A 57671-nucleotide genomic window follows, 5' to 3' on the forward strand; every position below is an offset into this window, starting at 1 on the left:
ATTGCTATCACGGGGAAGTCTCGGCACTCGAGGAACAGATGGTCAGTCAGCTCACCCCCCGTCAGCGTGGAACGCTTCGTGAATACCTCATCTCTTGCCGTGCTGGATTGACCAGAACTGAAGCGCATTGATCGATGCACTGAGCATCCGCGGACAGAGGACTTTGATGACAACAACCCGAACGGAGCGACATGCTCCGTCGTCACCCTGTTCTGGTTGACGGGTCGCGATTCTCTGTATAGCGCAGATCCGCAGCCCGCACGGGACAGGCCGGCGCAGCTCACGCCCATGCCACCGATGCGCCGTTGATCATTCGGTGGATTGCATCAGTAGCCAATCGCGGTGCGCGGCGACGAAGCTGGAGATCGCGCCGAGGACCGCACTGAGGTCAGGCCGGCCGCAAGAAACGGGATGGGTGTCACCGATTCCATCCGCCCGGTAGCTCCGTCGGCGCCGAGAGGCGAATCAGACCCGGGCCGGAGACCCCGAGTGGACAGAGGTCGAGGACATCCTCGAGCAGCAGATCTGGCGGCAGATCTGGTTGACGGTTTGTCCGGACGTGGGCCCCATGGCGGCGCGCCCGAAGAGAAAATCTTCGTACGGTTTGGGATGTCACCGTCACGGGTTCAAGGAAGAACTCTGCGAAATTGTTGATCAAATCGAGAGGAAGATCGATGAGCAACCTTAACCCTGGAGTGCGATGTCGTGTCCGATTCCGGCGACGACTGATCTGCCCTGCGACTCCCTCACCCGTCCACTCGCTCAGAATGACCTGCGGGAACTGTTTGATTGAGGGCTTCTTACCTGCACAAATCTACGACAAACGACACAACGTGCAGGTTCCCGGCGATTCATGATTGGAACTTGTCTCATCGACCAGGTAGCTCCACCATGACCGTGCCACCTTAGCTCTCAGACAAACCGGTCCAGGGAGTGTTGGCTGCGACCGTGTCGAGAGAATGGATCGCGGGCGTGAGTAAATGCGCGATCAATCCGCCTGCACGGATCCAGTCGGCCTCGACTGCCGTGTCGATTCGTGCTCGGCCCGAAAACTGCTGCACGCCAGTCGTGGCACGGGCGATCACGCGCACCGCGGGCTGAGTATGCGTGCAGCCCGCGAGGCCGGTGATGTCGAATTCCGCGGTGCCGTCGAGCTCGTCTGGAGACAAATCCGGACATTCGATGGGCAGAACGCCCATGGCGACCAGATTGGTACGGTGGATTCGTTCGAAGCTCTGCGCGATCACCGCCTGGATTCCCAGGAGTCTGGTCGCTTTCGCCGCCCAGTCACGGGCGGACCCGGCCCCGTAGGAGTGCCCAGCGACCACGATTGTAGAAACGCCGCGATCAGCGTAGATCGCCGCTGCCTGATGGACCGGAACGATGTCACCATCAGGAAGCACGCGGGTCCACGCGCCTTGCCTGTCGGGGACGAGTTTGTTCTCGAGCCTCGGGTTCGCGAAGCCCCCTCGCAGCATTACGTCGTGGTTGAGTCGGCGGGCGCTGTAGCTGCCAAATTTCTCGGGCGGAACACCATGGCGGGCGAGCCATCGACCAGTCGGCGAATCCGAAGTGATGCGGGCGACCGGTGAAATGTGATCGGTGGTGATGCCGTCGCCGAGCAACAGCAGCGGGCGAGCAGCCACGACGTCCCCGGTTCTGACGGGTCGGGTTAGTGCGGCGTCAGCGAACGGTGGGCGTCGGATCGAACCGGCATCGCCGTCCCACTCGTAGTCGTCTCCGCCCGCGGGTGGCAGGGACTCCCATTCGGTGGTGGTGAGCGGCACGGGTCGGGCGGGGCCGAGCGAGAGCGACCTGCTGTCGTTGGCATTGACAAGTAGGTCGATGTCCTCGTCCGATGGCCAGATCTCGTCCAGGAAAACGGGGCGCCCGGCGCGGTCGGTGGCCAGTGGTTCGTCAGTGGGGTTGATCGTTGTTCGTCCGGCGATCGCCATCGCCACGACCATCGGCGGCGAGGCGAGGTACGAATGCGCGACGTCGGGGTGAATACGGCCCGGAAAGTTTCGATTGCCCGAGAGCACGGCGGCGACCGACAGGGACTGCTGACGTATCTGCTCGGTGATCGCCGGGGCGAGGGGTCCGGAGTTGCCCATGCAGGTTCCACAACCGAAACCGGCGATGTGGAAGCCGAGTTCGTCGAGCGCTGTCTGCAGTCCCGCGGACTGGAGGAGTTCGGCGGTCGCGCGCGATCCCGGGGTCAGCGAGGTCTTCGTCCAGGGCGCCCGGGTGAGACCGCGCTCGACCGCGTTTCGGGCCAGCAGCCCCGCCGCGACCATGGCCTTCGGATTGGAGGTGTTGGTGCAGCTGGTGATGGCGGCGATGACGACGTCCCCGTGGTGCAGCGTGCCGGTACCGTTCGCGCCAGTTGAGCCTTCGGGGGGCACTGTGTGCGCCAGTTCGCTTGCAGTGAATGTCTGATGCGGCCGGGAGGGGCCGGCCATGGTGCGGTCCACCTGTGCCAGGTCCAGCTCGAGTACCTCGTCGTAGTCGGGCGTTGGCAGATCTGGTGTGTAGAGCATGTTCTGGGCGGTCAGATAGGTCCGGGCCAACGCGACGGTTGCCTCGGGTCGCCCTGTGGTGGCGAGGTAGGTGAGGGTGCGTTCGTCGGCGGGGAAGTACGCCATCGTGGCCCCGTATTCCGGTGCCATGTTCGCGATGGTGGCCCGGTCGGGCACCGACAGGCGGGTGAGCCCGGGACCGTGGAATTCGACGACTCGTTGCACCACACCGTGGGCTCTGAGCATGGAAGCGAGGGTGAGCGCGACGTCGGTGGCGAGGACGCCGGGCTTCAGTGCACCGCTGAGGCGAACACCCACGACGGCGGGGACCGGTATCAGGACTGGCTGGCCCAGTGCGGCGGCGATTGCTTCGATGCCGCCGACTCCCCAACCGGTGACGGACAGCGCGTTGATCATGGTGGTGTGGCTGTCGGTACCGACGACGGAGTCGAACCGTGCGAGCGCGATGCCGTCGTGGGTGCCGACCGAGATGACGTCGGCGAGGACTTCCAGGTTGAGTTGGTGGCAGATTCCGATGCCCGGGGGCACCACCCTCAGCGTGGGAAAGCGGGTCTGTGCCCACCGCAGGAACCGGTATCGGTCACCGTGACGGTGGTATTCGAGTGCGAGGTTGGTGGCACCGGCGTCGGCGGTTCCGGCGGCGTCGAGTTCGAGGGCGTGGTCAACGACGAGATCCATACGCCGCCGAGGCGAGACGGTGGCGGGGTCGAGGCCGAGTGCCGTTGCACGCTCGTGCAGGGTGATCATGTCGGCGAGTACCGGAATTCCCGAGGCGTCTTGAAGCAGAACGCGTTCGGGGGTGAACGGAATCGACGTGGAGTGATCGCCGGCCACGAGCGCTCGGACATGATCGGCGGTGACGGTGCGGCCGTCCTCATGCCGCAGCACGTTTTCGACGAGCACCCTGGTGGCGTAGGGAAGGCGGTGCAGGGCACCCGAACCGCCTCGTTCTGCGGCGGTGAGATCGATGAACTGTGTGGCGGGGGCGCCGGGTAGGTCGCGGAGTGCGTCGAAGGAGTCGAGGGTCATCCGTGTGCCACCGGCGCCCGCTCGGGAACGCTCCTCGGCGGTGCACCGGTGTAGGTCGGCAGCAACGGTGGGGGGATCGGCCCTTTGATCCGGCGCCCACCTTCGCGTTCTTCCCATGAGTGCGCGAGGATCCCGACGGACCGGGACAGGATGAACAGGCCTCTGCCGAGTTCGGGGGCGAAGCCGAGTTCGGCGTAGATCACGGCGGTCGCCCCGTCGATGTTCATCGGGACAGGCCGAGCTCGCCCTGCTGCCAGTTGTCGCTCCAGTTCTTCGGCGATCTGGAGGTAGTGGCCGTCGATCGAGCCGGCCTCGACCTGGATGTGGACTGCAGACAACAGCGGGTCCCGGCGTGGGTCTCGCGGATGGAAGCGGTGGCCGAATCCCGGGATGTACCGGCCGGTTGCGCGGTAGTCGGCGATCGTCTGCGCAATCACCTCGTCCAGATCGCCATCGGTGGACCGAGTCCGGATCTGTTCGAGTAGTTGCATGCATTGTTGGCCGGCGCCGCCGTGGATGTCGCCGAGGAGACCGACACCGGTGGAGATGGCCCCGTGTAACCCGACTCCACAGGTGGCGGCCATTCGGGCCGCGGCGATCGACGGGGCTTGTGGACCGTGGTCCACGGCGGCGACGAGGGCGTGCTCGAGCAGTTTGGCTTGGCCGGCACTGGGGAGGTCACCGCGGACCATCAGCCAGATCATCTCGGGGAAACTCACCTGGCCGATCATCTGCTCGATGGGGTATCCCCGCAGCCGGATGATCCCGGGCTCGATGTCGGAGACTGCGGTCGCCCACCAGTCGGTGACCTCACGGCTCGACGTCCGCTCGAGGGCGCTTTGTCGGGCGATGCTCATATCGCGTTCTCTTCCCGCAGGCGGGTGATGTCCGCCGGCCTGTAGCCCAACTCGGTGAGAATTTCGTCGGTGTGCTGCCCGAGGGTGGGGGGCGGAGACTCGGGCGAGACGCGGCGGCCGTCGACATGCGTCGGCAGACCCAGTACCCGCACCGCGCCGCCGGACGCTGCGGGTGAGTCGATCGTGGTGACCAGCTCGCGATGTGCGACCTGATCGGATTGCAGTGCCGTCGGCACCGAGACGACCGGGGCGGCGGGTACTCCCGTGTCGAGCAGGATCGCGTCCCACTCGACTGCCGTTTTCGCTTTCAGCGAGGTCTCCAGTTCTTCCCGCAGCACGTCGCGGTTGCGTTTGCGGTCCTCGCGGGTGCGGAACCGAGGATCGTCGATCAGCTCTTCACGGGCGAGAACCTTGCACAACGTCTCGTACTGTTCTTGCTTGTTCGCGGCGATGTTGAGCGCCCCGTCGGCGGTGCGGAAGGTACCCGACGGGGCCGAGGTGATGTTCTCGTTGGCCATCGGGACGGGCTCGCGGCCGGCGATGAGATGGTCGGAGACCACCCATCCCATCGAGGTCAGTGCGGCGTCGAGCATGGAGGTATCGAGGAAGGCGCCTTCGCCGGTCCGGCGTTGCCGCAGCAGCGCAGCGGTGATCGCGAACGCCGCTGCCAGGCCACCGAAGCTGTCGCACACCGGAAAACCGACACGCAGGGGCGCGACCTCCGCCGTGCCGGTCACGCTCATGATGCCGGACAGGCCCTGGACGACCTGGTCGTAGGCGGGTCGTCCGCGCATCGGGCCGGTCGATCCGAATCCGGACACTGCACAGTAGACGAGTTTGGGGTTGAGCTGGCGTAGCCGCTGCCACCCGAACCCGAGCCGTTCGAGCACCCCTGGCCGGAAGTTCTCGACCAGCACGTCCGCGTCGGCGACCAGCTTCTCGAAAACCTCTTTTCCCCCAGTTGTCTTGAGATTGACCGTGACGGAGCGTTTTTCCGAATTCTGGGCGAGGAACGAGACGCCGAGGTGTTCGGCGCTCAGATGAGAGTCCGCGCCGAGTTGCCTTGCCAGATCACCGGTTCCCGGAGTTTCGATCTTGATCACGTCGGCCCCCATCAGGGCCAACTGGTAGCCGGCGTACGGTCCCGCGAGCACATTGGTCAGGTCGAGAACACGGACGCCTTCGAGCAGGTTCGCGGTCACAGGAACACCTCCACGCTGCCGAGTCCGACAGCACTGATTTCGGCCGCCGCGGCGGTCACCGCGTCCACGTACCGGCCCACCCGGTCGGCGGTGAACCGCGAGGTGGGTCCGCTCGCCGACAGCGCGGCTATCACCCGGCCGTCCGAGGAGACGATCGGGGCCGCGACCGCGGACGCCCCAAGTTCACGTTCGCCGTGAGTGACCGAGTACCCCGCCTCCCGGATACCGGCGATTTCCCGGCTCAGCGGCTCGAGCTGCAGGCCCGGCCGTGTCTCGACGAGGCTGCGCACCACCTGGTCGGGGGCGCCGGTGAGCAGGATCTTGGCGGCCGCGCCGGTAGCGAGCGCGTACGGCACGCCGACTTCCACGACGCTGCGCACGGTGGTCGTTCCTTCGACCTGCGCAATGGACACCCGGTTCAGATCCTGACGGATGTAGATGTTGACCGTTTCGCCGCAGGAATCGACCAGCCGCGTCATGATCTGACGTGTTTCCGCGCTGACCTCCCACATGGACTGCGCCAGGGTCACCCAACGCAGGAACCCAGCGCCCACGCCGAAGGTCGAGTCACCGCGGTCCGCGATGAGTCCCAACGAGTCCAATGTCGAAAGCAGCCGCACCACGGTGGTTTTCGGCAATCCCGTGGAGGCCACCAGCTCACGCAGGGTGCGAGTGGGGTGTTCTACATCAAACAGTTCCAGCACCTCGACGGCGCGCGCGATGCTGCGCACACCTCCGTCGGCTCGTGTGGATGCGGTCTCAGTGTCAGCCATGCCACTCACGTTAAACCATTCTATGGTTTGTGTAAACCGAATAGCGGGTTGACTCCGGTTTATCTTCGTGCTTCGATCGGTGACACAGAGCACAGACGCTGCCTAGCGGGCTACATGAACCGCGCAGTGGTCGGTTGCGACAGTCGTAGAAAGAAGGAAGTCCGTGAGTGGAGAACAGGTAGACCTCGTTGTCGTAGGCTGCGGAGCCGGCGGCCTGGCAACCGCGCTGCAATTCCTGCAGTCCGCACCGAGCGGCCGGGTCCTCGTTCTCGAACGCACCCCGAAGAGCCAGCGGGGCGGAAACACCGCCTGGACCGGTTCTTTCTTCCGACTCGAGGAGGACGGCGCCCCCGCGGCCGACTTCACCTCCCGGATGCTCGAACTCAGCAAGGGCAAGACCGACGAGGCCATCATCGCTCGACTCGCCGAACTCGCCCAGCGGACCATGCACTGGCTCAACGACAACGGTGTTCCCACGAAATCGGACATCACCTATTTCTTGACGTCGAAAGGTCCCCGCTTGATGCCCGCTGGGGGCGGCGCGGCCATCGTCGAAAACCTCGCGGCAAGGCTGGAAGAACTCGGAGGCACGATCGCCTATGAGACGACCGCGCAGGGCCTAATCCAGGACGAGCACGGAGCGGTCATCGGAGTCGAGGCGGTCGACGGTGCGGGCGAACTGCGGCGCGTGCTGGCGAGCACCGTGGTCCTGGCCTCCGGCGGTTTCGAGGGAAGCGCGGCCCTGCTCGACCGGTATCTCGGCGACGGCGGACACGAACTGTCCCCCATCGCACCGGGCGGCCGCTCCAATCAGGGCGAAGGCCTGGAGATGGGGATTCGGGCCGGTGCACTAACGGACGGGCAGTTCGATCGCTTCCATGGCGAACCCGTCGATGCGCGCACCCGATCGGCAGAAGCCCTCGTCATGGTCTATCCCTACGGAATTCTGGTCGACCACCACGGTCGGCGGTTCGTCGACGAAGGCTCGGACACTCCGGACAACACTTTCGAGTCGGTCGCCTACCGCATCTGGGCCGACGCCGACCAGTTCGCCTATGTCATCGCAGACCAGAAACTTATGCGCCACAACATCGCCCGGGCCGTTCTCACCGACCGCGAGCCCGAATCGGCACCGACGCTCGAAGCCCTCGCCCGCCGACTCGACCTCGACCCCGACGTCCTCGCCGACACCGTCGGCACGTACAACGCCGCCGCGACACCCGGGCCTCTGGACGTGACCTTCCTCGACGGGGTGGCAACACGGGACCTCGACCCACCGAAATCGAACTGGGCGCGCCCGATCGACGAACCCCCGTATGTGGCATGGCCGGTGACCTGCGCGATCACCTTCACCTTCGGCGGACTCAAAACCGACGACAAGGCTCGGGTGATCGGCCGGTCCGGCGAGCCCATCCCCGGATTGTTCGCCGTCGGCGAGGTCGCCGGGATCTACCACCACAAGTATCCCGGGGCCACCTCCGTGCTCCGGGCACTGGTATTCGGCCGGATCGCCGGCACGAGCGCCGCGCACCGGATCGCCGCACCCGCACCCGCACCCGCTACCCACCAGTGAACGCACCTACCCCAGCAAGAGGAATCATGGCCACAACCTCACCAGCTAAGACCGGTTCGAGCAGCACCCCCAGGCGAGCGGCGATCGCGAGCCTGGTCGGCACCACGATCGAGTGGTACGAGTTCTTCATCTACGGGCTCGCTGCGGCGCTGGTCTTCGGCGACCTGTTCTTCCCCGGGGTCGACGAACACAGCGGCCGCCTCGCCTCCTTTGCCACTCTCGGTGTGGCATTCGTCGCCCGACCCCTCGGCGCCGCCATCTTCGGGCATCTCGGCGATCGCCTCGGTCGCAAATCCACCCTCATCGCCACCCTCGGAATCATGGGTACCGCCACCGGTCTGATCGGTCTGCTCCCCTCCTACGACTCGATCGGGATCTGGGCGCCCATCCTGCTCATCGTGCTGCGGTTGTTCCAAGGGCTCGCAGTCGGTGGGGAATGGGGTGGTGCCGTCCTGATGTCCGTCGAGCACGCACCGGCCTCGAAGGTGCGCCTGTACGGCTGCGCCCCGCAGATGGGTAGCCCCCTCGGTTTGGTCCTCGCCACCGCGGTGATGTCGGCCGTCTCCACCCTCCCCGACGACCAACTCCTCGACTGGGGCTGGCGAATCCCCTTCCTGGCCGGGTTCGTCCTGGTCCTCATCGGTCTCGCCATCCGCCTCGGAGTAGAAGAGTCCGAGCAGTTCCGGGAGATCAAGGCAACAGGCGAGACCGCCCGGCTGCCGATCGGCGACATATTCGCTCGCGCCAAGAAGAGCCTGGCGATCGGTATCGGACTGCAGGCCTCGGTCAACGTCGTCTTCTACATCATCTCTGTGTACTTCCTCAGCTACGCCACCAAATCACTTGATCTCGACCGCAACACCGCACTGCTGATGGTGATGGCCGCGGCGGTGATAGACCTGGCAGCACTGCCGTTCATGGCATCGCTGAGCGACAGGATCGGGGCACATCGCGTGTTCTTCGCCGGTGCTCTCTTCACGATCGCCGCGGCCTTCCCGTTCTTCTGGTTCCTGCGCGCAGAACAGGTCCTGCTGACCAGCGTCGTCGTCATCGTCATGATGGTCGGCGCGCACGCCACCACCTACTCGGTGGTCTCGAGCCTCATCGCGGACCAGTTCGATACCAAGGTCCGCTACAGCGGCACGGCCCTGAGCAACGCGCTCGGCGGACTGATCTTCAGCGCGCCGACCCCGTTCATCGCCGAAGCCGTCGTCGGGAACGGAGGAAGCCGATGGTGGCCCCTGGCTCTGATGACCGTCGCCGCCGCCCTCGTCTCCCTCGTCGCCATCGCAGCGGCCCCCCGACACCGCCTGGTCGCCGAGACCGACGAACCGGGAACACCGGTACCGGCGCGGACCACCACCCCTGCCTGACCAACGATGATCCATCCGGAAGGACCCCACATGACTGCCACCGATGCGAACGCTGTGACCACCGCAGGCGGTGAGACCGAGCGATACGACATGCTCATCGACGGGGCCTGGCGGGCCGCCGCCGACCACGCCACCTTCGACTCGATCAATCCGTTTGACGGCCAGCCGTGGGCGCAGGTGCCCACCGCCACCACCGCCGATATCGACGCCGCCGTGGCCGCAGCCCGCCGAGCGTTCGACGGCGGCCCCTGGTCACAGTCCACACCACTGCAGCGGGCAACACTGCTGCGCAAGTTCGGCGACCTGATCCGCGACAACGCCGACGAACTCGCCCGCATCCAGGTCCTCGAGAACGGCAAGCTGATTCGCGAAGTCGCCGGGCAAACGCTCGCCCTCGCCAACCACTGCTACTTCTTCGCCGGGGTCGCCGAAAGCCCCACGGGGGAAACCCTCGCCAGCAGTGTGCCCAACATGCAGGTCTACACCGTCCGCGAACCGATCGGCGTCATCGCCGCCATCACCCCCTGGAACAGTCCCCTCGCACTGCTGCTGTGGAAGCTGTGCCCAGCACTGGCCGCCGGCAACACCGTCGTGATCAAGCCCTCCGAAGTCACCCCCGTCTCTACTCTCGTTCTCGCCCGCATCGCTCAGGAAGCCGGCTTCCCCGACGGAGTGATCAACGTGGTCACCGGAGCCGGACCGGCGGGCGCCGCATTGGCAGCGCACCACGGCGTCGACAAGATCGCCTTCACCGGATCCACCGCAGTCGGCAAAAAGATCGCCGTCACCGCCGCCGAACGCCTCGCCCGCGTCTCCCTGGAACTCGGCGGCAAATCTCCCAACATCGTCTTCCCCGACGCCGACCTCCCCAACGCCGTCAACGGCGTGATCTCAGGAATCTTCGCGGCCACCGGCCAAACATGTATGGCCGGCTCGCGCGTCCTCGTCCACGAAGACATCTACGACCAATTCACCCAAGCCCTCACCGAGCGCACCTCGCAGATCAAGCTCGGCAACCCCCTCGACCCGGACACCGAAATGGGCACCGTCGCATCGAAAACCCAATTCGACAAGGTGCTGCACTACATCGAAGTCGCCAAGGAAGACGGCGCCCACCTGGCGACCGGCGGCGCTCGCCCCACCGACCCGGCCTTGAGTCGGGGCCTGTTCATACAACCAACCGTGTTCACCCACGTCACCAACGACATGCGCATTGCCCGCGAAGAAGTCTTCGGCCCTGTGGCCGTCGTCATCAAATTCACCGACGAAGACGACGCCGTCCGCATCGCCAACGACACCGAATTCGGACTCGCCGCAGGCGTATGGACCCGCGACGTCGCACGCGCACACCGCATGGTCAAACGACTCCGCGCCGGAACCATCTGGGTCAACAACTACCGCAAGACCAACTACGTAGCCCCCTTCGGCGGCTTCCAGGAAAGCGGACTCGGCCGCGAGAACGGATCCCACGCCATCGAGGAGTACACCGAGCTGAAAACCGTGTGGATCGACACCGGAAACACCATCACCGACCCGTTCAACCCACGGGCATAAGAATCCAATAATTCGAATGTGGCATACACGGTTCGACAACGGCAGTGCCGCGAATGTTCGCATGCACTAGGGGGAGTCGGCGGAGGCCCCACAACGCTCTGACCGTCTGAAGCGGCATCGACGCTCATGATCTGCATCGAAATTACCACCGCATCCGCTGATCAAAGGGCTGACGCGAGCGACCCGATCTCAGGACGGCACTGGCCTGTACCACCCCATTGCGATCCGGTGTTCGATCGACCCGGCCACCTGACCGCAACCACTTCCTCCTCCTCGAAAAGGGAACATCATGACCAACGCTGTCATCGTGGACGTCGTCCGCCTCGCCTCAGGTAAGGGCAAGCCGGGTGGTGCGCTGTCCGGCACGCACCCGGTCGAACTGCTGGCGCACGTGCTCCGCAGCATCGTCGAACGCAACGGCATCGACCCCGCACAGGTCGACGACGTCATCGGCGGCTGCGTCGGACAGGCCGGCGAGCTGGCCCTCAACATCTCCCGGACGGCGGTGCTGTCGGCCGGATTCCCGGATTCGGTTCCGGCCACCACCGTCGACCGCCAGTGCGGCTCGAGCCAGCAGGCGGCGCACTTCGCCGCGCAGGGTGTGATCGCCGGCGCCTACGACATCGTCATCGCCTGCGGCGTGGAGTCGATGTCCCGCGTTCCGATGGGCACGACGACCATCGGTCAGGACGCGTCCGGCCCGGGCATCGCCGCCCGCTACCCCGAGGGGCTCGTGAACCAGGGCATCTCCGCCGAACTGATCGCCGCCAAATGGAAGTTCGACCGCGACACCCTCGACGCGTTCTCCGCGCAGTCGCATCAGCGGGCCGCCGACGCCCTGTCGAAGGGCTTGTTCGACAAGGAGATCGTCCCGATCACCGTCACCAACGCCGCCGGTGAGACGGTGACGCACACCGCCGACGAGACCGTGCGCGCCTCCACCACCGCCGAGGGACTGTCCGGGCTGAAGTCGTCGTTCTACTCCGAGAAGTACGCGGCCCGGTTCCCCGAGGCGCAGTGGCACATCACCCCGGGCAACTCGTCGCCGCTGACCGACGGCGCGTCCGCGGCGCTGATCATGAGCGAGGAAATGGCGTCGAAGCTGGGGCTGACCCCGCGGGCCCGGTTCCACTCGTTCGCCGTTGCCGGTGACGACCCGGTCTTCATGCTCACCGCGCCGATCCCGGCGACCAAGAAGATCCTCGCGAAGTCGGGGCTGAGCATCGACGACATCGACGCCTACGAGGTCAACGAGGCGTTCGCGCCGGTGCCGCTGGCGTGGGCGCACGAATTCGGGGCCGACCCTGCCAAGCTCAACCCGTGGGGCGGCGCCATCGCGCTCGGGCACGCACTCGGCTCGTCGGGCACCCGCCTGCTGAGCACCCTGGTCAACAACCTCGAGGCCACCGGCGGACGCTACGGCCTGCAGACCATGTGCGAGGGCGCGGGCATGGCCAACGCCACCATCATCGAACGCCTCTGATGAAAGCCACTTCGGGCTTCCCCCATTGTGCCCGGAGAAGCCGACGCCCCGACACCCTGTCGTCTTCGCGCATCACAATCCGCAAGATCGACGACCGACGTGCCGCGGGCTGCGGGCTGCGGGCTGCGGGCTGCGAAATTCTGATCCGTGTACGACCCACCCCTCCTCCTCCCGTCAATCCCTGAACTACTGATCTTCCGGAGAACCGATGCAGCGCACTTTTTTCGACACTGACCACGAGGCCTACCGAGAGGTGTTGCGGGAGTTCCTCACCCGCGAGGTGGAACCGCACTACGAGCGTTGGGAGACCGACAGACTTATCGACCGTTCTGCGTGGCTCGCTGCCGGTAGATCGGGCATCATCGGACTGGCGGTGCCTGAAGCCTATGGCGGATCGGGGGTCACCGACTACCGATTCAGGAATGTTGTCTCCGAAGAGATCGCCCGCACGGCGACCACGTCGTTCGGTGGTGGCATTGCCACCCACGACGACGTGGTGATCCCGTACGTACTCATGTTAGGCACCGAGGAACAGAAGCAACGGTGGCTTCCCGGCATGGCCGCCGGCGAGCTGATCGGCGCCATCGCGATGACCGAACCCGGAACCGGAAGCGACCTACAGGGCATCAAAACTACCGCGGTGCGCGACGGTGACGACTGGATTGTCAACGGTCAGAAGACGTTCATCAGCAACGGCATTCACTCCGACCTCGTCATCGTCGTCGCCCGTACCGACCCGAGCGCCGGTTCCAAGGGCTTCTCGCTGCTCGTCGTGGAGCGGGGCATGCCCGGCTTCAGCCGTGGCCGCAAGCTGCACAAGGTCGGCCTGGCCGGTCAGGACACGGCGGAGCTCGTGTTCGAGGACGTGCGGGTGCCCACGAACAATCTGCTCGGCACCGAGGGGAGCGGCTTTATCCATCTCATGGAAAACCTTCCCCTCGAACGTATGTCGATCGCGGTCATTGCGATTGCCGCCGCAAAGGCCGCGTACCAGTGGACCCGGGACTACGTGTTCGAGCGCAAGGCGTTCGGCAAACCGATCGGCGATCTGCAGAACACCCGGTTCGCGCTGGCGGAGATGCTCACCGAGATCGAGGTGACCGAATCGCACATCGACCGGTGCGTACTCGCCTTGAACGCAGGCGAGCTCACCGCCGTCGACGCGTCGAAGGGCAAGTGGTGGGCCAGTGAACTGCAAAAGCGTGTCGTCGACCGCTGCGTCCAATTGCACGGCGGCTACGGCTACATGATGGAGTACCCCATCGGCCGCGCCTACGTCGACAGCCGCATTCAGACGATCTACGGCGGAACCACCGAGATCATGAAGGAAATCATCGGCCGAGAAATTGCAGCGGCCTCCGCATAACCGGCAGTGGATGCCATGGTTGGCCGGTGGGGACGCGGCCCGGCGACGGACTCAACGGCCATGGCTAATTCAGGCCAGGCGCCGTGCAGCAAGGAGAAGGCTCTGGCATTGCCGCTCTTTCACCACAGATCCAGTGCGACATCCGTTGTCGACGCGAGGCAGATAGCAGAGGAGAGATGTGTCCACCCTGGAGTCACTGGTGGCAACGACCGCCCGTCCCCATGTAGAGCGGTATCGTTCAGAGCTGTACCCGATAAGCAATAGCTGCACGGCTCGATACGCCGATATGGACCCCAACGCCCACCTCAACAATCTAGCGTTGGAATCGCTTCATGAAGACGCTCGCGCTGTATTGACCCGGCAAGCCTTTCCCGACACGCATGATCCAGCAGGCCGAAAACAACGCTTGGTCACTTCCCAGAATGTCGTACATTTTCTCGCCGAAGCGTATTGGCCAGCCACGATCGACACGTGCGTCGGCGTCGGACGGATAGGCCGAACCTCGTTCGTGGTGTCCTCGGCGCTGTTTCACGCGGGGAACTGCATCAGCCTGTGTGACGCCGTCATGGTGGCGGTAGGTAAGGACGGACCGGTTTCAATGCCCGCCGTAGCGCGAAGGACGCTCGAGAACTTGCGGCTTCGAGTCCGAGTGGTCGGTTCCTGACCGAATCCTCTGCACCCTTGCCTTACGACAGGCCCTGGTCGAGTACGGTTTGAAAAGCCCATGCGAGCGCCTCTCTGGAGCGATAGGTGCCGCTCTCGTATCCGACGAGCAGGTACATCGACACCGTCGCGTTACGCTCGGCCAGCTCCCGGTCATTCGTTGCTTCGAAGTGGGCGTCGGCGATGAAGCGTCGTCGCTCCTCGTCCACTTCGATCTGGATGGCTTGGACGTCCGGGTCATGGGCCGCCCATACACGGATCGCGGCTTCGGACTCGTGTGGCAGGTGCAGGCCGATGTCGATCAAGAACTTCAGGCGCTCGGCAGGATCGGCGATCTCCCGGGCGCTGCTGATGAGGCGGCCGCTCTTTTCCGTGCGCCAGTATTGAATCAGCGCGGACGTGTACTCGCCCCAGTTCGCGAACGCGTGGTAAAACGAGCCGCTTGTCGCCCCGACCGCCTCGCACACCGTCCCCAGCTTCAAGCCGGCATGCCCTTTTCTGCCGAGCACGTCCAAGCCGGCCTCGAGGTAGCGCAACTGGGCACCTCTCGTAGGCACTTTTTTCTTCTTGGCGTGGTGAGAAGTCACGCCTTCTTTTACCAGGCGCGCGGTCCTGATCATGCATCACCCTTCCGGCAAGTGTGACCTCTTGCACAAAAGCGTAACTCAACTTACGCTTGCGCACGAAATATGAAGGAGCGTGATGTGAGCAAGCCCAATCGCAACAACGGCCTGGACCCGGAAACCGAGTTCGCAGAGATTTACCGCAATCTGGCCACCTACGAGTTCCCCTGGGACCTGAATCAGTCCCTGAGCTTTGCCCTGTTCCGCACCTATGCGGTCCCGAGCGTCGGCAGATTGCTTGATCAGACCGGAGCCTTTACCCAGAACACCCAGAAGCGCTACGACGACACCTCGATCCTGCTCGAGGTTCCCCTACTCGAGGGTTTCGACAGCCCTAACGGAAAAGCAGCGATACAGCGCATCAATCAGATGCACCACATGTACGACATCTCGAACGAGGACTTCCTCTACGTCCTCGCGACGTTCGTCGTCGTTCCCCAGCGATGGATTGAGAACTACGGCTGGCGGCAACTTACGGGTGACGAACTACTCGCCTCGGTTCGCTACTACCAGGCACTCGGCCGCCACATGGGGATCAAGGACATTCCCGCCACGTACGCGGAGTTCGCGGCCCTCATGGACACCTACGAGGCCGCACACTTCGCGTTCGACCCCGGCGCGCGCCGGGTCGCCGACGCGACCATGAACCTGCTCGCGTCCTTCTACCCCGCCGTCGCCAAACCCATCATCGACATCTTCAGCCGGTCGCTGATGGACGAACCGCTCCTCGCGGCGTTCCGCTACCGAAATCCCGGGAACCTCGCACGGCGCCTCTCGGCGGCCGGACTGCGGTTACGTGCCCGCTTCGTCGCCGCTCTGCCCCCGCGCCGCACGCCGCAGTACGTCCACACGATGCCACGTATCCGCAGTTACCCCAACGGTTTCGACGTCAAAACCTTAGGAACATTCGCCCCCGGGTGTCCTGTTCCGCACCTTCACTCGCCCCAACCCGACACGACCACCAGTCCAAGCTGAACCACCCATCCTCTTCACTTCAGAGCCAGGAGACTCCATGGGACTCGACCGCCCACACCTGTTCATCAACGGTGAATTCGTCACCGGCACCGACACCCCTGTGGACGTCGTAAACCCGAGCACCGGCAAGGTCCTCGGAGCCGCCGCCACCGCCGGCGTCGCAGACATCGACGCAGCGGTCACCGCGGCCAACCACGCACTGACCGGTTGGTCCGCCACCCCGGCGCACGACCGCGCCGACATTCTCGACCGCTTCGCCGCCGCCCTCGCCGCACGGGGTGAGGACACCGCAACGCTGTGCAGCCAGGAGAACGGCATGCCGATCACCTTGTCGGCATCGGCCAACGGACTCGCCCCGGCGGCACTGCTCGGCCTCTACGCAGGCCTCGCCCGAGAACTCACCTGGGTGCAATCGCGCCCGAGCCTCACCGGAACAACCGAAATCCGTCGAGTGCCGGTCGGCGTCGTTGCGGCCATCTCCCCGTGGAACTACCCCCAAACGTTGGCGATGATGAAGATCGCGCCTGCGCTCGCGGCAGGGTGCACGGTCGTCTTCAAGGCCGCCCTCGAGACCGCCCTGGACGCTTTCGTCTTCGCGGATGCCGCATTGGAGGCAGGGCTGCCGTCGGGTGTGCTCAACATCGTCCCCGCCGGCCTCGAAGCCAGCCAACACCTGGTCGCGCACCCGGGCATCGACAAGGTCGCTTTCACCGGATCAACTCCGGCCGGTCACGCTATCGGCGAGGTCTGCGGACGCCTGCTGCGACCGGTCACACTCGAACTCGGCGGCAAGTCTGCCGGCATCGTGCTCGACGACGTCGATCTCGACGTCCTCGCCCAAGGGCTCTATGCTGCCTCGTTCCCCAACAACGGCATGACCTGCTACGCGAGCACCCGACTGCTCGTGCCCGCGAACCGTTACACCGAGGTCGTGGACACCGTCACCTCCGTGGTGAAGTCCTTCACAGTCGGAGACCCACTCGATCACGACACCCTGATCGGCCCGATGGTCACCGCAAACCATCAAAAACGAGTCCTGAACTACATCGAGACTGGCAAGTCGAGCACCGCCCGACTGATCACGGGCGGTGACGCAGTCACCGACCTCGACGGCTACTTCGTCGCTCCGACCGTCTTCGCTGACGTCGACAACAGCGACACCATTGCCCGAGAGGAAATATTCGGCCCCGTCCTGTCAATCATCAAATACGACTACGACGCCCATGCCATCCAGATCGCCAACGACAGCAAGTTCGGTCCGGGTGGGACAGTATGGTCCACAGACCCCGACCGCGCCGACGCCATCGCCCACCAGGTCAAGACCGGTACCGTCGGAATCAACTCGTACACCCTCGATCTCGGATCCCCCTTCGGCGGCGTGAAGGCCAGCGGACACGGGCGCGAACTCGGCCCCGAAGGTATCGACCCCTACCTGACCTACCAATCCGTCTACAAGACCTCTGCAGTCACCGGTTGAGCAACACACGGACCGACACGGCCACCGAGGTAACGCCCCATTACTCGCGCTGCCGTGGCATCAATGCCTCACCGGGACCGCGGCCACCCCGTCGTCAGTCGGCACAGCGGCGACTACATCCTTCCGGATTTCCAGTCGAGGCAGCGGGCCGGTGATCAGCCGCACGGGCTTTTCGACTGAGGATTTCGACGCGCCCGCACTTCCTCCTCAACACGCCGAAAGGTGAAGCACGTGCACCAGATCGAATTCTCCGACCAGCCCGGCCGCGCCCGGCGATCGCACTGGATGAACCATGTCGAACGCCACGCCGCCACCCTCAGTGACCGCGCCGCGATCCGGTTCGACGGATCGACCACTACATGGACCGAGCTTCGGAACCGGGTGCGTGCCTTGGCAAGGGCCTTGTCCTCACGAGGCATCGGCTTCGGCGACCGAGTAGCGATCATCACCGGGAACCGTCCGGAGTTCATCGAAACAGTGCTCGCTGCAAACCTTCTCGGTGCCCTTGCCGTTCCGGTCAACTTTCGGCTGACCGGACCAGAAACCGCCTACCTACTCGCCGACTCCGGCGCAAAGATCGCCATCGGCGACGAGCTGGGCACCCCGATCCTCGTGGCCGCCCTGAAAGACCTTCCCGAAAGCCCTCGGCTCGTCACCATCACCCACCCCACCAACGGATTCGAGCTCTACAGCGACCTCATCGACGAGACGAACACCGCGGCGGCGGCTCCGCTACCAGACGTCCCCGAAGACTCCCCCGCCCTGATCATGTACACCTCCGGCACCACCGGACGCCCCAAGGGCGCCGTGCTGACCCACCTGAACCTGCAGGCCCAGGGCGTCACCGTCACACGGGCCTTCCAGTACGTGGACGAGGACGAGGTCAACCTGATCGCCTCCCCACTGTTCCACATAGGCGCAATCGGCTCCGTCGTCCCGACCCTCTTCGTCGGCGGCACACTCGTCCTCCATCCCACCCGAGCGTTCATCGCCGACGCGATTCTCGACCTGCTCGAAAACGAGGGCGTCACCAGCGTATTCTTGGTTCCCACACAGTGGCAGGCCCTGTGCGCAGAACCCGGCATCGCCACCAGGAACCTCGAGCGGCTACGTGTCCTCGGTTGGGGCGCGGCGCCGGCAAGCGACACACTCCTACGCCGGATGGCAGACACCTTCCCCGACGCGATGACCGTCGCGCTGTTCGGCCAAACCGAAATGTCCCCGGTGACGTGCGTGCTCCACGGTAAGGACGCGATCCGCAAACTCGGCTCCGTCGGCCGGCCCATCGCTGCGGTCACAGCCCGCGTGGTCAACCCGGACATGGAAGACGTCGAACCGGGTGAGGTCGGTGAAATCGTCTACCGTGGCCCTGGTGTGATGCTCGGATACTGGAACAAGCCCGATGCGACGGCCGATGCCTTCCACGGCGGCTGGTTCCACTCCGGTGATCTCGTCCGCGTAGACGAGGACGGCTTCGTCTACGTCGTCGACCGCGCAAAAGACATGATCATCTCCGGTGGCGAGAACATTTACTGTTCCGAGGTGGAAAACGTACTCGCAGCCCACCCCGATATCGTCGAGGTCACACTCATCGGCCACCCCCACCCCGTGTGGGGCGAAACACCGGTCGCCTTCGTAGTCCCTCGGGGTCCGGCCGCCGCGCTCGACATCACTTCCGTTCGCGAATGGGCATCAGCATCCCTCGCGAAGTACAAACTCCCCACCCAACTCGAGGTGATCGACGCTCTCCCCCGCAACGCGTCCGGCAAAATCCTCAAGAACACCCTGCGCAAGCAGGGTCAGCACTCATGAACTGAACGGCATACATCGCCAGCTTCCGACCGGTCCTCGCGAGAGGACCGGCCGGGGACACGCGGTACTCGATATGGACAAACTGTGCTCAAACAAACTTCACCCCTCAGTGCCGATTTCCCGGCCGCACACCTTGAGCTCACCATTAGCTTCGGGCGAAGCGGGCGATGTCCACAGCGAACGCATCGAGCATTTCCGGGGTCAGGGTCGGACGCATCGCACTGATCACCCCCAATAGTCCTCCGTACCGGCGTGACAACGTCCCCCTGTTCGACACTGCACTCGAACGTCGTCTGCGCGACCATCCGTGCCGCGTGCGCCACATCCGCGGGAGTAAAGCCCGCCGACGCGGCCACCAACGCCGGAACAGCTCCCACAACGCATGCCGGGCCTGCTCATCCGGTGCCCCGATCGGCAACACGTAATCGAACCGACCACGCCGCAAAAATGCGTCATCGAGGTCACGCACCGAGTTCGTCGCGCACACCAGAAGCCGCCCAGCCCGCTCCCGGAAACCGACGATAGATTTCAGCAACTCGTCCACCACTCCTACCGAATCCGACCCTGGCCGGCGCCGGGCCGCGACACCTCCTCCACCTCGTCGATGAAGACGACCACATGATCGAGTTTGGCCATCGACCCGAACATCTCCCCGATCCCCGCCGCCAAACCGCCCCCATTCGAGGCCAACCGTGACGGAAACAATTCGACGAACGGCCACCCCAACCGGCTCGCGATCGACCGCGCAAACGTGGTCTTCCCCTTCCCTGCGTGCCCGAACAGCACCACCGCCCGCGGCGGCACCACCCCATGCTCGGCGGTGAGTACCGACCGCGACAACGGCAGCACGATCCGCCGCTCGATCAAAGTCTTCTCCTTGGCCATCCGGGCGACCTGCCGCCACAGACCTGCCGGTGGGACCGCCCCACCGAGCCGGGCCAGCACTTCCGCGATCCGCGGTGATACCGTCCCCACCTTCTCGTAATAGGTGATGCCTGCCCGCGCGGTGAAACCGGAATTGGCCAATGCCGCCGCACCTGTCTCCCCCTCGGGCAACAGTGCGCTCATCCGCCGCACCCCCCTTGCCAGCAACCGGTACTCCAGCTCGGCGATCAGAGCGCTCCCCAGTGAATCGTCCCGGGTTACACGCGCGAGCGATTCGAGTTCGGACCTGGTGTGCACGGTGCCCGTGGGGTTGTGCGGGTTGCAGAGTAGGACGACGCACCGACCGACCGCCGTCTGCACTCGTGCGATCGTGTCCCCGATGAGGTCGATGTCGAGACGGCCCGCCCGGGTGAGCGGCGCCACACCGATGTTCCGGTCTGCGTGCGAGACGTACGAGAAGAAGGGCGCGTAGACCGGGTGGTCACGATTACGGCATCACCAGGGTCGGTGCTGACGCGGAGCACCTCGATGATGCCGGTCATCGCCGCCGACTCGTCGAACGTTGCCAGACCCGTCCCATCGCCCACGTCGCTGCCGAGATGGGCATCTCCCGCGCCTGCGCCAGCAAATGGGTAACCCGCTTCCGCGAGTTCGGGGAACTGGGACTGCTGGATCGCCCGAGCGTGCCCCACCACCAACCAACCGACCGCCACCCCCACCTCGGTGGTGGCACGGATCGAGAAGCTGCGCCGCGACAAGAAATGGTCCGCCCGCCGCACCGCCCACGAACTGAGCAGTGATGGCACCACGATAGCCGTGCGCACCATCAGCCGACACCTGGCCCTCCTCGGATTGAACCGGCGCAAGTTCCTCGACCCCACCGGTGAGAGCAACCGTGAACCAAGGCGAATCGTCGCCCGCTGGCCGGGGCTTATGGTGCACGTGGACGCGGGTGAAGGTCGGGCGGATACCGGAAGGGCGGTGGCTGGCGTGCCAACGGCAAGCGCTCTGACCAGGCGAAGGCCGTCGAACGCGCCAAGGCTGCCGGAGCCCGCGCCGGCTACGTGTACCTGTACTCCGCCGTCGACGGGTTCTCCCGCCTTGCCTACACCGAGGCTTTGACCGATGAGAAAGCCTCCACGGCAATCGGATTCATGCATCGAGCCCGGGTGTTCTTCGCTGCACACTTCCGTCGGCCACATCAATCGGATCGTCACCGACAACGGCTCATGCTACCGCGCGAAAGACTTCGCCAATGTCCTGCACGGCGCGCGCCACCGGCGAATCAACCCATACACCCCACGGCACAATGGCAAGGTCGAGCGCTACAACTTCGATCCTGTCCGAGGAATTCCTCTACGCCCGAACCTGGACCAGCGAGCAGCAGCGCTCACGAGCTCTCGAAGTGTGGAACGTGCACTACGACTACCATCGACCTCACACTGCCGCCTGAAACCGGCCACCCGCGAGCAAGTTCCACGCCGGTGTCACCAACGTTATGGCCTCATCCAGCTAGAGGACTCTTGTTATGCGCTCGCGGCAAGGGCCAGCCACCGTGCATTGGCTCGTGCGATGGCACAATTCGTAAGGATTTGTTGGATCGATGTCGCGCGGCGGGGTGCGATCAGACTGACGCACGCAATCGCAGCATGAAGGACATGCAACGGCATTTCGACTACTCCTAGGTCTGTGGCGAGATCCCAAGTCGGTACATCGACTACTCCGTGAATGCCGACGGCCCGCGTCCCGAGGCTGGCTACAGGTCAGAATGCTGCTCGCCAGCCTCTATGAAACCTTCAACAACAAGGGTTCTGAAGCACGCGAAACCCACATCAGTGTGATTCGGGTGTCAACGATCTGGAACTGAGGGTGTTCGCTTCGATCCCCTTCCGGGGACCTCTGGCGTTGATAAGCTGACCGGACCGAAAGGTCGTCCGTGGATAGTGGGTCAGAGGTTGGAATATAACTGGTCGGTCAAGTAGCAGCTTTCGAGCGATGACGTCGCCGACCAGGGCGGTGACGTCATCGCCTTCGACACTCAGTTCACGCACCCAGGCCAACAATTCGATCGACGGTGCTCCGCCGGAGTACCGCACCAACGTCGATCGAGGAATCTACCGGAGCCACTTCCCTCTACTGGTTCCGCGGTCAGGCGGGGTTGCGGCCGATGAAGAACTCTCGGAACGGATCCATACTCGGCTCCAGTCCGGCGTCGATCAAGCCCTTGCGCAGCGCGGCCATCTGGTGGTCATGGATGCGCTGGGTGGGTTGCCGCAGCGGGCCGCCGTTGTAGCCCTGCAACCACCCCTGAAACTTCCACGCCTGGCGGTTGAGGAACGACCCGCCGTGCATTCCGTTGAATAGTCCGGCTTTGACCTTGCGCGCAGGATGCAACTGCCAGTAGATCTCGGTGGCGTCATCGTATTTGCCGTCGCGCAGCAGCTGCATCACACGCGGAATCATGGGTCCGAAGTATTCGTGATCGCTGGTGGCCGAGAGCTGGATGGGAATGACTTGCGAGAGCGGGATCAGTTCGCCTTCGATGGGGATCGAGATGACGATCTCCTCACCGAAGAGGCGATGGCATTCGATCGCGCTCTGGATGCTCGGGAAGCCGCCTTCGGCTTTTACCACCGCGAGATTGGGGATCTCGTCGATCATGCGGCGAATGATGCGGGTGGGGATATCGGACGGATGAATGCGGCCGCTGAAGCCCCAGATCACCATCGGGAACAGGATGATACCCAGGTTCGTCGCGTCGGCGACGGCCTTGGTGTAGTCGAAGATCTCCTGCTCGGACTCCGGGTAGAAGTTCGGCGGGTAGGACAGCAGCACTAGATCGGCGCCGGCCTCCTCTGCGCCCCGGACGGCTTCGATGTTCTGCTCCAGATCGTTCCAGCTCGCGTGGTGGACGATGTAGAAGTCATCGCCGGCCTCGTCCTTGGAAATCCGCAAGAAGTCCAGGTATTCCGGCAGGGTGATGCTGATTTCCGAGATACCGAGACTGCCAATGAAACCGTGTTCCTTGGCGAGGCGGATATCGTGGCGAATGCCTTTTTCGTTGATGCGGCGGAGGTCGTTCGTGAACGATGGAATTGTGCAGTTGACGGCGCCGACGAGCTTCTCGCGGGCCCATTCCCGGGCTTCGGAGCGTGTGTAAACAGCCATGACGGGCGTTCCTTCCGATTTTCGATCAATTGATTTCGATGTGTTGGGCCGGTTGAACGGCTCCGGTCAGTTCGCGCCGCTGCCCGCCCACGCGAGGTACTTCATCTCCATGTACTCGTCGATGCCGTAGATCGACCCTTCCCGCCCCAGGCCGGACTGCTTGATGCCGCCGAAGGGCGCGGTTTCGTTGGAGATCAGGCCGGAGTTGATTCCGACCATGCCAGCTTCGAGGGCCGCCGCCACACGCCAGATTCTCTCGGCGTATCGACTGAAAACATAGGCGGCCAAGCCGAATTCGGTGTCGTTTGCCTGCCGGATCGCATCCGCCTCGTCGGTGAACGGGATCAGAGGGGTGATCGGGCCGAAGGTCTCTTCGCGGGTGACCTTCATACCGGCGGCGACATCGGCCAACACCGTCGGCTGGTAGAACTGCCCGCCCCGGTCATGTCGCGCACCACCGCACACCACACGTGCGCCGTGGGCGACGGCGTCGGCCACATGTTCTTCGACTTTGGTGACAGCAGACTGGTCGATCAGCGGGCCCAGCATGACGCCCGGCTCGAAACCGTCGCCGACCGGAAGGCCGGAGACCCGGTTGGCCAGCTCCGCGGTGAACCGCTCGTAGATGCCGGTTTGCACATATACCCGATTGGCGCTGATGCACGCCTGACCGGTGTTGCGGTACTTCGCGGCGAGCACACCCGATACGGCGACCTCGAGATCCGCGTCGTCGAAGACGAGTACCGGCGCGTTCCCTCCGAGTTCCATCGATGCCTTCTTTACCGTCGCCGCCGACTGCTGCAGCAGCAGCCGCCCGACCTCCGTCGACCCGGTGAAACTCACCTTCCCCACCAACGGGTTTCCGGTGAGTTCCGCGCCGACCTCCCCCGCCTTGCCGAGCACCACGCTGAACACACCCGCCGGCACCCCGGCACGAGTGGCCAGCTCCGCGAGAGCCAGGGCGGTGAGCGGTGTTTGCCCAGCAGGCTTGACGACCATCGTGCAACCCGCGGCCAGCGCAGGAGCAACCTTGCGAGTGATCATCGCTGCGGGAAAGTTCCACGGCGTGATCGCGGCGCACACCCCGATCGGCTCCTTGAGCACCAGGACGCGGTTCGCGGGATCGGGTGCCGGGAAGACATCGCCGCGCACACGTTTAGCCTCTTCGGCGAACCATTCGATGAACGATGCTGCATATGCGATTTCACCGCGCGCCTCGGTTACCGGCTTGCCCTCCTCGAGGACGATCAACCGCGCCAGATCCTCGGCGTGCTCGTTGACGAGGTCGAACCAGCGCCGGAGGATCTGGGCGCGTTGCTTGGCGGACCGGGCCCGCCAGCCGGGCAGGGCGCGGTGTGCTGCGTCGATGGCCGCGGCGACCTGCGGACGGCTCAGCGAGGGCAGGTCGGCCAGCTGTTCACCGGTCGACGGGTTGGCGATGGTGAAACGCCCGGATTCACCGTTTTCAATCCACTGTCCGTCGATATAGGCCGCAGTGCGGAACAGGGTGTGGTCCGCGAGCGTTCGGCTCTCGGTGGCAGCAGTGCTCATGGTGCGTCCTTTACTTGTGAACCGGTGGGATGCGGATGGGCAGTTCGGATCCGAGCCCGGACGTGCGGGCGGCGTCCGCGCACATAGCGGCGACGGCCAAGTCCTGAACGGCGGAGCCGACGGACTTGTACACGACGATCTGTTCGGTGGTCGTGCGCCCAGGGTGCCTTCCGGACACGAGGTCGGACAGCGCCGCGATCCGGTCGGTGACGTCGATGCCCGCCTGCGTCGCGGCGATGAGATCGCCACTGTCGTGCAGTACTTCTTCCAGGACGTCGGCGATGACGACGTCGGCGCGTGCGATCACCTCCGGATCGACCTCGCGCTGCTCCCGCACGGTCGATCCGATCGAGACGACGGTCATTCCCGGTTCGAGCCACGCGCCCAGCAAGATCGGCGATTCGTTATAAGATCGCGCCGCGCAGATCACCACGGATGCGCCCGAAACCGCTGCCTGAGGTGACTCGGCGGCGATGATCGACGTGTCCAGATCGGCGAGTTCGTCGGCGAAGCGCGCCCGGCTCTCCGCTCGCGGGCTGTACACACGCACGGCTTCGAGCTTGCGCACCGCCGCGAGGGCGCGAACATGTTTCTTCGCCTCGAAACCCGAACCGATGACCGCAACCGTGACCGGTCCGGGTGCGGCCAGCAGGTCGACCGCCAGCGCCGATGTGGCCGCGGTGCGGTAGCCGGTGATCGAATTGCCGTCGAGCAGCGCCACCAGTTCCGCGGACTCCTGATCGAACAGGGAGATGAGGTACGAGAACTTGCGCACGCCGATCGCGCCGGCGATGGTCTTTACGCCCATCAACCCGCCGCTGCCCGGCGCGCCGCTCATCGACCGCAGGAACGAGGTGCCGCCGCGCGCAATGGTCCGGGCCGGGAATCGAGCATCGTCGGGAGCCGCCCGATAGGCGTCACGCAACGCGGCGATGGCCGGCGTCCAGTCGAAGGCCGATTGCACCGCGGCGTCGTCCAGCAGGAGTGTCAATCTTCTCCCCTTCCTTTCCAGAAGGTTGCGATACTATACGGATCGTATCGTATTGGGTTGTGGGTTTCTAGCCCCAGACTCACCACCGTCGGCTGACGACCGGAGAGCCCAGGGTCATCCACCCATCGAGGCGTAACTAGGAAGCACTGGGCTTCGGTGCCGACTTCCGGCGGGCGGAGGTGTCCGTGGTAGCGGACAGCCCTGCCGGGGATCGGACGGTGCGGGACTGGTCCTCCGCCCCGGTCAGATGCGTTCGATAATGGTGGCGTTGGCCATGCCCGCGCCCTCGCACATGGTCTGCAGGCCGTAGCGTCCGCCGGTGGCCTCGAGGTTGTTGACCAGCGTGCTCAGCAGGCGGGTGCCCGAAGAGCCGAGCGCGTGCCCGAGCGCGATGGCGCCGCCCCACGGGTTGAGCTTGGCCGGGTCGGCCCCGAATTCGTGCGCCCACGCCAGCGGCACCGGCGCGAACGCCTCGTTGACCTCGTAGGCGTCGATGTCGTCGATGCTCAGCCCCGACTTCGCGAGGATCTTCTTGGTCGCCGGGATCGGCGCGGTGAGCATGAAGACCGGGTCGTCACCGGCAACGGCGAACGAATGGAACCGGGCCCGCGGCGTCAGTCCCAGCTTCGACGCCATCTCCTCGCTCATGATCAGCGCCGCGGACGCGCCGTCGGTCAGCGGCGACGAGTTGCCCGGGGTGATGTGCCACTGCGCCTCGGGGAACCGGGCCGCGTACTTCTCGGAGTAGAACGACGACTTCAGCCCGGACAGTCCCTCGGCGGTGGTGGAGGCGCGCACGGTCTCGTCGGCGGTGTGGGTCACCGTCTCACCGGCGGCGTTGGTGACCGAGATCGGGACGATCTCCTTGTCGAACAGACCCTTCGACAAGGCGTCGGCGGCCCGCTGATGCGACTGCGCGGAGAACGCGTCGAGGGTGTCCCGGTCGAACTTCCACTTGGCGGCGATCAGTTCGGCGGAGATGCCCTGGTTGACCAGGCCCTCGGGGTAGCGGGCGGCGATGCCCGGACCGGACGCGTCCTGACCGATGGTCGTCGTGCCCATCGGAACGCGGGACATCGACTCCACACCGCACGCGATCACGATGTCGTAGGCGCCGGCGATCACACCCTGCGCGGCGAAGTGCGCCGCCTGCTGGCTCGACCCGCACTGGCGGTCGACGGTGGTGGCCGGAACCGAATCCGGGAAGCCGGCCGACAGCACCGCCGTCCGGGAGATGTTGAGGGCCTGCTCGCCGGCCTGACCGACGCAGCCGCCGATGACGTCGTCGACCTGTGCGGGGTCGATGCCGTTGCGTTCGACGATGCTCCGGAGCACGTGCGCCAGCAGTTCGACCGGGTGCGTGCCGGACAGCGCGCCACCCGGCTTGCCCTTACCGGAGGCGAGGCGAACAGTGTCCACGATGACAGCGTTCGTCATGGAATTCCTTTCGCGCCGTTCACTTGTATTTGGTGACGGCGTGGGGTCTCGGACAGACATGCATCCTGATTGAGTGTGGGGCTTGCCGGAGGCCGAGGGGCTCGCAAGAGTCCGGCGGGAGGTGCCGCGCTCCCTGCCAGCACCCCGGCCTCCGGCTCGGCACCGCGTACGTCGTTCAGTTGACGTCCTGGACCTCGAAGGGATACGGCCGCGGCTCAGGCCACCACGGGGCCTTTTCGCGGGTCTTACTGATAGGTGACCGCAATGTGCCAACGGATTCGAGTTCGAGTTCGACGACGTCGCCGGGTGAGAGCGTCTTGCCGAGTTCGAGTCCAGACCCGAATCCCAGAGTGCCGGAACCGATCAGGTCGCCCGGCTGGAGGTAATCGGCGATCGAGACGTACGCGACCAACTCGGCGGGTGTGTACACCATGTCCCCTGCCACACAGGTGGACCAGGTCTCGCCGTTGACCCTCACGGAGCCGGTCAATCCTTCGATGGATGAGACCTCGTCCATGGTGGTGATCCATGGGCCGATGCCGTAGGCGAAGTCCTTGCATTTCTGCGGGCCCATGCCGATCGCCATCTCGGCGCCCTGCACGTCGCGCGCACTGAAGTCGTTGAAGATGGTGATGCCGAAGAGGTGATCGAGCGCATCGTCCGGCGTCAGATTGCGTCCGCGCCGGCCGACGACGTAGCCGATCTCGAGCTCGTAGTCGAATGCGTCTGTGAAGTCCGGGTAGGGAATTTCTTCGTTGTGCCCGTACACCGTTGCGGTCGAGCCCTTGAAGTATCCCGGAATCTTGTAGATGTTGGGATTGGGCAGCGCGTGCGTGACCTTCTCACTGAAATTGATGATGTGCTGACTGAAGGTCAGCCCATCCCGAATGACCGGGGAATCGACCGCCGCACACCACTGGACCTCGAGTAACGGCAGTGATGCGTCGTCCGCGGTCTCGAGGGCATCGTGCGCAGCATCCAGAAAGACATCGCCGCCACCGATGGCAGCGGCCATGCTGGACGGAAAGATGGAGCGGGCGATCTTCGACGCGCGCTCCGGTTCCGCACCAGAGCGTTGCAGCGTCAGCGCGTATGCCTGCGCCAGGTCGATCACCCGTTCGGAGTCGGGCTGCACCGCGACGATTCGTGCGCGCGGACCGTCAGGGGTCGGTCGCACCACCCTGCCTAGCTTCATTTTGGCCTCCTAGTTTATCCCTGGGAATTCTATACGATACGTCTCGAACCGCAATGGGTTTTTGACTTCATCTACAACGCCGTTTCGGCGGGCTGCGGGAGGGCGTAGGCCGGCGACGTCCGCGGAGGGGGTGCCGGCAGTGTGGCGAAGGCGAAGGCACAGATGGTGGCCAAGGCTCCGCACAGGATGAGTGCTGCCGAGTACGCACCGTGGGCATCGAACAATATCCCGATGAGCAACGGTGAGACTCCTGCCGCGATCACGAAACCCGTGTACATCCAGGAATACGCGCGGGCGTATCCCGCGAGTGCGAAGTAACGAGCGGTGAAGAAGCCGATCATGTCGATCTCTCCGCCGATGGCCAGTCCCAACGCGATTGCAGCGAGTGGAGCGAAAGCGGCGCCTCCGACGATCAGGAAGGCTGTGCCGACAGCGCTCGAGGCGCACACCCCTGCGGCAACCAGGCCCGGGCGGAAGCGATCGAGCAGAAAACCCACCACGATCCGACTGCCGATGACTGCGAAGCCGATCAGGGACGCCAAGGTCGCGGTCTGCGACGGCTCCACATCCATCGTCCGCAGCATCGGAACGAAATGTGTCAGCAAACCCACGAAGGCGAATGACATCATGAAAAACGTGCTCAACAATCTCCAGAAGGTCCAATCCCGACGAATCGCGGCGAAAGACGCGCGGGCACGCGCAGGCGCAGGCGCATCGAGCTCGACACGCTCGGTAGAGTGGCCGTCCTGTCCCCCATTGGCCGTTGCCGAGGGCTCTTTCAAAAAGGCGAGCACGGGAGCGATGCCGCTCGCCGCGATCGCGGCGAGCACGAGGAACCCCGCCCGCCAGCCGTGCTCGGCAATGACGCTGTTGACGACGAGCGGAACGACGGCCGCCGCGACACCGATTCCGGTCATCGCGAGTCCGAGGGCGAACCCGCGCGACTTGACGAACCACAGGCTTACCGTTCGCGTGAATCCGACCGGGCCGGATGCGCTGGCGAGGAAGCCGAGCGCGAACATGACCGCGAGGAAGGCGGGAACGGTGTCGACTATCGTCGCGAGGGCCAGATAGCCGGACGCGAAGGACAGTTGCCCGAAGACAATGACCCGTCTCGTTCCAAAGCGGTCGATCGCGCGCCCCGTGCACACGGTTCCCGCTGCGACCCCCGCACTGACCACCAGCAAGCCGAGACCGTAAGAGGTCTTGCTCAGTCCGATGGCGTGTTCGAGGTCGGCCGTGAACAAACCGATCGTGTACAACAGCAATCCGGAGATACCGACCGCCGACCCGAAAGCGGCGATGACGATACTTGGCCATCCGCGACGGATCTCTTCATTACACACCATGGGTACACACCTTCGACAGGGAGGAAATCGAGCGAGACGAGCGAGGATCGCTTCGTGTAATCGGCGTCACATCGCCTGGGGCTATCTCAGCCCATCCCGCGGAGTTCGTAAATTTCAAGCAACCGTGGAACTTCCACGGTGAAACGGAAGAAGCTGCCCCCAAGGGATGCGGAGGAATACGTCGAACCACCGTGCTCCCCCGCAGGGTGCCGACCTTCGGATAGCACTCCTGCTCCGGCGGTGCCGTTCGTTGTCCCTCCGTAGGCGTTCCGCCAGCCAGAGAGAGCTGCCGAAGGTTCAGGTGCGGATCCGCCGAAGGCACAGGTGCGGCGTGACTGTCCCGGATGACACTTGGAAGGGGTTGTCGCAGTTGAATTTCAGCACTCCGGTGCGCATGGCGTTGCGCGGGTGCGGCACGCGGGCGTGTGCCAGTCGAGCGGGGTGGTGCAGGGACTGTTCAGCCCATGGAGATCGCGGCGGATCGAGCTGGGGAGAGCGATTTGAGATCGAAGCCGGCCCGGGTCAGGTCGGCGAGGCTGGGCCGTTGGGGCGCCGATAGCGCTTTGCGGGCGGCCAGGTGCACGGCGGGCTGGTTCACCGATTCGACGGCGACGAGAATGTCGTCGCGGAAGCAGAAGGTGGAGAATTTTCCGGTGCCGGGGTCGGTGGGGAGCACGGTGCGGTCGATAGGTCCGCCGGCGCCGGCGATCTGGACCTTGCAGGCACCCTGGTGGCTCCAGAACCAGGGTAGATCCCGGTATGTGGTGGGGGTCCCGGTGAGTGTGGCCGCCAGGGCCCGGGCCTGGTCGACCGCGTTCTGCACCGATTCCCGCCGAACCCTGGTCCCGGCGTGTGTGCAGGGAAAGCTGACGCAGTCGCCGATCGCCCAGATGTGCTCGTCGCTGGTGCGTAGGAATTCGTCGACGTGGATGCCGTTGTCGATCCGCAGGTTTGCGGAGGCGGCCAGATCAGTCTGAGGGTCGGCGCCGATACCGATGACCACGAGGTCGGCGGGGAATCGGCGGCCGTCGTGGCCGACGACGGCGGAGACACGTCCGTGGGCGTGTTCGATCGCCGACACCTGCACGTCGAATTGAAAGTCGATACCCGCGGCGCGGTGAGTGACGGTGAGCTGGTCGGTGGTGGCATAGGTCAGGGCGCGGGCGAGTGGCCGGGGACCGCATTCGACGACGGTGACGTCGATGCTGCGCCGGGCCGCTGCGGCGGCGAATTCGAGTCCGATGAAACCGGCGCCGATGACGACGGCGGCCGTCGCGCGGTCGAGGTCGTCGTGCAGGAGGGCGGCGTCGGCGGCTGTCCGCAGGTAGTGCACCCCGGGTCCCTGTGCGCTGGGAAGGGTGAGGCGTCGGTTGCGGGAGCCGGCGGCCAAAACGAGATCGTCGTAGTGCATCCGGGTGCCGTCTGCGCACCCGATGGTGCGGGTGCGCGGGTCGATTCCAGTGACAGCGGTGCCGCGCCGCAGGTCGATCTCGTGATCGTGATAGAACTCGGCGCCACGCAGCGGCAACGGTTGCGGATCGCCTTCGGCGAGGTAGTCCTTCGACAGCGGGGGGCGTTGGTAGGGCAGTTCCGATTCGGCGCTGAGCAACGTGATCGGGCGATCGTGGCCGCGGGTTCGCAGGGAGTCGGCGAGCTGGATCCCGGCATGGCCCGCGCCGATGATGACCGTCGCGCTCATGTCAGATCTGGCTTTCCGGGAGATCGACCTCGAGACCGTCGAGGGTGGTGGTGACGAGGATCTGGCAACCCAGACGGGACCGCTGCGGGTCGCGGGCGGTGGCGGTGCAGTCGAGCATCTCGTCCTCGTCCTCGCCGACGTCGGGTAGATCCGTCAGATGCGCGGATCGGATGTAGACATGGCAGGTGGCGCACATGGCCTGTCCGCCGCATTCGCCGACAATGCCGGGGATCGAGTTGGTGACCGCGGCGCGCATCAGGGATGTGCCGTCGGGGACGTCGAGGACATCGCTGCGCCCGTCGGGCTGGTGGAAGGTGACTTTTGACATGGCGGTCTCTCTCTTTTCTCAGTTGTCCCAGGTGACCGGAAGATCGGTCAGTCCTCGGAACACCCATCCGTCCCATCGGGTTTCGCGGGTGATATCGATGCGCAGGTCGGGGAAGCGCTCGTAGAGCAGGGGCACCGCGATCTCGCCGACGGCGCTCTTGGCCGCCCAGTGGCCGGCGCATAGATGTACCCCGCTGCCGAACGCTAGGTGCGGGCGGCGTGGGCGGGAAATGTCGAACACCGCGGGATCGGCGTCGAAGTAGCGTTCGTCGCGATTGGCGGAGCCAACCACCACACCGATGGCCGCACCGGCGGGAAGGCGCACCCCCCCGAGCACCACCGGGCGGGTGGTCTGACGGGGGTACATGCCGATCGGCGACAGCCAACGCACGGTCTCGTCGAACACCGCCGGCCACAGCGACCGGTCCTCGGACACCCGCCGCTGCTGGTCCGGATGCCTCGACAGCGCCCACACCATGTTGGTGATCATGTGCTGCGGCTCGTTCATTCCCCCGGTGATGGTCAGCTTGACGTTCGCGGCCACCGCCTGCCGAGGCAGTCCGCTGCCGACCAGTGCCGAGGTCATCGACTCATTCGGATGCTTCTCGTAGAAGGGAATCAAGACATCGAGCAGGGCGTCGACCTCGGTGCGGGCCTGCTCGCAACGGACCCAGATGTCCGGATCGTCGAGCAGGTTGCCGGTGCCGGCGATGAAAGCATGAGACCACCGCCGCATGTCCTCGACATCGACATCCGGCAGCCCCAGCAGATCGACCAGGTTCTGCGACGCCACCGGCGCTGCGTAGTCCCGGTTCAGTTCGGCAGCCCCAGGACCGGCATCGGCAAGGACGTCCAGGTAGGTACGCGCGTTGCGGGTGAACACCTCGGACCATACGGACTTGACCATCTTCGGACGCAAGGTGGGATTGATCGTCGATCGTTCGGACGCATGGTCGGGATCGTCCTTGCGCAGCATCGGATGCCCACCCAGCGCTCGCAGCATGGTCGCGCCGCTGCCCCCGACATCGGCGGTGTAGATCTGCTGGTCGCACTCGATCTCGTGGCATTCGTGGTAGCTGGTGACCAGGTACTTGTTCACGGCCGGGACCCACGCCACCGGCGCCTCGTGGCGAAGACGCCGGTACGTCGGGTACGGGTCGGCGGCAAGTTCACCGGGTGCCACCCAGTCGACTTCGGGTGCCGGGGGAAAGTCAGCCGGGCCGACGGTACCTCTCAGCGGAAGTGCGCTCTCGCCGGCGGAAGCCGGGGCGTGGGTCACCGGACAGGACATTGGCCGCGTGGCTGCCGTGTCGGTCATGTCGTTCTCCATCTTGTGCGTGTTGTGCACCACATTGGGGTTGAGACTTAGTTCACATCACCGAGTACTTCTCGTAAAGTGAATAAAAATGGCAAATATCTTCAGTTGAACGGAAGTTTCACATGGGTCAGCTCACCGTCCGCCAGCTCGAGTTGTTTTCCGCCCTCCCGCGATATGGGACGTTGTCGGAGGCTGCGGCGGCGTTGCACATATCCGAATCAGGTCTGTCACAGTCGGTTTCGGAGGTAGAGCGAATCGTCGGGGAGCAACTGTGCGTGCGCCGCAAGGCGAAGGGTTTGCAGCTGACGCCGGCGGGACAGTACTTCGCCCATCGTGCGCGTCATCTCGTCGACGAAGTGTCCTCCCTCGTCGGTGATCTCGCTGCCACGCGTGGGGAGATCACCGGCCCCATCCGGGTCGGCTGCTATGTAGGGTTCGCCGCCACGGTGCTGCCGCCGGTGCTCGCGCACTTCGCCGGCGCACACCCGAAGGCCAAGGTCGGGGTCCGGGTCGGTGGGGACGACGAGCTGCTGCCGTCACTGGCCGACGGCACCTTGGACTTCGCGGTTCTGTACGACATGTTTCTACCCTCGGACCTCAACAAGCGGGTGGTGTACGAGACCGAGGTCATGGCCGTGCTGCCGGCCGACCATCGACTCGCCGACCGGATCAGCGTGGCCTTGCACGAGCTCGCCGAGGAACCTCTCGTTCTGCTCGACTCGGCGCCGAGCACGGCCAACACCCATCGAATCTTCGCCGAGCAGGGGGTACAACCCACTGTCGGCACCGCCGTTCCCACAATCGATCTCGTCCGGGCTCTGGTGGGGCGAGGAGTCGGATACGGCCTGCTCATGTCCCGTCCCAACTCTCCCGACACCACCTCCGAAGGACGACCCCTGGTGACGCGACCGCTCACCCCTCGTGCCGGCCGCACCAGCGTGGTCGCGACCTGGCCCCGGCACATGACCCTCAGCCCGCGGGCACAGGTCTTCCTCGATCATCTCGTGCACAGCTTGTCCCGGGCCGGGGAGTCATCGCATCAACACTCCGATGCGCCCGACCTGATGTCGGCGAAAGTCACTCCGTGAACCCGTCTCTCGTATACCCACTCCCCCGTCAGACGTGCTGCGCAGACCGCCGACATCTCTCGGACACGTGGACGCGGGTTCGCGCCAGTTTCGGTTCGGTGGCACCTGCAGCGTTCCCGGTGCGCCCCGGTGAATCGCAGAGTGCCACTGGCGCGCGCCGACCCAGCGCACACACGCCGCCGCGATCTGCGCTCGAGGGCCGGCCATTTTCTGCTTGCCTCGGCGGCGTCCATTCGACCGGTGTCCCGGATTCGGACCGTCAGAGCGGTTCGCAGCCGTCCTCGCGGTTGTGTATCGGCACGAGCCCGGCGGCCTGCAGCGGGCGGAGGTCGATCAGATCACCGGCCTCCGGTGCACCCTGGACGATCATGCCGAGGTCATCGCGCAGCTGGGCGAGCGCCCGAATGCCGATACCGGAGGGGGCCAGGGTCTGCGGCACCGCGGCGAGAGCAGAGGCGACCGCAGCCTGTCCGAACCCCGTGGCGAGCAGTTCTTGCTCGACCTCGGATGCCGCCGCCTGTTGCATCCACCGGTGGGCCGCGGCCAAAGCTCGGAGATACCGGACAATTTCGTCCATTTTTCCCGAGAGGACCTTTCGGGTGGACACGATTCCGAGGCCGGGGTAGGACGGCACCAGTTCCGCTATCCGCATGGCAACGGTCATCCCCTGATCGCGGCCGATCTCGTCCAGCGGCGGCGCCAGGAGAGTCACGTCCGCCGTGTTGGCGATCAGTGACTCGAACCGTTCGCGCACGCCACCCACCTCGACGACCTCGTACTGGTCTTTCGTCCGGCCGAGCCGCGCCATCATCGAGTACGCGACGATGGCGAAGCCGTTCGTAGGGGCGTCGACCGCCAGACGAATCACGTCGAGACCATCGGTCGATAGCAATTTGGGCCGAAGCGTCAAGGCAAGATCGGTGGTCGTTTCGATCTGTGCTATCACCGCGATGTCCGAACCCGTTGCATTCCAGGCGAACAGGTTGTCTGTCGCGGTGATGCCGACATCCGCTCGGCCTTCGTCGAGTTCCCGGCGCTGTTCGTGGGAGGACCCCACCAATTTTGTCTCCACATCGACGCCCGCTGCGGCGAACAGCCCCCGATGCTGCGCCACCGCCACGACCGGGGGGACGACGAACACCGACTGCTGCACCGTCATCGACTGTGCCTCCGTGTGAGTTGTTTCGAAGCCCTCGTACATATCGCAACAGAAAGTGATTGTGATCCACATCGCATGGGGTTAGAGTACGGAAATCGATACGAGACGTCTAGTACAGCAAGGAGCTCACGTGTCTTGGGATTACGAAGTGGTGGTCGTCGGCGGCGGCCCCGTGGGGGTGGCCGCCCTCGCTCTTCTCGGCCAGGCCGGGATCTCAGCGATCGGGATCGAACGCGAAAGTAGCATGTGGCCACAGGCTCGGGCGGTGCACTTCGATGGAGAGACCCTTCGCGCATTTCAAGCCCTCGGCCTGGGCGAACAGGCGATGGCTCGATGTAAGCCGATGACGGACTTCCGCATGGAGAATGAAGCACGCGAGACGCTGTTCTCACATCCAACGGGGAAACTCGGAATACAGGCATGGCATGACGACGTCATGTTCCATCAGCCCGACATTGAGGTACTGCTGCGCAGCGAGGTGGACCGCCAGGCCGGCGTGTCACTTCGCTCGGGGAGCACCTTGACCGATCTGGAGCACATTGCCGACGGGGTTCGCTGTGTGGTCACAGACGCCGAGGGCTCTACGGAGACCCTCACCGCGCGATGGGTCATCGCAGCTGATGGGGCTACCTCGACGGTGCGGCGACTGCTCGATGTCCGGACCGAAAGCCTCGGTAGCGATGATCCGTGGCTGGTCGTTGACGGATTACTGGACGGGGAGCCCGACATCAGTGGCGACATGGTGTTCCTCGGTCATTACAGTCGGCCGGCACTGTGGGTTCGCCTTCCCGGCAAGCGGGTCCGGATGGAGTTCAAGGTCATGCCGGACGATGATCCCCAGGAGATCACCACCGCGGCCGCCATCGAGCGCATCAGCCACGGCGTTCTGCCGACGGACCGATTCACGCCGGACCGGGCCGCGATCTATACCTTCCGCGCACGGGTTGCCGAGCGGTGGCGTGCGGGCAATGTGTTCCTCGCCGGGGACGCCGCCCATCAGGCTCCGCCACTGTTCGGCCAGGGACTGTGCGCCGGCATGCGCGATGTCGCCAACCTGATCTGGAAGCTGAGTCTGGTCTCGCGGGGTCTCGCCGACGTGGACCTGCTCGACACCTACGAGAGCGAGCGGCGTCCGCACGCCCATTACTGGGTGGAGCAGGCGGCGACGATGGCAGGCATTCTGCAGACCACGGACCGCAAGACCGCCGAACATCGCGACGCCTACGTGCGCGCGAACCCCGGTGCATCTGCACCCCCGTCGCCGGCGCTCGGTCCCGGCTTGCATACCGCCGAACTCAACGACAGTGCGGGCCGACTTTCCCTGCAGCCCCGGCTGTCCGACGGAACACGCTTCGACGATCTGGTCGGCGTCCGGTTCCTCGTGGCAGCACCCGAGGACATGATCGCCGGGTTGTCACCACAGCTTCAGGGGGCGCTCACCGGTGATGGCGAGACCGTGGTGCTCACCGACCCGGAGACGTTCTCCGACCTGCTCGCCTCGGTGAATGGCAAGGCCGTGGTCCTGCGCCCGGACCGGTACGTGCTCGGTGTCGCCGACACGTGTGAGGAGCTCGGGCTACTGCTCGAACTCGTCCCCACCCTCAAAGCGGCGCTCGCCCCCGCCGTCCAGGCCGCGCCCCTGCCACAGTGACGAGCCCTTGCCCGTCACTGCCCTGAACTGGTACCCGAAGGAGATTTCCGTGTCATTCAGTCCGATCACCCACCTACGTCACGTCGACATAGCGGTCCCCGAATACGACAAGCAGGTCGCGTTCTACGGCAACAACTGGGGCCTGACCGATGTCGGCGGCGAAAGCAATTTGACGTACTTCGCGGCCGAAGGCTCGCCTGAGCAGTACATCGTGCGTGTCAGACGCGCCGACGAGAAGCGACTCGATCTCGTGTCCTTCGGCGCAGCAGACCGCAAATCCGTCGATCAGCTCGCCGACCGCCTCGCCGGTGCGAACGTCACGCTGATCAGCGAACCCGACATCCTGCAGACGCCCGGCGGAGGCTACGGATTCCGGTTCTTCGACCTCGAAGGTCGCGTCCTCGAAGTTTCCGCCGACGTCGAGACCCGCACACACCGCAAGATCGAGGAACGTGAAGCCATTCCCGTGCGACTGTCGCACGTGGTACTCAACTCGCCTGAGCCCGAGAAGATGTTGGCCTGGTACGTGAAGCACCTCGACTTGCGTCTCTCCGACACCCTCGTCCATCCCCACATGGGTGGGCTCATGTGGTTCCTGCGCTGTGGACCGCAGCATCACAGTATGGCGATCGCCCGGTGCCCCCATACCGCGCTCAATCACGTGTCGTTCGAGATGCGTGGGCTCGACGAATACATGCGCGGTAGCGGACGGCTCATTCGAGCCGAGGTCCCGAAGATCTGGGGACCGGGCCGACACCGCGCCGGCGACAACACCTTCACCTACTTCCACGATCCCAACGGCAACACGATGGAGTACACCACCGAACTCGAACTTCTCGACGAGGACACCTGGCACCCGAGCCTGTACGACACCAGCGAACCGGAGACCTCCGATGAGTGGGGCACCGCCGACTCAATGAACGAATGGATCAGCAAGCAGATGTTCAACGATCCGGACAAGGGCCTGTTCCAGTCACCCCCGGTATAGGGGCCTCGCGTACCGACACCGCAGCCCGGGCTACCCGGGCACCCGCAAGGAGCCCTCCGGTCGCGTTCGCACCCCACGGTGACGACAGATGCGACCGGAGGGCCTCCGTCGGATTTCAGGCCCACCAATGCGGCGTACACACCGATCGCTCCGAAATTCGTCGCACCGAAGAGAACATCAGCAGTCACGACTGCCACAGACGTCACCGGAAGAATTTATGACAGACTCCGCCCGGGCCTTGTTCGTCCGAGCGAAGGGCTCTTCCAGCCACCGAGTATCAACGGCCTCGAGATCGCCAACCGCATCGTCAGGGTCCGATGGCGGTCCTGCAGCAGCACAAGGGCGGACGTCCGAGCAGACAAACGATTGCGTTCCTCACCGAGCGCGCCACCGGCGTCGGCGCATCGTCGGAGGGTCAGCGGCGACGTCACAAGGAGTTGACGAGGCACCGTTCCAGCCACTGCTCCGTTTCGACTCCGACAATCTCATCCCCGACCTGGAGCGGCTCACCGCCGCCGTGCACTCCCACGGGACCGCGATTTTCTCCCAAGTCTTCGCCGGATTCGGGCGGATGGGAAGCCCGACAAGGATTGGCCGATTCTCACCGCAAGCCCGAAGAACGTTCATGACCGAGGACCGCCTCCCACCGGGAACCTCACCGGCGGGAGGCGGGGCAGTCGGCGATGTCCCGCTGTTCCTCAGCAGCACAACCGATCCGCAGACGGGTGCCGACGCGATCGCATCCGGCCACGGAGATGCTCTGATGCTTGCCCGGCAACTCCTCGCCGATCCCGACTATGCCAACAAGGTGCGCGACGGAAGAATCGACAAGATTGTCATGGTGCGACCACCAAAACTCCTGCCTGCGGCGGCTGATCGACGTTCCCGTCCGCTGCCACCAGAACCTCCGCATGGGTAGGGAAGGGCGTGAGCCGGGTGTGCGGTCCCCGCTCCCCCGCATCGTGAAACGCCCCGCGGAAGACGCTCTGATCTGGTTGACCGGTTCAGAGCCGGTCATGGCTTGGCGAGCAAGCTCGCCTCCAAGAATGAGTCCGCGGGGTCAACGATGGGATTCACACCTCCGGTCCTACACCGTCGGTGAGTGAGATCGTATGTACGAGAATGAGTGCGGGCTTGCTGGTCGAGCGAGCCCGCACCCATTTGCATACGTCAACCCGCAGCGGTGAGGCGATCAACAGCGTGGCGTACATGGAAAACGGCCGTCCGGACGCGTTCGCATTCGAGCTGACGAACCTCATAATTTTTAATGTCCACGTTTTCGTAGCCAACGCAAGCACCCGGCCTCTCCAGCAGGCAGCTTCCGCGGCGACTAGGTGTACTGATCCAACGTTGGTGACGTCACGACCACATCGCAGCCCGAACCAAACCCGACGCGCACCGAGTGGCGCATCATCAAAGTCCGCGTCATCCGCCGCTGGGGTCCGGCCCGGATCGCGTATCTGCTGGGTTTGAATGTTTCGACAGTGCACAAGGTCCTGAGCCGCTACGGGTTGGCTCGACTGCGGTGGCTCGACCGCCCGACCGGACGGGTGATCCGTCGCATGCACTCACCGCACTGCGGCGATCTCGTTCATGTCGATGTCAAGAAACTGGGCAAGATCCCCGCCGGCGGCGGATGGCGGAAGGTCGGTCGCTCGGCAGGCAGCCGCAATGCCCAAGCCGACAAAAGCAGCGGCGAGTTCGACAAGTACCACCGTCCGGTCCGCGGCTACCACTTCCTGCACACCGCGATCGACGCACACTCACGGTTGGCCTACTCCGAACTGTTAGGCGACGAACGCAAAGCCACCGCCGCCGCGTTCTGGCTACGCGCCAACGCATGGTTCACCGAGCACGGCATCACGGTCGAAAAAGTGTTGACCGACAACGGTTCCTGCTGATCACACGCGTTCCGAGACGCACTAGGTGAGATCAAGCATCGCCGAACCCGCCCCTACCGACCCCAAACCAACGGCAAAGTCGAACGCTTCCACCGCACCCCGGCACGACGAATGGGCCTACGCCCGCCTCTACACCAGCGACCGCGAACGCTGCGACGAGTTCCCGCGATGGCTGCACACCTACAATCACCACCGCGGCCACACCGCACTCGGCGGCCAACCACCCGCCACCCGCGAACCCAACCTCTCAGGTCAGTACAACTAGGCGTCGATACAGCGGGTGCGTTGCATGCCCAGACCATCGATCTCGCATTCGAGGACGTCCCCCTGGCGGAGGTACCGGCCCCAGTGCGAGCCGTTGCCGGGCGGGGATCCGGTGATCACCATGTCTCCGGGCTCGAGCTCGACGAAGCGCGAGATGTAGGAGATCAGTTCCGCGGGGCCGAAGACCATGTCGCCCGTGGTGCTGTCCTGCATCGTGTCACCGTTGAGGCGAAGCCGGATACCCAGGTTCAGTGGGTCCGGCACGAAAGCTGCCGGAACGAGCCACGGGCCGGTCGGGTAGAACGTCGGGAAGTTCTTCGCCCGCATCCAGTCCGTTCCCATCATCGCAATATCCCTGCGCGGAACCAGGCTTCGTGTGGTGAGGTCATTGCAGATCGTGTAGCCGGCGACGTAGTCGAGTGCGTCGGCCACCGTGACGTTGTGAGCACGACGACCGATGACCACGCCGAGCTCGAGTTCCCAGTCGTGGTCGGACCATCCGGTAGGAAGAAGGATGTCGTCGTAGGCGCCGCTGATCGCCGAGGGGACACCGGTCCACACATACGGTTCGCCGTGCGCTTTGCGCTCGTCGATGTCGTGGCCGGCCTCCTCGGCGAGCTCCTCGTCCGTCAGTCCGGCGGTGCCCAGCTTGTGCGCTACCGCCATCTGGATGATGTGCTCGCGATAGTTCGCTCCGGCCCCGTAGATCTGGCCCGGCCGGGTCACCGGCGGCAGCGTTCGCAGTTCCGATGCGGGTGTTCCGGGCGTAGTGGGTGAGACCGCGGCCTCGGCCAGTGTCTTGAACGCGGAGTCCCAGTCCTCGAGTAGCGCGGCGGTCGAGTCATAGGCTGTGAATGCACTGATGCCGTACACGTCGTCGTCGACTACCAGTCCGGGGAATGGGCCGTTGCCGGCGTCGAAGGTCCCCAGTGTGAATCGTTTCTGGTCCATCCTCATCTCTCTTCCGATTGGTCGGCGGTTCGGTTGCCGACCGCACTGTCCGGGCGGCGCAGGACTGCCCCCCGGCCGCGGTATTCCGCGACGACACGGGGGCCGCTGCGGACGGTGACGTCGACCAGGGAGTGCCGACCGGTGTGGTGCCGGACGATTGCCTCGGCCACCAATTCCTCTCCGACGTGTGCCGGGGTGTAGTACTCGATCGACGCACCGGCGGTGGCTGTTCCGGGTGTGCGGCTGTTGGCGGCACACGCGAAGGCGCTGTCGGCGAGGACATAGATCACCCCGCCGTGGGCGATGCGGTGGCCGTTCGCCACGGACTCATCGATCACCATGTGCAGTACCGCCCGCCCCTCCCCCGCCGAGAGCACCTTGATTCCGAATTCGGCCAGGCTCGAATCCTGCGCCAGCAGCCTGCGGACCGGCTCGGTGATCGTCATGGCACGCTCACCTGTCGCTGTCGTATCGTGCGGTCACGGATCTCGATCAGCACCTGCGCATCGTCGACCGAACCCGGGTCGACCACCTGGTCCACGGAGTGCCCGAGCAGAATCCGCTTGACCGGAACCTCGAGCTTCTTGCCCGTGCGGGTGTGCGGAATCCGCGAGACAGCAATTATGTCGTCGGGGACGTACCGTGGTGACAGCGCCGCACGAATCGCGTTGCGGATGGCCGTGATCGCGGCTTCGGGATCGGTTCCGGTGTGCAACTGCACGAACAGCGGCATGTAGTAGCCGTCGGTCTCCTCGACACCCACCACGAGTGCCTCCTCGACCTCCGGCAACGCCTCGACCACCCGGTACAGGTCCGCTGGGCCCATCCGGATGCCGTTGCGGTTCAGTGTCGAATCCGATCGTCCGACGATGACCGAGCTGCGATCGGTATCGAATTCGACCAGGTCTCCGTGGCGCCACACACCGGCGTACGTCGAGAAGTAACTCTCGCGGTAGCGCGAGCCGTCGGGGTCGTTCCAGAAGTACAGCGGCATCGACGGCATCGGGCTGGTGATCACCAGCTCGCCGGGTTGGCCGACCACCGGGTGGCCGGCGGTGTCCCATGCTGCGGCGGCAACCCCGAGCGCAGGCGGCTGGAGGCGTCCCAGACGCACCGGTTCGGTCGGCGCGCCGCCGAGGAAGATTCCGGCGATGTCGGTGCCCCCGCTGACCGATGCCAGCCACACCGGCCCGACGGCGTCGTAGACCCACCGGAATGCGTCCGGTGCCAGGGGGGAGCCGGTGACCTGGATCATTCGGAGCGCGGAGAGGTCGTGGTCGGTTCCTGGGCGCAGCTGAGCGCGCATACTGGCGTGTGTGTAGGCAGCGCCGAGGCCGAGCATCGACACCTTGTTCTCGGCAGCGACTCGCCAGACCCGGTCGATGTCGGGATGGGCGGGGTTGCCGTCGAGGAGAACGATGGTGGCCCCGCGCAGAAGCCCAGAGACGAGCATGTTCCACACCACCCAACTGGTGGTGCCGACGACGAACAGCTTGTCTCCGGGGCGAAGGTCGGCGTGCAGGGTCAGGGTTTTCAGGTGCTCGAGGACGACGCCGCCGTGTCCATGGACGATCCCCTTCGGGATGCCAGTGGTGCCCGAGGAGAACAGCACCCACAGGGGATGGTCGAACGGTAGTTGGTCGGCTTCCCATTCGTGCTCGGCGGCCACGACGTCCTGCCAGGAGTGCGTACGCATCGACGTGGCCGGAACACCCGCAGCGGTATCGACCCAGACGATTTCGCGCAGGCTCGGCAGTTGAGCGACGATGTCGGCAAGGACGTCACTGCGATCGAGACGGCGGCCACCGTAGGTGTAACCGCTCGCCGCGATCAGCACGACGGGTTCGAGTTGCTGCAGCCGCGAAACGATGGCGCCGACACCGAACTCGGGCGCGACGATCGACCACACCGCCCCGACCGAGGCTGCGGCGAGAAACCCGACCACCGCTTCGGTGCGGTTGGGCAGGATTGCAACCACGCGGTCGCCGTGCTGGACCCTGGATTGTCGCAGGAACGCGGCGAGGGCGCCGACTTGCCGGCGGAGCTCGTGCCATGTGGTCGTCGTTGTCGTACCGTCCTCGTCGATGGCCACAATGGCCTCGTCGGCGTTGTCGTGGTCGGCGAGCGCATACGAGGCGTAGTTGACCGTCGTTCCCGGGAACCATCGCCCGCCGGGCATCGTGTCGGGCACGACAGGTTCGCCGTCCGGGGTGTCGACGACGATGCCGATGTAGTCGGCGAACGCGCGCCAGAACGCATTCGGGTCGGTGACCGACCAGTGCCACAGTGCGTGGTAGTCGTCGATCGTGCCCGGCGTCACGAGACCCGATGTGGTCAGCCAGGTGACGAATCTGGTGAATTCACTGCCCTCTGTGCGGGCCTGATCGGGGCACCACAGAACCTCCCCCGGTGTTTCTGTCACGACGACTGCCCCGCCAATTCGCTCTGGGTGTCGTCGGTCGATACCGGCAAGGCGCCGAACAGAAGGAACGCCACCCGGCAGTTCTCGTCGGTTCGGTTGGACCAGGCATGCGCGGTGCCGCGCTGGACGATCACGTCACCGGCCTCGAGCCGGCACTCGCCCTCATCGAGAAGTAGCCAGATCTCGCCCTCGATTACGACGGCGAAGTCGATCGAGTCGGTCTTGTGGAACCAGAAGTGGCGGTTGCCGCTGTGGGTCGCTTCCTCTCGCGCGTGGTCGCCGCCGATGTCGGAGAATAGCTGGTCCTTCCCGGCCTTTTCGTACACGCTGTCGGGTGGGAAGTCGGCGACGCGGAAGATCGTGCCACCCAGTTCCGGGTACATCGGGATCTCGGCGTCGACGGAAGCTGGGTCGAGGCGGCCGTCGTTGGACACCGGTCCCGGTTCGGTGGCCCACACCTGCGCGGCGCCGAATCCGGGAACCGTCGGTGACCTGAAAATGTTGGGGGCCTTGCCGTCGGCAAGGACGTATGACCGGCCCTGCTCGTCGACCGCCGTCACCACCCGACGAATAGAGGCGGTTCGCGCCTGAGGCTGATTCATTGTGTGCTGCCTTTCTGAAATCAGTTCACTGCCTGAGTGGCGAATGGGTACGGCTTTTCCTCGGGAGCCACGACGCGACCTCCCGTTCTCCGATGGGGTACGCAGGATTCGATTCCGTCGAGTTGCGTCCCGGCTCGCGTCGACGATCGAGCTCGAGACCGACCGTTTCCGAGGGTTCCGGTTCAACCACTCCTTCCAATTCAATTCGATACGTACCGTACAGCACTGTGGTGTCCATCACCAGCGCCAGTGCAAACCACCACCACGAGGCCAAGGCCCGGGTAGTTGCGATCCGAGACGGACCGGATAGCATTTCGGGCATGGCCGTACGGAGTGAAGCAAGCCGCAAGGCGGTCCTGCAGGCAACCATGGAGTTGCTCAACGACACCCCACCTGGGCCGGTGTCGCTGCAGAAGCTGTCCATCGAAGGCATCGCCAAGCATGCCGGTGTCAGCAAGATGACGATCTATCGGTGGTGGCCCAGCAAGACGGCTGTAGTCATCGATTCCTTCCTCGACAACCACGTGGCGCAGACCCCGATCCACGACGAGGGTCCAGCTATCGATGCACTGCGGGCACATCTGGCGTCACTCGCACGCGTCTACAGTGGGCCGGAGGGGCGACTGATCGCGCAGCTCATCGCAGAGTGCCAGCATGATCCGGCAACCCTCGAGGAGTTCAAGCAACGGTTCTGGAAAGGACGCGCCGACGCCGCAAGGCTTTTGATCGAGCGCGCCGTCGCCGAAGGTGCCGTGCGGGATGACATCGACCCTGATGTCGTCGCCGAAATGCTCTACGCTCCAATTTACTTCCGACTTCTGTTCCAGACCGGGGACCTGGACGAGGAGGCCACCGATGCCATGGTCGACGCCGCCCTGAAAGGCATCGGCAGGTAGGAGGAGGCGCAAACATTCCGTGGCCTCGTTCTTTGGCGAAACCGTGTGGGAGCAGGACGACGTTCGGCACCCAATGCGGCACCCCCTTGCAGGCCTGAAGGCCACCGATCTGGCGCTGTCCGCGCTCGACTACGCCCTGCTCACTGCGCTGTCGGCGCTGGAGTAAAATGCCCGAGATGGGTAGGCAAGTCTCGCGGGCTCGAGCACTGACGCCACCAGCGGCGGAATTGTTCGGGCGCCAGCGCGAGCTGGCGAGCGCACGTGAACTTTTTGCTTCTACCCGCCTCGTTACACTCACCGGACCCGGGGGCGTGGGCAAGACCGCTCTGTCTGCGGCGTTGTCCGCCAAGCTCGACCGGGCATTCCGAGACGGCGTATGGTTCGTCGAGCTGGGCGCGCAACGCAGTTCAGACACTGTAGCCGAAGCCGTGGTGACACAAATCGGCCTGAGCGCACCGGCCAGCGTGGATGCCGAAGAACAGCTCCGGCGGCATGTGGCCGATCGCTCAATGCTGTTGATACTGGACAATTGCGAGCACGTCCTTCCCGGATGCCGGCGATTGGTGTCCGCGCTCCTCGCCGCCTCCGCCGAGCTGCGAGTATTGGCTACCAGCAGAGAGCCATTAGGAATCCGAGGCGAGCGTGTAGTCGCCGTTCGCCCGCTGGAAATCCCCCCGAATCATCGCGGCCTCACCGCCGACGAACTTTGCGAGTATCCGGCCGCGGCCATGCTGAAAGCCCGGGCCAAGGCGGTCAACGATCAATTCGAGATCACCGACCGGACTGCGGCGGAGATCGCACAGCTGTGCACCTATCTGGACGGAATGCCGCTGGCTATCGAGCTCGCTGCTATGCGGCTGCGATCGCTGTCGGTGCACGAGCTGCTGACTCACATTGACGACCGATTCGCACTGTTGACCTCGGGTGACCCCACCGCCGCGCCGCACCACCGGTCTTTGGATGCCCTGGTGCGGTGGAGCTATGACCTATGCTCCTCCACCGAACAGCTGCTCTGGGAGAGAATGGCCGTGTTCAGCGGCAGCGTCGATCTTCCCACGATCCGCGCCGTGTGCGGGCTCCCTCCACTGCAAGGAACCAAACTGTTCGACGCGCTCGATGGCTTGGTATCCAAGTCGATTGTTCTCACCGAGACGACGCACGGCGACATGCGCTATCGGTTCTTGGAAACTCTGCGCGAGTTCGGGCGAGCCCAAGCCGGGGCCGGCGAAGACTACGGTCGCGTCCGGCGTGCCCACACGGAGTATTACCGAACGTGGGCGAGCAGAGCCGCCGAGAACTTCTTCGGCCCGCGCCAACTCGATATGGTCCAGCGGTGGGAGTCTGACCTCACCGACCTCGAGTTAGCCTTTGACCATCTCCTCCACGCGGCTCCGGGCTCTCATGGCGCCCTGGAGCTCGCTGCGGACCTCCGCTTCTTCTGGATGAATGGCCATCTCCGTGAGGGTCGCCGCTGGCTGGAGCGTGCCCTTGCCAACGATATGACCGTCTGCGCCGAGCGTGGCAATGCCCTGTGGGCAGCGGGGTGGATTGAGGCGCTGCACGGCGAAACGCATACTGCCCGGGAGCTTCTTGACGAAGCGGACACGATCGCCCGGAAGATCGGTGATCCGCGAATTGCTGCGCGGGCCGCGACGTGGACAGGATTGGCCGCGTTGATCACCGGGGATTTCGAGGTTAGCCGCTCATCTCTGGAAATGGCTTACACCGCCCACCTCGAGCACGCGGATGCCGAGGGTCTGCTGATGACCTTGTTCCTGCTCGGATTCGTCAGGAGCATATCCGGAGATCATGTAGGTGCCACGGACGCCGGCCGGGAAGCCGTCGAACGAAGCGAACGTCTGGGCGATACTTGGGGCCGCTCCTATTCGCTGTGGATGTTGGGATTCGACGCGTGGACGCGTCAGGACCTCGATGTCGCTGAGGAGTACGCCGAGCAGAGCCTCACATTGCGATGGGACTATCACGATGACTTCGGCAGTGCAGTCGTCCTCGATCTGATGGCAGGCATCGCGCTGGACGACGGCGATCCCAAGAAGGCGGCGAAGATGTTGGGCGTCGTCGCTGAACTGCTGGCCATTGTCGATACTGCGGTACCGGGCATGCTTGGCTCGCGCTATCAGGCGATCAAATCCGCCGTCCAGGATCGGCTCGGGGACGACCTGTTCGCCCGCCATCACGACATCGGTCGGCGACTGGACCGCGGTCAGCGGATGCGCTTGGCGCTGGGGTCGGTCGCCGCCGTCCCATCGGACCCGACGGACACGGTGGCTGCGGCTGGCTTGCTGACGCCGCGGGAAACGGAGGTAGCGGCGCTGTTGGCGGAGGGTCTCAGCAATCGTGCCATTGCCGGCAAGCTGGTGCTCTCTCCGCGCACAGTCGAGGTTCATGTCGAGCACATTTTGGCCAAGCTTAGCGTCAAATCACGCACTGAGGCCGGTCTGTGGGCAGCCGCCGCCCTCGGCAAGAAGGCGTGACGCGCGTCCCCGGATCGGTGTCCCATGTCACAGGGTACGTAGATGCCCAATTACGTAGCTTCTAGGTGTTCCCACGCTGTCACGGACATGCCGCGCGGGGGAAGGTGGAGTTCCCATCCCGAGGACCCAGGTGCGAGGGATGGTCCTAATTGTCGACTGGAACCCCAGCGCTGGACCACCGGTAGGTATCCGCCAGCGACGGCGTTCTCCCCTAGGCAGGTTCACCATGCAATTGCGCGAGCTTCAGTGGTTCACGACGCTGGCCGAAACCGAGCACATCACGGAGGCTTCGATACGGTTGAATATCAGCCAGCCGACCCTGTCGCGGGCGTTGGCCCGAATCGAGCGCAAGCTTGGAGTGCAGCTTTTCGACCGCCACCAGAACCGGCTGCGACTGAACAGGTACGGCAAGCTCTACCAGGCCCACGCGTTACGGGCACTGAACGAGTTAGACCGTGCGGAACAACGGATCGCCACCCTGGTCGATCCGGATCGAGGCTCGGTGTCGCTTGGGTTTGCGCATTCCTTCGGTGGGTGGCTGATACCGGATCTGCTCATGAGGTATCGCGGTGTCGCGTCAAGTACGTCCTTCGAATTACATGGGGGTGCTTGCGATTCCGTGGTGGACAGTGTGCGGCAGGGGAAAATTGATATCGGCTTCGTAGCTCCTGAGCCGGCCGCGGACGATCTCGTGTGGATACCGCTCGGGCATGAGGCCCTGTGTTTGAGGGTTCCCGCGGGCCATGCGTTCGAGGGCCATGACCATATCGCGATGACCGATGTCTCAGACGAGCCAATGGTCGCACTGAAGGCTGGACACGGTCTACGCCAGGCCACGGACCGCCTATGCCGGGAGGCGGGGTTCAGGCCTCGCATCGCGCTCGAAGCCACCGAACTTCCCACACTGCATGCCCTTGTCGCGGCCGGACTGGGCGTGGCGGTCGTGCCCGCCGCCCCATCGGGACACCCGTCCGCCACTGGTACCGTCCCGCTCAGCGACCCGACTGCGTTCCGGTGCTACGGGGCGGTCATCCGCAGGCATGGTCCGAGTAGCCAGGCCGCACGGCGTTTCCTGAAATTCGTCGCCGGTGTCTCGGCGATTCCGGCGCGAGCAGACCGCGCGCCGTCCGAAGGAACTCCGAGACGGGTGCTGCGGCCAGCAGTACCTGGCGCCTGGCCGGTGTCGGCTTGAGTACCGAATACGTGTCGTGCCCGAATGAGGGACCGCTCGGGGAGCAAATTTCCGCCGCGGCGCGCGGCTTAGGTCACCTCTCCGCCGTGGGATCGGCGACGTTCCGCGAGCGGCACGTTCACGTCGCAGTCGATCTCGTCGACGGTGGCCATCATCCTGCCTTCACGGTCGGATACGAACGCAGCCGGACCGCTCCGGACGCCTCATCCCGAATTGCGCCACCCGGTGACGAACGAACGCAACGATTCCGTGCCCGCGATCTGCAACTGGCCACGGACGCGTACGCAAGGAGGCTGGTCGACCACGCGCAGGCATCCGCAAATCGGCCCTTCGTGCTGCTCGACGTCGAAATTCTGCTCGCTTCGACTGCGCGGAAGGCGCGGCTGGCACTTCGAGAACTCGAATTGGCGACCCCCTCTAGTCCGACAACCTTGCGATTCGTGGGAACAGCGAGTGGTCTCGCATGTTTGGCCGCGGATATCCGCACAGCGGGAGTCGCAGATGGGGTCACGCTTCTCCCTCTCTGGAACGCTGGCACCGTGGAACTTCTTGCCCAGGTGACGGTTCCGGAACTTCACCGTGCAGGCTTCGTCAACTTTGACACCGCGAGCGCGCTCGTTGCGACCTTGGGCGGAACCACCTTGAGGTAGGCGCTGTCCGATCCGAGTGGACACGCGGTTCGTCTGCGGGTCGTGGACACCGATACGCCTTTGGCGCTATGAGAGGAAGTGCTTTACAACCATGGAATTACGTGAGCTTGAATGGTTTGTCATCCTGGCGCGAACCGAGAACGTGACCAACGCCGCCACACATCTCCACATCAGCCAGCCGACTATGTCGCGTGCACTGGCGAGAATCGAACGTCAATTGGGCGTCAAGTTATTCGACAGGAATCAGAACCGGATCCGGCTGAACAAATACGGTGAGATCTACCGGGCCCACGCGGTCAGAGCAATGCAGGAGCTCACCCAGGGCGAAGAACGGATCCGAACTCTGGTGGATCCTGAGCGCGGAGTGGTGTCCCTCGGATTCCTCCATTCCTTCGGATCCTGGCTCGTCCCCTCCCTGTTGGACCAATACCACCTGGTTGCACCGCTGACCACGTTCGAACTCGAGGGAGGGGCCGCGGACGCCATAGTTGACGCCGTGCGAAACGGCCGGATCGACGTCGGGTTCGTCGCACCTCGACCAAACGCGGAAGATCTGGCCTGGGTGCCGCTGGGCCGAGAACTTCTCTGTCTCGAAGTCCCGCCCGGGGACGAATTCGCCGATCGCGAGTCCATCACCATTGCCGAAATTGCTGGGCGGCCAATGATCGCTCTCGGCCCGAGCTACGGGCTGCGCCAAGTCGTCGACCGCCTCTTCGACGAAGCCGGTCTTACTCCCACCATCGGTATCGAAGCCACCGAATTGTCCACGCTGCGCGCACTGGTCCGGCACGGCCGCGGCATCGCCATCGTGCCGGTTCCCCAGGCCGATCAGCAGTCACCGACGGTCACGATTCCGATCAGCGACGCCAACGCATTTCGCTTCTACGGCGCGATCACCCGGAATTACGGGCCGACGGGAACCCCAGCGAGAGCATTTCTCGAATTCGTGACGGGCCACTTCGCCAGCTCGGATATCGACCGAGAGGACGAGTGACCCTTACCATCAGGTCCCGGGGGCGAGGACGATGTCGAAGGTGACGTCGCTCCACGAGCCGTTCACCACGCGCCCGTCGGGAGTGGGTCCCGACGGGTGACGCTCGAACGCCTTGATCAACGACTCCTTCACGCCGAACACGGCATCCTTCCAGCCGATCTCGTCACCGTCGACGAAGATGTGAGTCACCAAACGCCGTAAGCCAGGCGCAGTCACCATGAAATGCAGGTGACTCGCGCGCATGGGGGAACGACCTACGGCCGAAAGCATCCGCCCCACCGGACCGTCGTGCGGAATCGGATAGGGAGTTGGAGTCATACCCCAGAATCGAAACTCCCCGCTGTCGTCGGCGAAAAGGTGCGCACGTGCCGCGACGCGGTCGTCGCCGTACTGCACGTCGTACTGCCCGTCCTCATCCGCCTCCCACACCTCGATACGCGCGCGGGGAACGGGTTTACCGTGAACGTCGCGGACACTGCCGGTCACCCAGCACGGCTCCCCCTTCGCGCCGAACGACATGTCCTGTCCAAGTTCGATTCGGGGTGAACCTTCCACGAAGAACGGGCCGAACACCGTCGCCTCGGTGGCGTTCGCGACCGATGGATTGTTCATTCCGATCACCTGCATGGACAGTCCGAGTACGTCGGACAGCAGAATGAACTCCTGCCGGGTGTCCGTACACGTCTGGCCCGTTTCGGTGAGGAACGCGATCATCGTGTTCCATTCGGCTTCGGTGAGCCTGACCTCGCGGGCTGCGGCATGCACGTGCCGAACCACCGCCTTCATGACTTCTTTCAATCGGGCGTTCGGCGATTCGCCGAACGAGCCGAGGACGGTGTCGACCAGTGCCTGCTCACGCGCGGCCTGCTCACGCGCGGCCTGCTCGGTCGACGGGTTCAGCTCGGCGTTCGCTCGCTCCTGCTCGATCGTCATACTCGCTCCTGCTCATCGATCGGGTCGCCCGCCCACGCGGCGGCGAGAAGAGTGCGCAGATCGGCCAGCGCGACCGGGCGCGGGTTAGAGGCAGGAACCGCCGCGATGATGCGCTCGGCGGCGGTGTCGATGCCGTCCTCCGGCATACCCAACTGTGAGAGAGAGTCGACGACACCCAGGTCCCGGCGGAGGTCGTAGAGCCCGCGTGCAGCCGACGAGCCACCGAGGGCGTCCGACACTCGGCGCGCTGCATCGGGCGCGGCGGGGCCGTTGAAGTCCATCACGTAGGGCAGCACCACGGCATGCGTGTCGGCGTGTGACAGCCCGAATGCACCACCCAGAACGTGGCAGATCTTGTGATGCAGCGCGCTGCCCGCCGAGGCGAACGCCACGGCCGCGAGGTAGGCCCCGTAGAGCGTGGCCTCTCGCGCGTCAAGATTGTCAGGGTTTTCGGACATAGCCCGCAAGCCGGGAACGAGCGCACGGAGGCCCTCGGTGCCAAGTGCCGTGTCGATCGGGTCGGCACGCGGCGCCCAGAAAGCGTCCACCGCATGGGCGACGGCGTTGAGCCCCGACGCCACCGCCAGTCGGGCGGGCAGCGAGGCGAAGAGAGCCGCGTCATAGACCACGACTCGGGGCAGAACTTTCGGATCGGATCCGGTGGTCTTGCGATCCCCGTCCGTCTGTCCCCACACGTCGGTGGCTTCGGAGCCGGCGAACGTGGTCGGGACGGCAACGATCGGGATCCCAGTGTCGCGGGCAACGAACTTGGCGAGCCCCGTCGACGAGCCGCCGCCGATGCACACGACCGCGTCGACAGCCTCTAAACGCGCGAGGTCGACAGCAGCGCGACCGTTCGCGACCGGCACGTGCTGGACGACATCGTCGATCCGAGCCACGACCGGTACCCGGTGAGCCATCTCGTCCGCGAGGCTCGTCACGAACGAATCAGCGACGAGCAGCACGCGCGACGCGGACAGGTCCCCCACGGCCGAGACGATGTTGTCGACCGCTTGCCCGCGGGCGAACAGCACCCGTTGCCCGAGTGTGGTGTGGTCGAACTCGATCACAGCCCCGTCCTCGCGGAAGTGACCTGGCGCGACAGCCAGGACAGCAGGTGCGAAGCCACGGCGTCCGGCGCTTCGAGAGTCGAGAGGTGGCCGACCCCGGGGAGGACGACCAGTTCCGCATGCGGGACCGAGTCGACGACTTCGGAACCGAGCGCGAGCGGGGTGATCGCGTCGTGTTCACCCACGATCACGAGTGTGGGCACGTCGAGCGTGGCGATTTCGGAGCGCCGGTCGCGTCGGTTCGACACGGCCGTCTGCTGTGCGATGAACACCTCGTCACCGAGATCTCGCGCCATCGTGGCCGCGGCTTCGGCGACGTCCGGCCGCTGCGGGGCGACAGCGCTCGAAATCATTGTCACCGCTTCGTCGAATTCCCCTGCTAGAACTTTCTCGACGAGGCGCTGGGAATTCGCGCGCCGATCGGAATCGGCAGCGATTGCGGACGAGTTGAGCAGTACCAGGCCTCGCACGCGACCCGTTCTCCGGAGCGCGATCTCCAGTGAGACGTACCCACCCATGGAGTTTCCCACGAGGAAGAATTCCTGCGGGCTCTGCTCGAGTACGCGGTCGGCCATGTACTCGATCGAACTGCCGTGACCGCGCACCACGACGCTGGTTACCTTGTCGCCGAGGATGTCGGCTACCGGCCGCCACGAGCGAGCGTCCGATCCCAGCGCCGGAACGAATACCAGGGGCACGTCGAGCACGTCGCTCATGATGCAGCTCCGTCGACCGCGAGGATGCATCCCGACGTGAAACCGGCATGTTCGGACACGAGGTATCCGACTGCGGCCGCGATCTCCGTACCGGTTCCTGTGCGGCCCAGTGGAATAGCTGCGCGTGTCGCGTCCTGCGTCTCGTCGGACAGCGCCTCGAAGATGGTCCGCACCCGGCCGGCGGTCGGTAGAACCAGACCGGGCGAGACCGCGTTCACGGTGATGCCCGTTGCGCCGAGGTCTTTAGCCAGCTGCTTCGTGAAGCCGTTGATCGCAGCCTTCGATGCGGCGTACGGCAGCCGGGCACCTACGGTGCCCGAGGGACCTGCCAGGCCGTTGGCGACCGCGGACGAGAAGTTCACGATCCGGCCGTAGCCGTGTCGCAGCATGAGTGGCACTGCCTGTTGGCTGCAGAGGAAGGCGCTGGTTACGTTGTTGTCGAGCACCCGCCGCCAGACGTCGGCGCCGAGGTCGTCGAGCGAGCGCACCGGATCCGTTCCGCTGCCTCCGGCGGTGTTGACCAGTGCGTCGAGACGGTCGAACCGCTGGTCGATCTTCTCGAACGCAGCGACGACGGCTACCTCGTCGGTTAGATCGACCGCTAGCGTGAGCACCTCGACGCCGGACATGATGGTCTCGATCTGCTTCTTCGATGTCTCGAGCCCGTCCTCCTGGATGTCCAGGAGGACGACGGAGAATCCGTCTTCGGCGAGTTGCTGCGCGATTTCGGCGCCGAGTCCCTGCGCTGCACCGGTGACCGCCGCGACTCGCCTCTCAGCGTTGTGCTCAGGCACGTACTTTCCTCACTTCGTGATGACGATGAATGGTGATGGTCGGATGCGTGGTCACCCGAGCGGACCCCAGAACGTTTCGCCGCCATAGGTATCGGACATGGGTTCGAGCGTCTCGGGCCAGACTCCGGGTTCGACGCGGCGTCGGCTCTCAGGTGAGCGCACTGTGCCGTCCCACCCGACCTGCTCCATGTAGTAGTAGAGCTGCATCACGTGACCGTCCGGCGCGACCGCGTGGATGGCGTAGTCGATGCCCGGGTGAATCTCCTGCGGCAGATCGATCAGCTTGACGCCGCGTTCTTCGAGGAAGGTCTTCGCGTCCCGCAACTGCTCGTAGGAACCGAGCTGGACGCCGAAGGACAGCAGGGTCGTGTTGTCGCTCAATCCCAGTGCACTCCGGACCTCGAGCGGGAAGAGTGCGATGCTGTGGTGTTCGGTGTTGGCGCGCAGAAAGAGCACGCGGTGACCCTCGACGGTCGACTCCTCGCTCTTCACCAGTCCGAGCGTTTCGGTATAGAAGTGTTCCGCCGCATCGAGATCGGCAACGAAGATGCTGACCGGACCGATGCGGACCGGTTTGAAGGGACGGGCGAGCAACACTCCGCCGACGTCGTAGGTCTTGGGTAGCGTGTCGATCCAGCGGTGCCCCGAGGTGAGGTCGATGCCCTTTTCCTCGGCTTCCTCGAGCTCGCTCGCCTCCGACTTCGTGGGAAGCGCGGGATGTTCGTTGGCCCAGGGCCACATCACTTCCGGCTTGCTGACGCCGTCCCAGCCCACCTGCTCGATGCCGTACTCGAGTTCGTTGGTGTGACCGGTGGGGTCTGGGAAGTAGGTGTGCCAGTTGGAACCGGGGTCGCGGCCGTACCGCTCGATCGTGGAGCCCTGCTCCTCGAGCCACAACCTAGCCTGCACCACCTCACGCAACGATCCTGCCTGCCAGGTGATCTGGTTGACCGTGATGTCGTCCCGAGCAGGGTTGTCGTTCTTGTCCACCCACGAACGGGGCATGAGCACCAGGGTGTGGTGGTCGCTGTTGTGCCGCAGGAAGTAGATCTTGGTGTCGGACAGGCCGTCCAACCACACACCGGGATCGTACTTCTGCAGATCGAGCATGTCTGCGACCACGAAGCCGAGGACATCACGGTAGAAGCCGACGGCTGTTCCGGTGTCAGTGACGCTGATGCCGAAATGGTTGAGACGACGAATTTTGAATGGTCGGTCGTACGAGACACCACCGACCGAGTATTTCTTCGCGGCCATGACTACTTCTTCCCGCCGCGCGATCCGGAGATCGTGTTGGTGATGGAGCCCAGTGCGGTGGAGCTGACCTCCACAACATCACCCGGGTTCAGGAAGAGCGAATCGTCCGCGAACTTCCCCTCGGCGTCGCGGGTGCTGGAATCGACGGCCGTCCCCTTGGGCGTCCCCCCACTGATCAGATCCCCGGGGAACAGCGTCGAATCCCTGGACAGGTACTCCCCGAGCGAGGCGAAGCTATGGATCATCGACTTGGTGTTCCCGCTCTGCCGAACCTCGCCGTTGATGCGTGCTTCCACCGGGATGTCCTGCGGATCCAGGCTCTCGTCGACGACGATCCAGGGACCAACCGTTGCGGCGCCATCGAAGTTCTTCGAGTACTGGAAGTCCGGTCCGAACGAGACGTTATCCCTGATGGACCAGTCGTTGACCAGCGTGTAACCCCAGATGTACGAACCGAAGTCGTTGGCCGCGATGTCCTTGGCACGCTTACCGATCACGACGGCCACTTCCGCCTCGTAGTCGAGCAGGTTGGTCCGGCGCGGGTAGGCCAGGTCGTCACCGTCGGCCGAGACGACTCGCGGGTCCTTGATGAAGTACTTCGGACCACCGGACACCAGCCGGTCGAGGGTTGCCTTGTCACTCCCGTTAGAGGTGTTGTCGGCAGCGGCCTGCATGTGGTCGGCGAAGTTGGCCAGTGCGGCGAAGATTCGCGACTGCCCTTCGATCGGCGCGTGCAGCGTGACTGCGTTCAGGGGGAACACGAGCTGTTCGCCGTCGACGCCCGTCTTGTCGCTGTCCTCCGACAGGAAGTCGAGCGCCGTGTTTGCACCGGCGAGTGCGTCGTCCCCCTGCTCGATGAAGGAATTCAGCTCGGCTGGCACCTCGTGCGCCGCTCGCGCCGCCGGACGCACGCTGTCCGTGCGCTCGGTCAGATATTTGGCGTACGCACCGTTGACGTCGACGACGTCATCGCCCACGACAACGCCGACTCGTCGATTCGGACCGAAGACTGCGATCTTCATTATGCTCCCTGTGATCGTTTGATGCTTGGTGTGGTGGTGCTGACAGACCCGGGGTCACTGCCACCGATTACGGCGTGCGGCTGGACGGATCGACACCCACGTCGTTGAGCAGGCGCCCGCCGTCCGGGGTCAGACTGTAGATCGCGAGCCGAGTGATCTTGCCGTCTCGAACGGTGAAGAAATCTCCCAGTACGATCTGCGAGCCGTTGGCGTTCAGGTCGATCTCCACTGACACGTTCTCCCCGTCGACGACGGGTGTCCTGGGCGAGGGGATCATCTTCCCTGCCTTCAAGCCACCTTCGTACATGCGTCCGATAGCTTCCGCGCCGGAGAGGGTGCCCGCTGCGTTATGCAACAGGGCATCCGGGGCGAACAGGTCCGCCACCGCGGCGGCGTCGCCGGCGGCGACACCGGCGAAGTACGCGGCGACGACCTCGGCGGGGCTGGATGCCGTTGCGTTCCGGGCAGCTCCGGCCGACGTGGTCGACTCCAGGTACCGCGTCGAGGCGTACACGGACTGGTACTCGAGGTAGGGATCGAGGCCCTCGGGGCCGAGTTCTCGTCCGAGGCCGGAGTCCTTGAATCCTCCGAAGGGTGCGCCGAGATCAAGGGTGTAGTAGTTCAGGCCGATCGTGCCCGTGCGGACCTGACGAGCCACTCCGAGGGCGCGATCCTCGTCAACGCTCCATACGGATCCACCGAGGCCGTAGTTGCTGTCGTTCGCCATTCGGACCGCTTCGTCGTCTCCTTCGAACGGGATCAGAGCCATGACCGGACCGAATACCTCTTCGCGCGCCAGACGGTCGGAGTTGTCGACATCGGCGAATACCGTGGGCTGGACGAACCATCCTTGATCGAGACCGTCGGGCCGACCACCGCCCGTCACCAGGCGTGCGTTCGAGTTCTTCGCGATGTCTATGTAGCCGAGCACCTTGTCTCGGTGGGTGGGGGTCGCCATGGGTCCCATGGTTACCGACGGGTCCAGCGGGTCGCCCAGTGTGTACGAGTCGGCGAAGTTCGCGACGGCATCCACCACTTCGTCGTAGCGCGAGCGTGCGATGAGGATGCGTGACTGCGTCGTGCAGGTCTGGCTGTTGTTCAGGAACGATGCGTTGTCCAAGCCCGCGAGGAAGGTCTCGAGGTTGGCGTCCTCGAGGACGATGGCCGCGGACTTTCCGCCCAGTTCCAGAGTGGAACGGCGAAGCAGCCGACCGCACTCCTGACCGATGATGCGCCCTGCTTCGGTCGAGCCGGTGAACGCGATTTTGTCGACCAGAGGGTGTGAGACGAGCGCCGCGCCGGCGTCGCGGTCGCCGAGGACGATGTTGAGGACACCGGGCGGCAGGCCCGCCTCCTGCGCTGCATCGGCGAATACATATGAGTCCAGCGCAGTCTCGGGGGACGGT

47 protein-coding genes and 4 pseudogenes (2 of these 51 running past the window's edge) are annotated in these 57671 nt (G+C 64.7%); 21 read left to right on the top strand and 30 right to left on the bottom strand.

Annotated features, from left to right (window positions below; genetic code table 11):
• Positions 1–131, top strand: partial view of a MarR family transcriptional regulator gene (locus G9373_RS05315; protein ID WP_240960369.1) — the final stretch only. It extends 451 nt beyond the left edge of the window; the window shows 131 of its 582 coding nt (coding positions 452–582); the start codon falls outside the window, past its left edge; it ends in the stop codon at positions 129–131.
• Positions 132–905: 774 nt separating this feature from the next.
• On the opposite strand, the gene acnA is transcribed toward G9373_RS05315, so the two are convergent.
• Genes acnA through G9373_RS05335 form a run of 4 tightly spaced genes read right to left on the bottom strand, consistent with a single transcriptional unit; the run spans position 906 to position 6401 of the window.
• Positions 906–3569 carry an aconitate hydratase AcnA gene (acnA, locus tag G9373_RS05320; RefSeq protein WP_167114241.1) on the bottom strand — a complete coding sequence of 888 codons (2664 nt, stop codon included), beginning with the start codon at positions 3567–3569 and terminating at the stop codon, positions 906–908.
• Positions 3566–4426, bottom strand: coding sequence for a citryl-CoA lyase (locus tag G9373_RS05325; RefSeq protein ID WP_164062064.1), 861 nt, complete (start codon positions 4424–4426; stop codon positions 3566–3568). Before G9373_RS05325 ends, acnA begins: the two co-directional genes overlap by 4 nt.
• Complete coding sequence (locus tag G9373_RS05330; RefSeq protein WP_164062063.1) at positions 4423–5628, bottom strand: CoA transferase; 1206 nt, start codon at positions 5626–5628, stop codon at positions 4423–4425. Before G9373_RS05330 ends, G9373_RS05325 begins: the two co-directional genes overlap by 4 nt.
• Positions 5625–6401, bottom strand: a complete 777-nt coding sequence (locus G9373_RS05335) for an IclR family transcriptional regulator (protein ID WP_164062062.1) — start codon at positions 6399–6401, stop codon at positions 5625–5627. Before G9373_RS05335 ends, G9373_RS05330 begins: the two co-directional genes overlap by 4 nt.
• Before the next feature lie 163 nt (positions 6402–6564).
• Between G9373_RS05335 and G9373_RS05340 the strand changes: the two genes are divergently transcribed.
• The 6 genes from G9373_RS05340 to G9373_RS48110 all read left to right on the top strand — a co-directional run bounded on the left by G9373_RS05340 (position 6565) and on the right by G9373_RS48110 (position 14414).
• Positions 6565–7974, top strand: a complete 1410-nt coding sequence (locus G9373_RS05340) for an FAD-binding protein (RefSeq protein WP_167114244.1) — start codon at positions 6565–6567, stop codon at positions 7972–7974.
• 26 nt (positions 7975–8000) lie between these two features.
• A complete protein-coding gene (locus G9373_RS05345) occupies positions 8001–9347 on the top strand; it encodes an MFS transporter (RefSeq protein WP_167114247.1) in 1347 nt (448 codons plus the stop codon).
• A gap of 30 nt (positions 9348–9377) precedes the next feature.
• On the top strand, positions 9378–10901 hold the full coding sequence (locus G9373_RS05350; protein ID WP_164062059.1) for an aldehyde dehydrogenase: 1524 nt from the start codon (positions 9378–9380) through the stop codon (positions 10899–10901).
• 289 nt (positions 10902–11190) lie between these two features.
• Positions 11191–12384 (top strand): thiolase family protein, encoded by a 1194-nt coding sequence (locus tag G9373_RS05355; RefSeq protein WP_167114250.1) that lies wholly within the window; start codon positions 11191–11193, stop codon positions 12382–12384.
• A gap of 208 nt (positions 12385–12592) precedes the next feature.
• On the top strand, positions 12593–13750 hold the full coding sequence (locus G9373_RS05360) for an acyl-CoA dehydrogenase family protein (RefSeq protein ID WP_164066045.1): 1158 nt from the start codon (positions 12593–12595) through the stop codon (positions 13748–13750).
• A 286-nt stretch (positions 13751–14036) separates the two neighbouring features.
• Positions 14037–14414: a thioesterase family protein gene (locus G9373_RS48110; protein ID WP_346842805.1), complete on the top strand. Its 378-nt coding sequence runs from the start codon at positions 14037–14039 to the stop codon at positions 14412–14414.
• A gap of 22 nt (positions 14415–14436) precedes the next feature.
• On the opposite strand, the gene G9373_RS05365 is transcribed toward G9373_RS48110, so the two are convergent.
• Positions 14437–15033 carry a TetR/AcrR family transcriptional regulator gene (locus G9373_RS05365; protein ID WP_240960370.1) on the bottom strand — a complete coding sequence of 199 codons (597 nt, stop codon included), beginning with the start codon at positions 15031–15033 and terminating at the stop codon, positions 14437–14439.
• Positions 15034–15117: 84 nt separating this feature from the next.
• On the opposite strand from G9373_RS05365, the gene G9373_RS05370 reads away from it, so the two are divergent.
• The 3 genes from G9373_RS05370 to G9373_RS05380 all read left to right on the top strand — a co-directional run bounded on the left by G9373_RS05370 (position 15118) and on the right by G9373_RS05380 (position 19300).
• Entirely contained in the window at positions 15118–16011 is an 894-nt protein-coding gene (locus G9373_RS05370; RefSeq protein WP_164066044.1) for an oxygenase MpaB family protein, read from the top strand.
• A gap of 37 nt (positions 16012–16048) precedes the next feature.
• Positions 16049–17488 (top strand): aldehyde dehydrogenase, encoded by a 1440-nt coding sequence (locus G9373_RS05375; protein ID WP_167114253.1) that lies wholly within the window; start codon positions 16049–16051, stop codon positions 17486–17488.
• A 285-nt stretch (positions 17489–17773) separates the two neighbouring features.
• Positions 17774–19300, top strand: coding sequence for an AMP-binding protein (locus G9373_RS05380; RefSeq protein ID WP_167114366.1), 1527 nt, complete (start codon positions 17774–17776; stop codon positions 19298–19300).
• A 145-nt stretch (positions 19301–19445) separates the two neighbouring features.
• Here the strand turns inward: G9373_RS05380 and G9373_RS47605 are convergent, their stop codons facing one another.
• From G9373_RS47605 to G9373_RS47615, 3 genes and pseudogenes are all read right to left on the bottom strand, one after another.
• Positions 19446–19847 (bottom strand): ATP-binding protein, encoded by a 402-nt coding sequence (locus tag G9373_RS47605; protein WP_259376144.1) that lies wholly within the window; start codon positions 19845–19847, stop codon positions 19446–19448.
• Positions 19848–19849: 2 nt separating this feature from the next.
• The gene (locus tag G9373_RS48115; RefSeq protein WP_346842806.1) at positions 19850–20368 is read right to left on the bottom strand and encodes an AAA family ATPase; all 519 of its coding nucleotides are present in this window, start codon (positions 20366–20368) and stop codon (positions 19850–19852) included.
• A gap of 81 nt (positions 20369–20449) precedes the next feature.
• A pseudogene (locus G9373_RS47615) lies at positions 20450–20653 on the bottom strand (aminotransferase class I/II-fold pyridoxal phosphate-dependent enzyme); the annotation flags it as partial.
• A 26-nt stretch (positions 20654–20679) separates the two neighbouring features.
• Here G9373_RS47615 and G9373_RS05395 point away from each other — a divergent pair.
• A pseudogene (locus tag G9373_RS05395) lies at positions 20680–21701 on the top strand (IS481 family transposase).
• A gap of 632 nt (positions 21702–22333) precedes the next feature.
• On the opposite strand, the gene G9373_RS05400 reads toward G9373_RS05395, so the two are convergent.
• The 9 genes from G9373_RS05400 to G9373_RS05440 form a co-directional block, all read right to left on the bottom strand.
• Positions 22334–23353 carry a dihydrodipicolinate synthase family protein gene (locus tag G9373_RS05400; protein WP_167114256.1) on the bottom strand — a complete coding sequence of 340 codons (1020 nt, stop codon included), beginning with the start codon at positions 23351–23353 and terminating at the stop codon, positions 22334–22336.
• Positions 23354–23419: 66 nt separating this feature from the next.
• On the bottom strand, positions 23420–24904 hold the full coding sequence (locus G9373_RS05405; protein WP_167114259.1) for an NAD-dependent succinate-semialdehyde dehydrogenase: 1485 nt from the start codon (positions 24902–24904) through the stop codon (positions 23420–23422).
• Between the two features lie 10 nt (positions 24905–24914).
• Positions 24915–25895, bottom strand: a complete 981-nt coding sequence (locus G9373_RS05410) for an ornithine cyclodeaminase family protein (protein ID WP_167114262.1) — start codon at positions 25893–25895, stop codon at positions 24915–24917.
• A 243-nt stretch (positions 25896–26138) separates the two neighbouring features.
• Positions 26139–27332 (bottom strand): thiolase family protein, encoded by a 1194-nt coding sequence (locus G9373_RS05415; protein ID WP_167114265.1) that lies wholly within the window; start codon positions 27330–27332, stop codon positions 26139–26141.
• A gap of 175 nt (positions 27333–27507) precedes the next feature.
• Positions 27508–28527, bottom strand: a complete 1020-nt coding sequence (locus tag G9373_RS05420; RefSeq protein ID WP_167114268.1) for a fumarylacetoacetate hydrolase family protein — start codon at positions 28525–28527, stop codon at positions 27508–27510.
• Positions 28528–28598: 71 nt separating this feature from the next.
• Positions 28599–29876 (bottom strand): MFS transporter, encoded by a 1278-nt coding sequence (locus G9373_RS05425; protein ID WP_167114271.1) that lies wholly within the window; start codon positions 29874–29876, stop codon positions 28599–28601.
• A gap of 457 nt (positions 29877–30333) precedes the next feature.
• Positions 30334–31575 carry an FAD-dependent oxidoreductase gene (locus tag G9373_RS05430; protein WP_167114273.1) on the bottom strand — a complete coding sequence of 414 codons (1242 nt, stop codon included), beginning with the start codon at positions 31573–31575 and terminating at the stop codon, positions 30334–30336.
• A 1-nt stretch (position 31576) separates the two neighbouring features.
• On the bottom strand, positions 31577–31903 hold the full coding sequence (locus tag G9373_RS05435; protein ID WP_164060992.1) for a 2Fe-2S iron-sulfur cluster-binding protein: 327 nt from the start codon (positions 31901–31903) through the stop codon (positions 31577–31579).
• 18 nt (positions 31904–31921) lie between these two features.
• Positions 31922–33220, bottom strand: a complete 1299-nt coding sequence (locus G9373_RS05440; RefSeq protein WP_240960371.1) for a cytochrome P450 — start codon at positions 33218–33220, stop codon at positions 31922–31924.
• A 122-nt stretch (positions 33221–33342) separates the two neighbouring features.
• On the opposite strand from G9373_RS05440, the gene G9373_RS05445 reads away from it, so the two are divergent.
• On the top strand, positions 33343–34308 hold the full coding sequence (locus G9373_RS05445; protein ID WP_167114277.1) for a LysR substrate-binding domain-containing protein: 966 nt from the start codon (positions 33343–33345) through the stop codon (positions 34306–34308).
• A gap of 259 nt (positions 34309–34567) precedes the next feature.
• On the opposite strand, the gene G9373_RS05450 is transcribed toward G9373_RS05445, so the two are convergent.
• Positions 34568–35467 carry an ABC transporter substrate-binding protein gene (locus tag G9373_RS05450; RefSeq protein ID WP_166680756.1) on the bottom strand — a complete coding sequence of 300 codons (900 nt, stop codon included), beginning with the start codon at positions 35465–35467 and terminating at the stop codon, positions 34568–34570.
• Between the two features lie 130 nt (positions 35468–35597).
• Between G9373_RS05450 and G9373_RS45850 the strand changes: the two genes are divergently transcribed.
• The 3 genes and pseudogenes from G9373_RS45850 to G9373_RS05460 form a co-directional block, all read left to right on the top strand.
• Positions 35598–37118: a bifunctional 3-(3-hydroxy-phenyl)propionate/3-hydroxycinnamic acid hydroxylase gene (locus G9373_RS45850; RefSeq protein WP_206031597.1), complete on the top strand. Its 1521-nt coding sequence runs from the start codon at positions 35598–35600 to the stop codon at positions 37116–37118.
• A gap of 49 nt (positions 37119–37167) precedes the next feature.
• A complete protein-coding gene (locus G9373_RS05455) occupies positions 37168–38106 on the top strand; it encodes a VOC family protein (RefSeq protein ID WP_206031626.1) in 939 nt (312 codons plus the stop codon).
• Positions 38107–39462: 1356 nt separating this feature from the next.
• Positions 39463–40272: pseudogene (locus G9373_RS05460) on the top strand (IS481 family transposase); the annotation flags it as partial.
• Here G9373_RS05460 and G9373_RS05465 read toward each other — a convergent pair.
• From G9373_RS05465 to G9373_RS05480, 4 genes are read right to left on the bottom strand one after another with little or no spacing between them, the layout of a single operon-like run.
• The gene (locus G9373_RS05465) at positions 40269–41222 is read right to left on the bottom strand and encodes a fumarylacetoacetate hydrolase family protein (RefSeq protein ID WP_206031598.1); all 954 of its coding nucleotides are present in this window, start codon (positions 41220–41222) and stop codon (positions 40269–40271) included. The pseudogene G9373_RS05460 and the gene G9373_RS05465 overlap by 4 nt on opposite strands.
• 2 nt (positions 41223–41224) lie before the next feature.
• Positions 41225–41668: a hotdog fold thioesterase gene (locus G9373_RS05470; RefSeq protein WP_167114286.1), complete on the bottom strand. Its 444-nt coding sequence runs from the start codon at positions 41666–41668 to the stop codon at positions 41225–41227.
• Positions 41665–43644, bottom strand: a complete 1980-nt coding sequence (locus G9373_RS05475) for an acetoacetate--CoA ligase (RefSeq protein WP_206031599.1) — start codon at positions 43642–43644, stop codon at positions 41665–41667. Before G9373_RS05475 ends, G9373_RS05470 begins: the two co-directional genes overlap by 4 nt.
• Positions 43641–44246 carry a cupin domain-containing protein gene (locus G9373_RS05480; RefSeq protein ID WP_143548761.1) on the bottom strand — a complete coding sequence of 202 codons (606 nt, stop codon included), beginning with the start codon at positions 44244–44246 and terminating at the stop codon, positions 43641–43643. Before G9373_RS05480 ends, G9373_RS05475 begins: the two co-directional genes overlap by 4 nt.
• A 230-nt stretch (positions 44247–44476) precedes the next feature.
• Between G9373_RS05480 and G9373_RS05485 the strand changes: the two genes are divergently transcribed.
• The 6 genes from G9373_RS05485 (at position 44477) to G9373_RS05510 (ending at position 50473) form a co-directional block, all read left to right on the top strand.
• Positions 44477–45142, top strand: a complete 666-nt coding sequence (locus G9373_RS05485; protein ID WP_167114289.1) for a TetR/AcrR family transcriptional regulator — start codon at positions 44477–44479, stop codon at positions 45140–45142.
• A gap of 19 nt (positions 45143–45161) precedes the next feature.
• A complete protein-coding gene (locus tag G9373_RS05490; RefSeq protein ID WP_167114292.1) occupies positions 45162–45308 on the top strand; it encodes a hypothetical protein in 147 nt (48 codons plus the stop codon).
• Between the two features lie 10 nt (positions 45309–45318).
• Entirely contained in the window at positions 45319–47637 is a 2319-nt protein-coding gene (locus G9373_RS05495; RefSeq protein WP_167114295.1) for a LuxR C-terminal-related transcriptional regulator, read from the top strand.
• Between the two features lie 226 nt (positions 47638–47863).
• Positions 47864–48829, top strand: coding sequence for a LysR family transcriptional regulator (locus G9373_RS05500; RefSeq protein ID WP_095869839.1), 966 nt, complete (start codon positions 47864–47866; stop codon positions 48827–48829).
• Positions 48826–49479 (top strand): hypothetical protein, encoded by a 654-nt coding sequence (locus G9373_RS05505; protein WP_167114298.1) that lies wholly within the window; start codon positions 48826–48828, stop codon positions 49477–49479. The genes G9373_RS05500 and G9373_RS05505 overlap by 4 nt, the downstream gene beginning before the upstream one ends.
• Positions 49480–49495: 16 nt before the next feature.
• A complete protein-coding gene (locus G9373_RS05510; RefSeq protein ID WP_241031738.1) occupies positions 49496–50473 on the top strand; it encodes a LysR family transcriptional regulator in 978 nt (325 codons plus the stop codon).
• 9 nt (positions 50474–50482) lie between these two features.
• Here the strand turns inward: G9373_RS05510 and G9373_RS05515 are convergent, their stop codons facing one another.
• From G9373_RS05515 to G9373_RS05545, 8 genes and pseudogenes are all read right to left on the bottom strand, one after another.
• Positions 50483–51406: a dioxygenase gene (locus tag G9373_RS05515; RefSeq protein ID WP_167114301.1), complete on the bottom strand. Its 924-nt coding sequence runs from the start codon at positions 51404–51406 to the stop codon at positions 50483–50485.
• Entirely contained in the window at positions 51403–52476 is a 1074-nt protein-coding gene (locus G9373_RS05520; protein ID WP_095869836.1) for a maleylacetate reductase, read from the bottom strand. The genes G9373_RS05515 and G9373_RS05520 overlap by 4 nt, the downstream gene beginning before the upstream one ends.
• The gene (locus tag G9373_RS05525; RefSeq protein WP_206031601.1) at positions 52473–53192 is read right to left on the bottom strand and encodes an alpha/beta hydrolase; all 720 of its coding nucleotides are present in this window, start codon (positions 53190–53192) and stop codon (positions 52473–52475) included. Before G9373_RS05525 ends, G9373_RS05520 begins: the two co-directional genes overlap by 4 nt.
• On the bottom strand, positions 53189–53986 hold the full coding sequence (locus tag G9373_RS05530; protein WP_167114304.1) for an SDR family NAD(P)-dependent oxidoreductase: 798 nt from the start codon (positions 53984–53986) through the stop codon (positions 53189–53191). The genes G9373_RS05525 and G9373_RS05530 overlap by 4 nt, the downstream gene beginning before the upstream one ends.
• Before the next feature lie 51 nt (positions 53987–54037).
• Positions 54038–55243, bottom strand: a complete 1206-nt coding sequence (locus tag G9373_RS05535; protein ID WP_095869834.1) for a VOC family protein — start codon at positions 55241–55243, stop codon at positions 54038–54040.
• 2 nt (positions 55244–55245) lie between these two features.
• Positions 55246–56265 (bottom strand): fumarylacetoacetate hydrolase family protein, encoded by a 1020-nt coding sequence (locus tag G9373_RS05540; protein WP_095869833.1) that lies wholly within the window; start codon positions 56263–56265, stop codon positions 55246–55248.
• Positions 56266–56332: 67 nt separating this feature from the next.
• The gene (locus tag G9373_RS46250; RefSeq protein WP_240960383.1) at positions 56333–56758 is read right to left on the bottom strand and encodes a nuclear transport factor 2 family protein; all 426 of its coding nucleotides are present in this window, start codon (positions 56756–56758) and stop codon (positions 56333–56335) included.
• A pseudogene (locus G9373_RS05545) lies at positions 56750–57671 on the bottom strand (aldehyde dehydrogenase) (its annotated part continues 554 nt past the right edge of the window); the annotation flags it as partial. The gene G9373_RS46250 and the pseudogene G9373_RS05545, both read right to left, overlap by 9 nt.

Source organism: Rhodococcus sp. A14 (genome assembly GCF_011603105.1).
GTDB classification, from domain to species: domain Bacteria; phylum Actinomycetota; class Actinomycetes; order Mycobacteriales; family Mycobacteriaceae; genus Rhodococcus_F; species Rhodococcus_F opacus.

Bases quoted from the DNA above. Each gene is read 5' to 3' on its own strand.
- acnA (WP_167114241.1), bottom strand. From the start codon at position 3,569: ATGACCCTCGACTCCTTCGACGCACTCCGCGACCTACCCGGCGCCCCC.
- G9373_RS05325 (WP_164062064.1), bottom strand. From the start codon at position 4,426: ATGAGCATCGCCCGACAAAGCGCCCTCGAGCGGACGTCGAGCCGTGAG.
- G9373_RS05335 (WP_164062062.1), bottom strand. From the start codon at position 6,401: ATGGCTGACACTGAGACCGCATCCACACGAGCCGACGGAGGTGTGCGC.
- G9373_RS05345 (WP_167114247.1), top strand. From the start codon at position 8,001: ATGGCCACAACCTCACCAGCTAAGACCGGTTCGAGCAGCACCCCCAGG.
- G9373_RS05350 (WP_164062059.1), top strand. From the start codon at position 9,378: ATGACTGCCACCGATGCGAACGCTGTGACCACCGCAGGCGGTGAGACC.
- G9373_RS05355 (WP_167114250.1), top strand. From the start codon at position 11,191: ATGACCAACGCTGTCATCGTGGACGTCGTCCGCCTCGCCTCAGGTAAG.
- G9373_RS05360 (WP_164066045.1), top strand. From the start codon at position 12,593: ATGCAGCGCACTTTTTTCGACACTGACCACGAGGCCTACCGAGAGGTG.
- G9373_RS48110 (WP_346842805.1), top strand. From the start codon at position 14,037: ATGGACCCCAACGCCCACCTCAACAATCTAGCGTTGGAATCGCTTCAT.
- G9373_RS05365 (WP_240960370.1), bottom strand. From the start codon at position 15,033: ATGATCAGGACCGCGCGCCTGGTAAAAGAAGGCGTGACTTCTCACCAC.
- G9373_RS05375 (WP_167114253.1), top strand. From the start codon at position 16,049: ATGGGACTCGACCGCCCACACCTGTTCATCAACGGTGAATTCGTCACC.
- G9373_RS05380 (WP_167114366.1), top strand. From the start codon at position 17,774: ATGAACCATGTCGAACGCCACGCCGCCACCCTCAGTGACCGCGCCGCG.
- G9373_RS48115 (WP_346842806.1), bottom strand. From the start codon at position 20,368: ATGAGCGCACTGTTGCCCGAGGGGGAGACAGGTGCGGCGGCATTGGCC.
- G9373_RS05400 (WP_167114256.1), bottom strand. From the start codon at position 23,353: ATGGCTGTTTACACACGCTCCGAAGCCCGGGAATGGGCCCGCGAGAAG.
- G9373_RS05405 (WP_167114259.1), bottom strand. From the start codon at position 24,904: ATGAGCACTGCTGCCACCGAGAGCCGAACGCTCGCGGACCACACCCTG.
- G9373_RS05415 (WP_167114265.1), bottom strand. From the start codon at position 27,332: ATGACGAACGCTGTCATCGTGGACACTGTTCGCCTCGCCTCCGGTAAG.
- G9373_RS05420 (WP_167114268.1), bottom strand. From the start codon at position 28,527: ATGAAGCTAGGCAGGGTGGTGCGACCGACCCCTGACGGTCCGCGCGCA.
- G9373_RS05425 (WP_167114271.1), bottom strand. From the start codon at position 29,876: ATGGTGTGTAATGAAGAGATCCGTCGCGGATGGCCAAGTATCGTCATC.
- G9373_RS05430 (WP_167114273.1), bottom strand. From the start codon at position 31,575: ATGAGCGCGACGGTCATCATCGGCGCGGGCCATGCCGGGATCCAGCTC.
- G9373_RS05435 (WP_164060992.1), bottom strand. From the start codon at position 31,903: ATGTCAAAAGTCACCTTCCACCAGCCCGACGGGCGCAGCGATGTCCTC.
- G9373_RS05440 (WP_240960371.1), bottom strand. From the start codon at position 33,220: ATGACCGACACGGCAGCCACGCGGCCAATGTCCTGTCCGGTGACCCAC.
- G9373_RS05445 (WP_167114277.1), top strand. From the start codon at position 33,343: ATGGGTCAGCTCACCGTCCGCCAGCTCGAGTTGTTTTCCGCCCTCCCG.
- G9373_RS05450 (WP_166680756.1), bottom strand. From the start codon at position 35,467: ATGACGGTGCAGCAGTCGGTGTTCGTCGTCCCCCCGGTCGTGGCGGTG.
- G9373_RS05465 (WP_206031598.1), bottom strand. From the start codon at position 41,222: ATGGACCAGAAACGATTCACACTGGGGACCTTCGACGCCGGCAACGGC.
- G9373_RS05470 (WP_167114286.1), bottom strand. From the start codon at position 41,668: ATGACGATCACCGAGCCGGTCCGCAGGCTGCTGGCGCAGGATTCGAGC.
- G9373_RS05480 (WP_143548761.1), bottom strand. From the start codon at position 44,246: ATGAATCAGCCTCAGGCGCGAACCGCCTCTATTCGTCGGGTGGTGACG.
- G9373_RS05495 (WP_167114295.1), top strand. From the start codon at position 45,319: ATGGGTAGGCAAGTCTCGCGGGCTCGAGCACTGACGCCACCAGCGGCG.
- G9373_RS05500 (WP_095869839.1), top strand. From the start codon at position 47,864: ATGCAATTGCGCGAGCTTCAGTGGTTCACGACGCTGGCCGAAACCGAG.
- G9373_RS05515 (WP_167114301.1), bottom strand. From the start codon at position 51,406: ATGACGATCGAGCAGGAGCGAGCGAACGCCGAGCTGAACCCGTCGACC.
- G9373_RS05525 (WP_206031601.1), bottom strand. From the start codon at position 53,192: ATGAGCGACGTGCTCGACGTGCCCCTGGTATTCGTTCCGGCGCTGGGA.
- G9373_RS05535 (WP_095869834.1), bottom strand. From the start codon at position 55,243: ATGGCCGCGAAGAAATACTCGGTCGGTGGTGTCTCGTACGACCGACCA.
- G9373_RS05540 (WP_095869833.1), bottom strand. From the start codon at position 56,265: ATGAAGATCGCAGTCTTCGGTCCGAATCGACGAGTCGGCGTTGTCGTG.